Raw genomic sequence first — 54993 nt, 5'->3', positions numbered from 1 at the left:
TCGATTCCGCTCCGGGCTACCAAGAAGTACTAAAACCACCTTCGGGTGGTTTTTTCGTTTGGGGGGCGCACGACTCTGAATGCGCTATCAAAATTACTCTCTAGTGGGTTTCGGTGCTAGCTACAATTCATTCAATGGGTTGCGAAAGTTAACTGGACGGAATTAATTGGGTGCTTAAAAATGAAAGAAATTTCAATTAGTGACTTATCTTCTTTTGGCTTATTGATAGGCTTTATCCTGGTGTTTTTTGTGTTGATTGTTTATCACGGTTTATGTTTATGGGGCGCCCAATCCATATACCATCGACACGCCAATAAATTAATTGCTAAGAAGCAATATTTCCGAATGGAAATTTTTTTCTTTATGGGCTTATCCGCACTAGCATTAATTCACCTAAGCGAGATTGCCATACTATCTCTCTTGGGGCTAATGCATGGGGTAGCAATAAGCATTGATCACGCAATTGTTGTGATTGGCGGCATATACACAACAATTGGATCTGAGCAGGCCGTTTCAAATCTGCCAAGTAGATATCGCATTCTTGCTGTAGTTCTGTCAATGAGCAGCCTTTTTTGCTTTGCTTGGAGTACCGCTGTAATGATGGATATGATGCGCACTTATCGCAAAGTAAGGGCTTCAGACGGGACAATTGTGAGCAATGATTAGATCTAGTCTAGATCTAGATAGGATTTTCTGAACTCCCGGTTTGATTCCACCTGAGCCACCAAGAAATATCAAAACCATCTTCGGGTTTTTTCATTTAATCAAAGCAGATTATTGAGGTGGCCAGTTTTTACATAGATGAGTGCACCCTCTGATTTGGTGAAGGGCGCGTGCTTACTATATCGAGGACTTCTTATCCATGTACCGGCGGGATATGAGCCATGTTCATCATGAAATACACCCTTAAGAACAAATATTTCTTCTCCACCTGGATGAACATGGGGATTAAAAATTGTATTTGGCGCCCAGCGAACTAAAGCGGTTCCAACGCCATCAAATTCATGAAGTGGCATTACAGATAGTCCGGAAACTAATCCAGGATGCCATTTGGCAGTTGTCGTATCTATTTTGACTATTGAATCATCTTGAGCATGAAATTGCCTTAGCTTTACAAATAAGATACAACCTTCTTTTGAGTATGGCGTATGTTTACTGTTGGGTGGATTACGAATGTAGGTGCCGGCCGGATAGTCACCATGCTCATCAGAAAATCTGCCCTCAAGAACTAGAATTTCTTCTCCGCCGCCGTGAGTATGTTCAGTAAAAGACGATTCGGGGCTATATTTAACCAGTGAGCTGGCGCGCGCAATTTCATCGCCAATTCGATCAAGATATTTTCTTTCGATGCCTGATACAGGCGATAGGTTCCAGACTAGACCCGAGGTATTAATCACTGCCTTCTGGGAAAAGTCCGAATTGATATTCATTTATGCATCCACATAGAAAGCTATCAGCTTACTGGAAACAGAGTCAGGCATCCTTGCGACCGATCGATTCTGCCCCGGGCCAGCAAGAATCCTCCTTTAAAAGGGCAGATCAATTAGACCCCCCTGCGCTGGTAATGTCGCTTAATTGTGCTAAATTATTTCCCAGTAATGCAAGATAAATGCCCAATTCTCATTAACCAATTCTTAATCTAACAATCATATGACTGAGCTTATAAAACCTAATCGACGTGATTTTTTTAAAACAATTGGTTTAACCGCCGCAGCCTCAGCGCTGCCAATGGCATTGATGCCGACAGGATCGGCAATTGCACAATCAAACTCTGGCGTCATTACCCGCAAGATTCCACGCTCTGGTGAGCTTTTGCCTGCTATTGGTCTTGGTACGTACCTGACCTTTGATCTCTTGCCTGGCACTCCACGAAACAATATTCGCGAAGTGATTAAACGCTTCTGGGATGGTGGAGGGCGTGTGTTTGATACCTCACCGCTGTACGGTACTGGCGAAATCAGTGTTGGAGATTTTGCAACTGCCATGGGAATTAATGATCAAATGTTCATTGCAAATAAGATTTGGTCAACGGGCGATTTTTTGGCTGATGATAGTCATGCCAAAAAGAGCTTTGAACAAAGTCAAGAAAGACTATGGCGTGAAAAAATAGACCTCATGCAAGTACATAGTTTGGTCAACGTCGATCAAATTGTGCCCGTTCTAAAAAATTGGAAGCGGGAGGGAAAGATTCGTTATGTTGGGGTAACCCATCACGAAATCCCATACTTCAATGCCTTGGCTATGCAGGTTGAGCGCAACGATTTAGACTTTGTTCAAGTGCATTACTCAATTCAAATGCGTTTGGCAGAGGATCGTATTCTTCCCGCTGCCATGGATAAAGGAACGGCGGTTTTGGTCAACATGCCGTTTGAAAAAGCGCGCTTATTTAAGTTGGTAGAAGGTAGGCCTCTACCCGATTTTGCTAAAGAATTTGATTGCAGGAATTGGGCAGAATTTTTCTTAAAGTGGGTCATTTCACATCCTGCGATTACCTGTGCTATTCCAGCAACCAGCAACCCTGATCATCAAACCGAAAATAACAGGGCTATGCGTGGTAAGTTGCCTGATCAAGAAATGCGAATTCGAATGGTCAAGTTTATGGAAACTATCCCAGGCTTTGATAAGTTACAAGAAATGCCAGCATATCCAGGTAAAGCATACAACGGCTATATTCGTCGTGCTATGAACGCTAGAGCAGCGCTGGCTAAGTAGTTCCAGTAGGATGGACGTCCTAAGACCCTGGTCGATTCTGCCCCGGGCCACCAAGAAGCACTAAAACCACCTTCGGGTGGTTTTTTCATTTGGGCAGACGGACTTGCTTCTTCCGTTTAACATATGTACAATGTACATATGACTTCATTACGATTTGAGTGGGAGCCTAGAAAAGCTTCGGCCAATCTGAAAAAACATGGCGTTTCCTTTGAAGAGGCGAAATCTGTGTTTTATGATGAAGGTGCTAAGTTAATTTCCGATCCCGATCATTCGGAAGATGAAGACAGATTTATCTTGCTGGGAGTAAGCCATTCTCTTCGTGCGATTTTGGTTTGCCATTGTTATCGAAGCGGGGGTAATGTCGTTCGTATTATTTCGGCTCGTAAGGCAAGCCCTAAAGAGTCAACAGCTTATAAAAGGCGATAAAGATGCGTAAAGAATATGATTTTTCAAAAGCACGTAAAAACCCCTATGCTTCGATGCTCAAGAAGCCTATTACGATTCGGCTAGATGAAGACTCCGTAACTTACTTCAAATCTGTATCAGAAGAGGTAGGCATTCCTTATCAAAGTCTCATTAATCTCTATTTGAGAGATTGTGCCGCTTCGCATAAGAAATTGAATCTTAGCTGGAAGTAGTCCAGAGGTAGGATGAGAATCTTCTGAAGTCCTAGTCGATTCTGACCCAGGCCACCAAGAAACACCAAAACCTCCTTCGGGTAGTTTTTTATTTGACTGAGGTTATTTTCGAGTAAGCGCTTGGATCATTTGAATACTCTCGGCCGACGCACCAAATTCTTTTAATAAATATTCACGCTCCGCAATTTCAAAATCATCAAACTCAAAGCCGGGCGCTACTGCACAGCTCACAAGGCAGAAGGCAACCTCGTTTAGTAGCCTTGCCGCAAACCAGGTATGGGCAGGAATAGTGGCCTGTAAATTTTTTGATGTCATCCCTACTTGTATAGTTTTTAGAGATTTATTTTCATCAAAAAAATAAATCAGAACATCACAGCCAAGATGGAAGTACCAAGTTTCATCGGATTTAATTCGGTGCCAGGCTGAAAAATCTTTTCCTGATAGCAGATAGTAAATACTGGTGTAGGCACTTTTATTAGCGGAACCCTTTAAGTCTTTCACGGCTATTTCTGAGCGATACATTTCCCTGTAGAAGCCGCCTTCAGGATGTGGCTCAAGATGAAGGGCATCGATGATGGTCTGAATGTCTTGCATGTAAGCCCTTACTTTTTGTCTGTAGCTTGATTTGCGTTTACCCAAGCTTATTCTATAGACGTATTCAGAACTCGGCATCCCAGGCTATGGTTAATTAGAGCCAGAGTCAGTACGAAGATCCAAAACCACCTGTGATTGGTTTTCATTTAACACCCATGCAAGCAAGAATTGAATAATGGGTATATAAAAGAGTGACTCTTCACTAAAAGCTCCCAATGAAAAAATTTCTTCCAGTAGTTTTGTTGTTTCTCTCAATGCTTGGGATATCTCACGCTGCTGATACCGCCCCTGCTAAACAAGACCCCATTTGGTTAACCCAGACAAGAGCGAGTATTAAAGCAGAAAAATATGATCTGGCAATACAGCAATTACAGGCTGCTAATGAAGTGGGCTCGGCCGATTGGAATAATTTGCTTGGTTACAGTCTTCGAAAAAAACAGCCGCCCGATTTAGTGGGGGCAGAAAAGTACTATCAGGCTGCCTTGAAAATAGATCCAGAGCATCGAGGGGCTCTTGAGTACTATGGAAAACTCAAGTTAATCAACAATGACTTGCCAGGTGCTGAGGCCTTATTAGCTCGACTAGATAAGGCCTGTACTTTTGGCTGCGAGGAGTACTCGGATTTAAAAGAGGCGGTACAAAAATACAAGTCTAGAAAGTAAGGCTCGACACTCTTTTGTCGGCCAGGCCTTGTAAAACAAAAGACTTAAATTAGGCTTAAAGTAGGCATTCCATCAAGAGGAGAAAATTATGAATCGCATTAAAAATGTATTAATAGGATTAGTCGCTACAGTGACTTTGGCCGCTTGTGCATCAATGACTGGAGTGGCATTAGCACCATTTACAAAGGCTAATGATGGCGTATTGGCCGGCAATAACAATATGACCTTATATACCTATAGCAAAGATGTAGCTGGTTCAGGAAAGTCGGTTTGTAATGGGATGTGTGCAACGAATTGGCCGCCCCTATTGGTTGATGGGAGTCCTGCCGTCTCTAGTGGCTATTCAATCATTACACGCGACGATGGCAAAAAACAGTTAGCTTTCAAGGGCATGCCTTTATATTTTTATGTCAAAGACACAAAACCAGGGGATAAGATTGGTGATGGCCGCTCAGAAGGCGCATGGCAAATTATCAAGATGTAGTGGTCGTTCGGGAACGGACGTCCTGGGCTTTTACGAAACAGCAAAACCACCTTCGGGTGGTTTTTCTTTTTCTGATTAATATCTAGGAATTCTTCTTGGAACTTCAAATGCTAATAGTGACCGCAATTATTACCTCCCTACTGACCATAATCTTTATCAAACTCTCTTTTGCTGTCATAGGCTTGAGAAGAAAGAATCAAGTTGGCCTGGGAAGTGGTGGTCATGATGATCTTGAAAGGGCAATTCGTGCCCAAGGAAACTTTGTTGAGTACGTGCCTTTGGGAATCATTTTGATTGCCTGCTTGGAGTTGAACGGTGCCCCTGGGTGGTTGGTCTTCATTCCTGGCATCACGCTTATTATTGGACGCTTGATTCATGCTGTTGGTATCAATGAGCCCCCTCCACATTTCAGCAAGCGCGTAATAGGAATGAAGTTCACCTTCTACACACTGATCGCCTTGGTTATGCTGAATTTAGGTTGGTCGCTATACCAATTAATGGGCTAGAAAAATAAAGGGAGTCTTATGCCGTTCGTACGAATTGATTTAAGTAAAAAACATCCACAAGGTTTTGCCCAGCAAGTAGGTGAGATTGTTTATGAAGTGATGACAGGGCACATTAATGTGCCTATAGATGATAAGTTTCAAGTCATTACTAAGCACGAAAGCTCCGAGCTGGTAATGCCTAAGAGTTATCTAGGCATTGAGTATTCTGAAGACATCATTTTTATTCAGGTGACTTTAAATGAGGGCAGGAGCACGGAGATGAAAAAAAAAGTTCTACAAAGCCATATGTGAAGGTTTGGTTGAGAAGCTTAAAGTCAGGCCTCAGGACATTGTGATCAATTTAGTTGAGGTGAATAAGGAAAATTGGTCATTTGGCAATGGCGAGATGCAATACGCACCAAAAGATGAGGGATCTTAGAATCTAGTTGATTCCGACCTAGACAGAAATAGGCGAAATAATCCACTTATTGGGCCAATTTCAGCATGACTATTGACCGTTTTTAGGCTCAGATGTAATGTCTAATCTGTTGTGATCTCTCAAGCCTGATTACCGAAAGGATAGACGACATGTTTTTACCTACAACTCACGATATCAAAGATGCAGTCTCAAAATATGCTGGTTTTTTTGGGATGGTCATCAGCATTACGATTGTGCTTAACTTAATCCTGCCAACAGGTGAGACGCTTTCAAACACTCCAAAGTTAATAGTATCGTTATTGATCAGCATTTTTCTTGGTTGGTTATCTTTTGCCATTAAGTCCAATAAATAAAAAAGAGTTTTTTGGATCCTGGTTGAGTCTGCCCAGCCAACAAGAATGATTTAAACCACCTTCGGGTGGTTTTTTCCTTTTGGTTCAGCAGGAATATGGATTGTCCATTAGGATGCTCTTTATGGTCAGCAATATCTTCAATTTATGAAACTCATTCAGCGAATAATCGCCCCTCTTATTTTTTTGCTCAGCTGTGTTTGTGTTGTTGAGCAAGCAGCAGCTTCTTTAGTAAATGATTTGCAGGATGGTCAGCATGTCTTGCTGATGAGGCACGCAGACGCTCCCGGTTTTGGCGACCCAGCAGGCTATGTCATTAGTCAGTGCTCGACTCAGCGTAACTTAGGTGATTATGGAAGAAAGCAAGCCAAGACAATTGGAGTGTGGCTAAGCAACCAAGGCATTGTGAGAGCAGAAGTATTTAGCAGTCCTTGGTGTAGATGTATAGACACGGCGACTCTTCTTAATAAAGGCCCGGTCAAAATTGCACCATCACTCGGATCATTTTTTGATGATATGAGTTTGGAAAAGAGTCAAACCAAAGCATTGGAAGCGTTTATTAAAAATGAATTAGCTAAGCAATCTAAGGTGCCGCTCATTCTAGTAACGCATCATGTCAATATTCGGGCCTACACTGGTAAAGTAGTTGGAGTGGGCGACATGGTATTGGTGAGGGTGAATAAAAACGGAGAATATATTTCTCATACACTTTATCCAAGCCCTAAGGTCTAGTGGCTGCGCTTGAATCTCTAGCCCATATGGTTGTAGTGATCTATCCAAAACGTCGCTTTAAACGACAATAGAAATTCAAATTACACAGCGAAAACGGTATGTATAAGCTTATTGCCTTTGATGCCTACGGCACATTGTTTGATGTCTACTCTATGGGGCAGTTGGCAGAAGAGCTGTTTCCAGGCCGTGGTCAAGAGTTCTCTGTGATGTGGCGTGATCGACAAATCGACTATACCCGCCTAGTTACTATGAGTGATCCCAATCCCAGTGGTAGTAAATATTACCTGCCATTTTGGGAGCTTACTATTCGCTCATTGCGCTATGTTGGTAAGCGGATGAACCTCAGCCTCACCCCGGAAAATGAGCAGAGATTGATGGATCAATACGCTAAGCTGACTAGTTTTGAAGATAGCCTAGGGGTTGTCAAAACAATTCAAGAAAAAGGTATTTCGACAGCGATCTTGTCCAATGGAAGTAGAGAAATGCTTACTACCGTAGTGGAGAGCAATGGTTTAAAGCCCTACCTAGATAAAGTCCTCACAATCGAAGATGTGCGTTTATTTAAAACCGCCCCTCAGGCCTACGAGCTTTTGTTAAAAGCATTCCCCGTTCAGAAAGCAGAAGTTTTGTTTGTATCTAGTAACGCATGGGATGCTCTGGCAGCCAAGTGGTATGGTTTTGATGTGTTTTGGGTGAACCGTCTTGGTCATCCTTTCGAGGAGATTGGTGAAAAACCAAGCTACGAAGGCAATTCTTTGACTAAGGTTTTAGAAGTAGTAATTCAATAAAATGAGTTATGACAAATATTAATGAGCTCCCTGCTGACCTTCCCATTCCCCAAGATGATGGAGCCGCTGATCATCTAAGGGGCATGAAGCTTCCCAATGTTGCATTGCAGGCCACCAATGGCCAGATGATTGATCTTGGTAGCATCAAACAAAAGCTCGTCATTTATTGCTATCCAATGACGGGGCGGCCTAATGTGGCTTTGCCTGAGGGCTGGGACCAGATTCCCGGTGCTCGGGGCTGTACACCCCAAAGCTGTGCATACCGGGACCACTATCAAGAGCTTCAATCACTTGGTGCCCAGGTGATAGGTTTAAGCGTTCAAACTACTGAGTATCAAAAAGAGATGGCCGATAGACTGCATTTGCCGTTTGCAGTTGTCAGTGATGTTCACTATCAGTTTCAGCAGGCGCTGAAGATGCCAACTTTTATCAGCGCTGGCATGACTTTGTTAAAACGCGTTACTTTGATCGCTAATCATGGCGTTATTGAGGCTGTGCACTATCCCATTTTTCCGAGTGATAGCGACGCAGCTTGGGTGTTGGAGTATTTAAAGACCCACTAGAATAGCTTTATCTATACATAGGGGGAGCCTGAAATGAAACAAGTTTTATGCAAAGCTGCTGTTCTGTCTATTTTCTTTAGCTCAAGCTTTGGTATTGTCTGCGCGGAACCATCTATCCCTCCCTTCTATCAAGCTGTGAGCAAAATGAGCCCAGATGGTAAGTTAGGGCAGGTAATTCAAAAAGAACAAATATCAACCGCAGTGTCTGGTGCACAGGCATGGCGTATTGCTTATATTTCATCAGACGTCGGTGATAGAAAGACTATTTCTACTGCCTTAGTAGTGGCTCCAGTAGGCAAGGCCCCTGCTGAAGGGAGGCCCGTGATGGCATGGGCACATGGAACTACAGGAACTGCACAAAGCTGTGGCCCATCTCAGCTGACCAATCCCGCAGTTTCTTTAAATCAATATTTCTTATTAGATGGAAACTCGTGGTCAGACTACGGACTTCCAAACCTAGAGGCTTTTATTAAAGAGGGTTATGTAGTGGTTGGTACCGACTATCAGGGTCTGGGCGGCGGCGGCAAGCATCAGTACGCAGTAGCCATTACGCAAGCTAAAGATACGATTGACTCCATTAGAGCGGTCGGTTCAATGCAAGAAACCGGCGCCGGCAAAAAGGCCATCATTTATGGTTGGTCACAAGGTGGCGGCACTACGATTGCCGCAGCTAGCATGCCAGATTACATTTCTAAAAAAGGCACTGCGTTTGATGATATTCAGCCAGTAGGTTTTGTGGCCCTCGCCCCCTATGATGTTGCGGTAACAATGCCTGGAGCCAAACTTGATCAAGCAATATCAGAAAAAATGATAAGCGAGTTAAGCGCTAGTTTTTCTGACAATGTATTTAACTTTGCGCATTTTTCAATGACCCTATGGGGCACTCAGGCGGCGTTCCCTAATCTCAAGTTAACTGATTTGTTAACAGACGATGGCGCAAAAGTAATCGACAAAATTTATTCTAATAAATGTCTACATGCATCAGCCGATACTTTGAACTATGCCTATGGGACTGGATACAAAAACCTTTTAAAACCAAAGGCACAGAATACTTTGGCATGGGCGCAAGCATTTTTAAAGGGAAGCGTTAATCCAGTCAAACCTGTAGCTCCCGTGATTATTTATTGGGGCACGAAAGATACGGTTGTACCTCCTGTAATGGGCGAGTTATATCAAAAGCAAATGTGCAAGTTGGGCGGCAACATTAGCAGAGTTCAATTGCCAGGAGAGCAAACCCACTTTTCTACGCCTGGCACCGCTGGGCCTTTATATCTACCCTGGGTAAAAGATCGTATTGCCGGAAAAACTATGGCAAATGCTTGCCCACAAAACTAAAGGTAATGTGATGATTGATCATTTGGATCATCTTGTTTTGACTACCGCAAAAGAGACTGAGTGTATTGATTTTTATACGCGCGTATTGGGTATGCAGTTAGAGTCATTCATTGGTGGATCTCCGCCAGTAGAGCGCAAGGCTTTTAAGTTTGGCAATCAAAAGATTAATTTGCATATTAAGGGCAAGGAGTTTGAGCCCAAGGCCAACATTCCAACTCCAGGCGCTCTAGATCTTTGCTTTATTGCCGATAGACCACTTACAGAAGTCATTGCACACTTAGAAAAAGAGGCTTGGCCGATTATCGAGGGGCCGGTCGTTCGCACTGGAGCAACTGCAAAAATAAACTCTGTGTATGTTCGTGACCCTGATCAAAATTTGATTGAGATTAGCGAGTTACTTTCTTGATGTTTCAAGACCTACTCCTTCAGGCCCTTGTCCTGGGGGTTCTAGGTTTGGGTGCCGGAGTTTTAGGTGGGGTAATTGGATTTGGCACCACGATCATCTTAATGCCCGCCCTAGTGTATTTTTATGGGCCGATTCAAGCAATTCCAGTCATTGCGCTCGTTGCTACGGTCGCAAACCTTTCCCGTATTTTCCTTTGGTGGAGCGTCATTAATTGGAAAGTGTGTTTTGTCTACAGCGTTACCGCAATACCTGCGGTGATGTTAGGCGTCAATACCTTGGTGACGTTAAATGATCGACTCGTTGAGATTACTCTTGGCCTTTTCCTTATTCTGCTCATCCCAATTCGCAGGTGGATGCGTAAGCAGAATTTTTATCTTAAGCTATGGCAAATGAGTTTGGTGGGCGCTGTCATTGGCTACCTCACTGGCATAGTGGCAACAACGGGTGCGATTAATACGCCATTCTTCTTGGCGTTTGGCTTAAGCAAAGGGGCCTATTTAGGCACCGAGGCCGCAAGTACTCTATCCATTCTATTTACCAAGGGCATTACTTTCCACCAGCTTGGGTTCTTAAATGTGACAGCCATTATTCAGGGCCTGTTGATTGGTAGTTGCGTATTAGTCGGCTCAATTTTTTCTAAAAGAATTGTTTTGGCCTTGCCAGAAAAGAAGTTTTTATTGCTGATGGAGCTCGTGATGCTCATTTCAGGGCTCTCTATCCTAGCCATGTCTTTGTAGAGGCATTGGTATAAATCACTAGTTCTGAATTGAGGGCATCAGGATATAATTTCCGTAAGCAGGAGAGTGAGGGACAACCCTCCACCGAAGGCGCAAACTCCCATGAACGCTCAGGTATCCCACAGGAACGTACTGCTTATCCTAAATAGCCGTCTGGAGAGCCACCATTTATGGTGCACCGAAGGAGCAAGCACTAAGCCAGGCTTAGTGTGAATCTCTCAGGTATCAAGGACAGGGGGAGCGGCATCCATCTGCATGGCATCGCTATGTTGCTGGTGGGCCGTTTTGGGAGAGACTTTATGCAAAACCTTTGCAAATAATTCAGTAGCAAATTTACTCATGGTCTGCAGATGCAGATCTATTTCTATATTGCTTAATGGCGTTATCGCTTTGAGCGCTTATTGAACAAGGTTAATGTATGACAAACAAATTTGTTGAAGAGGCACCGTATCACCCTGGATATGAAGATGCTGGTTTTAAAGGCGTAGCTTCACCACTTGCTGCAGAAATTGATCAATTTAGAAAGAGCAATTCTCGCTATTTAAATTTTGCAGATGTGATTGTTGACTTTTGCGCATCAGATCAAAATAAATTACAAGCAGCAAAGTGATCTACTGTAAATAAGCCATCTTTTGGTGGCTTATTTATTAACTGCCTTGGTATGGATGCGGCTATAAATCTAAGTTGTCCAATGCTAAACCATCAAGATGACTGGTGTCTGCCCAGCTCTCCACTTTCCAGTTAGATCCATTCCAACTAATCCAATTGAGTGATGCATTTGGAACGGTCACCGCTTTCTCGGCATCTAATGCTTGATTGCTCGCCATTCGATACATCATATCCAGAGCTCCGCCATGGCTGACCAACAAGATTGTTTTGCCAGTATGCTTTTCTTGGATTTCTTCAAGTGCAGCTTTGATGCGGTTTGCAAATTGCAGGATGCTTTCGCCACCACGTAACTCTTCGTGAATATCTCTATTGATGTGGGCTTGCCAGAGCTCTGGCTCTGAATCCGGCGCTTCGCTAATAGTAAGCCCTTGGAGGGTGCCAAGATGACGCTCTCGCAGTGCGCTGTTGGTAATGGCAGAAACTGTATAGAGGCTTTCAATCGCTTTTGCAGTTTGCTTCGCTCTTTGTAAGTCGCTGGTGTAGAGAACATCAAATTCAAAATGGTTAGCTTTAAGCGCCCTGGCCATCTGGGCTGCTTGAGCTAAGCCAAGGGCATTCAAAGGAATATCAGTATGGCCCTGTAGGCGGCGATCAGCATTCCAATCAGTTTCTCCGTGGCGCACTAAGCAAAATCGAGTCGTAGTCATTTAGCAATCATAAGGGCTAATGATTCCATGGGTCTTAAGCCAGTCTACAGATTCCTCAATACAATGGTCTGATACACGCAAAGGGTGACAGTGAATAAAGAAACCAAAGGAATGCTCATCGGTTTTATTGGCATTTTGATTTTTAGTTTGACTTTGCCGGTGACCAAGATTGCAGTTCTGAGCTTCGATCCGTACTTCATTGCATTCGGCAGGGCTACGCTCGCAGCGGTGGTTGCCTTGGCTTACCTAATATATAAAAAAGAACCCATGCCTACCAGGGCGGATTTCACTAAATTCGTAGTGATTGCTTTGGGCGTCGTTTTTGGCTTTCCAATTTTTACTACTGTTGCCATGACCGAAGGATCTTCATCTCATGGTGCAGTCATTTTAGGCATGATGCCCTTAGCTACTACCGTCATTGGCGTGATTCGTTTTAAGGAGAGACCATCCCTAGGTTTTTGGCTAGTTTCTTTATTGGGCGCGTCCTTGGTGGTGATATACGCCTTACTAAAAAGCTCCGGAAGCTTTACTTATGTAGATGCCTTATTAGTTCTCGGCGGTATTTGTGCTTGCGCAGGTTATGTAGAGGGCGGTGAGCTTTCTCGCAAAATGAATCCACGGTCTGTAATTTCTTGGGCGCTTGTGATTTCGCTGCCTATCAATTTGGTGGTGAGTTATGTCACATTTGATCCGCAATACATCAATGCAGGCCCCATAGCCTGGACTAGCTTCATTTATCTAAGTTTGTTCTCGATGTATATTGGATTCTTCTTTTGGTATGAAGGGCTTGCTATTGGCGGTATTGCACGTGTTAGCCAAGTTCAGCTCACACAACCTTTTTGTACTCTTATTGCAGCCAGCGTTTTACTTGGAGATTCGCTCACAATAATGAATTTAGTATTTGCTTTCTTAGTCATCGCTACCGTTATCTTAGGAAAGAAAATGTTAGTGAAGAGGGTATAAATACTTCGTGTACCTTCATTAAAAAAGCCCCGTTATACGGGGCTTGGTATTTATGCAGCAGCAACAGTGTGCTTGCTAAGCGCTCGCAAAATTTTACTTTTCTCTTTTGGCTTATTGCTGGCCTCCAGTAATTTATTGAGCTGAGTAGCATTTAAAGGCCCAAGACGTGGCTTGCCTGTTTTAGTGAGCATGGGGTCGTTTTTTCTGTTTCTTTGATTTTGGCCTACAGCCATGAGTTTTCCTAGAGTTATGAAATGATGAATTCAAGAGGGATGCTCAAGAGATCCCCCTATCTAGGGCGCACAATAGTGATCACAGTTCAGAATAACAGTTTAAAAGTTCAGGCGCTATGATTAAGGGACAATTCATCTTCTAGATACCTTCTTTGCTTTAGTTATGTGCATTTTAAGATCTTTGAGTAGTTCATTAGCAACTACTTTGCCGCTTGAGAAGATTAGATTTATCTAATAAGTTAACAATAAGGAATGCCTTGCATGAAGAGTTATATTTCTGGAATATTTTGTTTCACTCTTTTGAATGCTTGCGCAGCGGTCTACACAGACGCATCTGATTCAAATCAGGTTACTTTTTTAAATAGTAGCGGTGAGTCCATTGAGCAGCTCACTCAAAAAGCCAGCAACTACTGTGCGCAATACGGAAAAGCTGCTACCTTTAGAAATAGTGACACTCAACTCATTGCAGTGTTTGACTGCAAGGCGCCTCAGATTAAAGGCAAATAATCAACCCGCTAAATCAGATTGATAAATCAGACCCGCATGCTCTCTCAGGGCATGGAATTGAATGGATTCCCAACGCTGTTGTGCGACATCAAGCTCTGACTTATGTGAAGCAAGAAATACCGATGCGCCTACAACATCCTCTGCCATGCGATGAATATTCTCTTGAGTAAATTTTTTCAAGGCAACAGGATCATCTGAGCTGACCCAACGTGCCAGACTATAGCGGGCAGGTAGTAGGCGCACTTCAGCGCCATATTCCGTTTGCAGGCGATGACTTACAACCTCAAATTGCAATTGACCAAAGGCACCTAGGAGCATCGTGCCACCAGTCATGGGGCGGAAGACTTGAATAGCGCCCTCTTCGCCGAGTTGCATGAGACCGGTTCTTAATTGCTTAGAGCGCAAGGGGTCGGCAGATTCAACCATGCGAAAAATTTCAGGAGCAAAAAATGGCAGGCCTGTAAATTGCAATTGTTCACCTTCGGTAAGCGTATCACCTAGGCGTAACAAGCCATGATTTGGTAGGCCGATAATATCGCCAGGATATGCCTCATCCAAAATATCGCGTCTTTGTGAAAGAAAGGACAGGGCATTATTAGTGCGCACTTCTTTGTTATTGCGACAGATCTTTAATTTCATACCGCGTTGAAAGTGCCCAGAACAGATGCGCAAGAATGCAACCCGATCTCGGTGTGCTGGATCCATATTGGCTTGAATCTTAAACACAACGGCAGAGAATTTATTTTCAGCAGGGCTTACTTCACGTTGTAGTGCTTTACGTGATCCTGGAGACGGTGCTAATTCAACTAAGGTATTTAAGATTTCGCGGACACCAAAATTATTAATTGCTGAGCCAAAAAATACCGGGGACTGACGGCCCGCTAAGAAGGCTTCTTGATCAAAGGCCGGCATTGCCTCCTTGATAAGCGCTACTTCTGCTAGTGCATTTTCTAAATCGGTTCCAAGGCGCGCTTTAAGTGCGGGATCATTTACATCCACCACAGCATGTGAGTCTTCAGTAACACGATCTTCTCCTGCTTTAAACATGCGCATGCGCATATTGGCGATATCAATCACGCCCGCAAAAGATTTGCCCATGCCAACCGGCCAAGTAAAGGGAACCACTTCAATGCCTAAAGCAGTTTCAATCTCGTCCATTAACTCCATGGGCGGCTTAACTTCGCGATCCATCTTATTAATGAAGGTAACAATTGGCGTATTGCGGGCACGACAGACTTCAAGTAGACGTAGGGTTTGAGATTCGACGCCGTTAGCCGCATCAATCACCATTAGGGCAGAATCCACTGCGGTTAAAACGCGGTAAGTATCTTCAGAAAAATCTTGGTGACCAGGTGTATCCAGTAGATTAATGATGCAGTCGCGATACTCCATTTGCATGACTGAGCTGGCGACAGAAATACCGCGTTGTTTCTCGATCTCCATCCAGTCGGAGGTTGCATGTCGACTGGCTTTACGGGCCTTAACGCTGCCAGCAATTTGAATGGCTCCAGCGTAAAGCAATAGCTTTTCGGTCAGCGTAGTCTTGCCAGCATCCGGGTGAGAAATGATGGCAAAGCTGCGACGTCGTAATACTTCTGCGGCTGGAGTACTGGAGGTGGTGGTTTCGATGGTAATTCTGCGCTTATTAATTTAGTTTGGACGCAATTATAAGCGGGCGCGCCTGCCTAGAATTGCTCTTCAGGCCTGACAAATCGCCATTGACCTGGCGGCAGTGGGCCAAGAGAAATCCGACCTATTCTGACGCGCTTGAGGCCAATGACCTTGAGACCAACCATTTCACACATTCTGCGGATTTGGCGCTTGCGGCCCTCGCGCAATACAAAGCGTAATTGATCTTCATTTTGCCAACTGACTTGTGCTGGCTTGAGGGCAACGCCATCCAAAGAGAGGCCATGTTTTAGGCGATCCAAATCTTCAAAAGAAAGAGCTCCCTCAACGCGAACTAAATACTCTTTTTCAATTGGACTGTTTTCACCAATTAATAACTTGGCAATACGACCATCTTGGGTCAATACCAACAATCCGGTAGAGTCAATATCAAGCCTTCCAGCAGGCGCTAAGCCTTTGGTATTAAAGCGGGGGTTGCGGCCTTTATCAAGCGGGCTACCAAAATAGTTCTCAGGCGTAATCAAAGAAGCGGCCGGTTGATACTCTTGCTCATCGTCATAGTGAGAGATATATCCAACGGGCTTATTCAGAATGACGGTAATACGAGACGCTTGTTGCGCCTTGGCGCCAGACTGCAATTCAATTTTTTGATGTCGATAAGCACGCACGCCAAGTTCGTTGACTACTTCGCCGTCAACTGTTACAAGGCCTTGCTCAATATAAGAGTCTGCTTCGCGACGTGAGCATAGCCCCAATTCAGATAACAGTTTCGAAACGCGTACTTTTTCTTCCATGCCTGCATTATCCGGCAATTACTAGGTTGAGCTGATAAAGCCCTTAATTAGGTTCTAACAATATGTACGCTGCATGGGGCTTCCTCAACAATCTTAGTCATGGAGGTTCTCCAAGGCGTTACTAAGTTGGGGGATTTGTGTGATGCCCCAATTAAGATGAGAGACGCATCATTATCTTTTGCAAACTCCACAATCCGTGATGCAGGATCCATTGCCTCAAGGACGTGATAAGAGATTCGCTCTGGAGGAAGCTTCAAGGGCTTTGCCCATTCCATTAATTGGACTAAGTGACCGCGCACAATGCCGCTTGCGGTTTCATTTTCTTGATTGCCCTCAAAAGTAGGAGTGCTACTAATTGTGCTTAAGCAAACTAAACGACTCTCGGGATAAGCGAGTAATAAGTTTTTAGCAGTGAGTTGCATGCGCTCTCGTAAATCTTCATCTGATTGTCTTGTATCAATCGCAGCAATCATTAATGGCGCATCATAATTGCCCATGCTCGGCCGTGGACTTGGCGAGGGCTCGTATCCAGCAGCCTTAAACATGCCTTTAAGGTTCTGCCAGAAACTCAGTGGCTCAACTCGATCGGCCCTTTCGGTGAGTGTGACGCCTTCCGGATCCCGCAATACTTGCCGCAACCGTGCGGCACTTTGATATCGATCTGCAGCTCGTGGCTCTAGACATCTTAGGACCACCTCTTGTAGCCAGCGAGGAATTTCTCGGCGGATTGCCCGCGGTGGGAATGGCTTTGCCCACATGCGTCTTCTCAAGCCGCTCAGGCTTTGTGGATTACCAAATGGCAATTCCCCAGTTAGGAGTTCATACATGATGACGCCGATAGAGTAAATATCACTGCGTGCATCAGAACGAATGCCAGCTACTTGCTCCGGTGAAATATAAGGTGCAGAGCCTACGCCCTTACGCATTTCTTCGGCAAGTAAATCGGGGTAACGGGCATGATGAGACAGGCCAAAATCGATAATCGTTAACTTGTCTTTATTGTCAATCAGAATATTTTCTGGCTTGATGTCTAAATGAATTGCATCTTGTGAGTGCAAAGATTGAACTGCTTGCGCTAGATCCGCCCCAATCTTTACTACTTCATCAACGGTAAAAACCTTGCCTTCCTTGATGTAGTCTTCCAGCGGGCGACCCTCAATCCTTTCCATTGCAATATATGGGCGGGTTGCCATGTTGCCTGCCCCCAAGAACTTGGGAACATGGGGACTCTTGAGGGAGCGAAGAATCGTGAGCTCAGTTTCAAAGCCAATTAAGCTCTCAACGGGCTGATCTCTCCCGACACGTGGAATCTTCAGTAGGATGGGAACATCAATGCCCTCCTTAGTGGCGGTAAATAGAGTAGCCATGCCGCCCCTGTGAACTTCTTTTCCCAGCACAAAGCCATCAACTACTTTGCCCTCTTGGAAAATATCATCTACTGCCTCAATTTCAGTATTGATAGACATCGATTATTTGCCGGTAATTAAGCGATTGGCTAAATCATCTGGCAAGCCTGCGCGTCTCACTTTATCTGCGGCAGAAAAATGATCATAAGGTTCTCGGTGAAAAGTCAGCGTCTCAGATCCAGGCTCAAAAACAGCAAAGCACGCTTCTGGGTTTCCATCCCTTGGTTGGCCTAGAGACCCAACAACCCCAACCCACTGGCGATGTTGTAGAACAGGAATTTCATCACCAGGATGTGGCGCAAATCGAATGAGTTTGCCAACAGCGCTTTGATAAAAAAGCGCTTGCTCGTGTGCATGGCCTACAAAGGTATAACTCTTTCCGGAGCTTTGCACGCAACGCCAGGCACTCATACTGTCGGTAATGTAGTTCCAATCGGCCGGATTGTGTGCGGAGGCATGGACAAAACATATTTTTTCCTCATTAACTACCAGAGGTAAATTTTTTAGAAACTCAAGATGGCTTTCTTTGAGCTGAGTCTTGGTCCACTCAATTGCCGCATTGGCACTCGCATTCATTTGGTTACGGCGATCTTTGAAAACCGCCTCATCATGATTACCTAAGATCGCGATTGCCCTTTTTGCATTGACTAAATCTGCAATGCGATCAATGACCGCAGCTGGGTCTGCGTTATAGCCAACGATGTCCCCTAAAAAAACCATGCGAGTTACGCCAAGCCCTTGAGCTTTGGCCATACAGGCCTCGTAAGCCTCTAGGTTGCTATGAAGGTCGGCAAATAGCCCAATGCGTTCAGTCATCCCTTAATGATAGGTCAAAAGGCCTTCAGATAGAAGGGTTGTAGGGGTTGGCTTTGTTGCTGGGTGGATTTTTAAAGCGCTTATGGACCCAGTAGTATTCGGCAGGGCGAAGACGAATTTCTTTTTCAAAATATTGGTTAAGGCGAGCGGTATCTGCTTTTGGATCTGATCCTGGAAAATTTTCTAAAGGCTCGCTGATTTGGCAAATATAGCCAGACTCATCAGCTTTCAAGGTGGTGGTCATTAGGCAAACATCAGCCCCAGTAATTTTGGCCATTCGCGAAACTGCTGTGATCGTATTAGTTTCAATGCCAAAAAAAGGAACAAATTCAGAATCTTTTGTGCCGAGATCGATATCTGGGGCAATGATGATGAAATCACCATTACGAATCTCCCGAATAATTTCTTTCGAGTTTCCTTGGCGGTCAATTGAGTTACCGCCAAAGCGATTTCGCCATTCAATAATTTTTTGATTAAAAAATGGACTTTTCATTCTCTGAAAAAATCCAGAAGTCCGCGGCCAGTGGTTTTGCTTTGCTAAAGCGCTCAAAATAATGCTGCCTTCAATCCCGGTGAAATGCATATTGACTAGAATGCGAGGCTTTTTATTCTCGAGATCCACGGCAGATTTAACCTCAATCATATTACTTAGCTGCTCCTGGCTTCCTAGCCAAATAATGCTTTTTTCAACCAAGCTGCGACCAAGTAATCGCCAGTGTTGCTTGCTCAGAAGATCAATTTCAGTTGCATTTAATTCAGGAAAACATAAATGCAGATTGGTTTTTACTACCCGATTTCGATCTCCCGGAATGCGTGCAGCAATATAGCCCAAGCCATAGCCAATCGACACTAGAAGCCCATAAGGCAATAGGGAGAGAAGCTTAAGAACAGTAACTACTGCGTGATTAGAAAAGGATTTGAGCAAATGCGATTTACTCAGAGTCGTAGCGGGTTAAGGTTTTTTTGTAACGAATGCCCATTTCCTCAATGGAACTACAAGACATTCCCAAATCTTTTACGAGACCTGTATCGAGGCGGTATGTCCAGCCATGTACCGTGAGATCTTGGCCACGGCTCCAGGCATCTTGAACAATAGTGGTTTCGCAGACGTTCACTACTTGCTCAATCACATTTAATTCACATAAGCGATCTTGACGCTTTGGCGTTGGCAAGACCTCTCCTAAATAGCGCTCATGCTTTTGGTGAACGTCTTTTACATGGCGCAACCAATTATCAGCAAGCCCTATGCGGCGATCACTCAATGCAGCATGCACACCCGCACAACCATAGTGACCGACGACCAAAATATGTTTAACTTTAAGCAAATCAATAGCGAACTGAATCACAGATAAGCAATTTAAGTCGGTATGTACAACAACGTTAGCCACATTGCGATGAACAAATAGTTCGCCTGGCAAAAGGTCAACAATTTCATTTGCTGGGACGCGACTATCGGCACAACCAATCCAGAGGTATTCTGGAGCTTGTTGATTCACTAAACGCTTAAAGAATTCAGGGTCTTTGGCGACCATGCCTTCGGCCCAGTCGCGATTGTTTGCAAATAGGTGGTCTAGCGTTTTAGAGCTCTTCATAATCATGGTTTAAGTTTAAAGTACTTTAATGACGCCTAATTGGTTAAAACAAACCCCAAACGGAATTACTCTCAGTTTGCATTGCCAGCCAGGTGCAAAAATTACCAAAGTAGTTGGCCTACATGACGGTTGTCTGAAAATCTCTTTGCAGGCCCCTGCCTCAGAAAATAAGGCGAATGAGCTTCTATTGGCCTGGCTTTCGAAACAATTAAAAGTTCCCCAAAAGCAGATTCAGTTCATTTCTGGACAAAATAGCCGAAAGAAGCGGGTAGAGGTCTGGGGCCCTATTAGTCCCGAGCAAATTGTTCAAGCGCTTAAGCCCTAAATTTTTGGAAGATCACCAACTTTTGCCACTGAAATATAGAAAATGACTGAGTCTCAAAAAATCTAAAAGATGGATTTCTAGTTTTTTAGTGGAACGATTAAATCTGGTGTAACTACTAATGTTTATTTATCGACAAGCTCTCGGTTGGCTATTTCTTGAGGGAGGATCCTCATATACTTGATAGGAATAGCTTTTGTTGCCCAGTTAGGGTTTATGTGGACATTGATCAAGGATGATCGTATGAATAGGTTTACAAAGTGGCTCTTAAGCCTTGTTTTAATTGGCCTAGCGGGTATTTCAGTATACACATGGGCAATGCTGACTTGGAGCTATGGAAATGGCGAACGAGCAGGATATGTTCAAAAATTCTCCAATCGTGGTTATATTTGCAAGACCTGGGAGGGAGAGCTGGCGATGGTTTCGATGCCTGGCACCATGTCAGAAAAATTCCTCTTTACAGTGCGTGAAGATGCTGTGGCGGAAAAAATAAATGCTAATTTGGGCAAAAAGGTAGCACTAAAATATCAACAGCATATTGGCCTACCTACAAACTGTTTTGGGGATACAGAGTATTTTGTCTCCGATATAGTGGTTTTGGATGAGTAATTTGTAGTGGTAGTAAAAAATTGCTGTATCGCAGCTTTATTTTTGTAATTTTTTGTGGTTAAAATCATGTAAGCGTAATGTGCGCTGACATCAATATCTATAAGGAGCTTCACTTGAACAAAGCCGAACTAATCGCAGCGATTGCTGACGACGCGGAGATCTCTAAAGCAAAAGCTGAATTCGCATTGAATTCAGCAATTGAGAACATCATCAAAGCTGTTACCAAGGGCGATTCAGTGCAACTGATCGGTTTCGGTACATTTGCATCTGGCAAACGTGCTGCACGTATGGGCCGTAACCCAAAAACTGGCGAGCCACTCAAAATTGCTGCTGCAAAAACTGTTAAGTTTTCTGCTGGTAAAGCATTTAAAGATTCAGTTAACAAGCGTAAGAAGTAATTTTTACTCTGTTGGTAAAAAGCCCGGCATGCCGGGCTTTTTTATTTTCTCAAGATTTAACTACTTCATTAACTTTGTACCAGTCGACGATGGCGATGAATGCTCATCAATATGCCCGCACCAAATCCAAGGGTAACCAAAGCGGTACCACCATAACTAATAAATGGCAGAGGAACTCCAACAACGGGAAGTAGGCCGCTGACCATGCCAATGTTCACAAATGCATAGGTAAAGAAAATGAGTGTTACCGCTGCGCCTAATAAGCGGGTAAACAAGTTTGGCCCACTCGCTGAGATTGCCAAGCCTCTTTTGATCAGGGCAAAGAAAAGCCCAATCAATATCAGATTGCCAAGCAAGCCAAACTCTTCTGAAAAGACTGCAAATATAAAGTCAGTATGTTTTTCTGGAATGAACTCCAAATGCGCTTGTGTTCCCTGAAACCAACCCTTGCCAAAAAATCCACCCGAGCCAATGGCAATCATGGATTGAATCGTGTGAAAGCCTTTACCTAATGGATCGCTAGTTGGATCAAGTAAGGTACAAACACGATGCTTTTGATAGTTGTGTACGAGTGGCCAAGTCACATCATGTGCACAAATTGTGCTGCCAAAAATAATGATCAGCAGAATCCCTACAACACCAATCCCCACAAAAGGCAAAATCCACTTCCATGGTAGCCCCGCCAAAATAATTACATATAAGCCAGCTGCAAATACTAGAAGGGCTGTACCTAAGTCGGGTTGACGTGCAATCAGAAAAACCGGAATCACTAGAATGATTCCCGCTACCGCATAGTCCCAACCTTTCTGAATCCCCTCACGCTTTTGAAAGTACCACGCCAACATGAGTGGCATTGCAATCTTCATAAGCTCGGAGGGTTGAATAACGATGCCAATATTTAACCAACGACGTGCACCTTTTTTGATTAGGCCAAATACAGCCACTGCAATCAGTAATGCAATACCAAATCCATAAACCCAAACAGCACCCGTTTCTAGCCACTTAGGTGGTATGCGCGAAACAACCCACATTACTAAGAACGACAGCGCAAGATTGCGTAACTCATCTGCGATTTGAACTGGTGTATTTTGACTTGCAGATAGGAAGGTAAAAAAGCCAATACCCGCTAAGCCAAGCAAAATAAGGCCTAGCTGGCGGTCAAGACCAGCAAATAGGCTGAAGAAAAAACTTTTAATTTTAATTAAGGGGCTCTTTTCCATTCGGGAATCTCCTTAGGCCACTTGCCCTCAATGTAGTAATCCAACGCTCTTCGTGCAATCGGCGCTGCATGTTGAGCACCAAAGCCTGCGTTTTCAACCACCATTGCAATCACGATAGTGGGTTTGTCTGCAGGAGCAAATGCAATATATAAAGCATGATCTCGTAAGAACTCTGCTGTAGAGCTGTGTTTATATTCTTTCGAATTCAAGCTAAAGACTTGGGCGGTACCGGTCTTACCCCCGGCAACGTATCCTGCGCCCTTAAAAGCTGCTGTAGATGTTCCAGAAATATTTACCTCAACCATCGATTTTTTGATGAACTCAATATTTTCTGGTTTCAGGTCAATGCGATAGCTTTCTTTCGGCGTAGTTAATACTCTGTTGCGAGTAAAAGGATCTTCAATTGCTTTTACCAAGTGGGGCTTCATCACAATACCGTTATTCGCTAGGTTTGCCATTCCGTGCGCTAATTGCAAAATGGTGAAAGCGTTATAACCTTGGCCAATGCCCAATGAAATCGTTTCGCCTTCGTACCATTTTTGCTGCTCTGGTTTCTTGAAGGTATTTTTCTTCCATTCCGTTGACGGTAGTACGCCTCTAGATTCACCTTGTAAATCAATGCCAGTGATTTGTCCAAAGCCAAAAGGCTTCATAAAGTCATGCATCATGTTGACGCCCATATCGCGAGCAAGCAGGTAGTAATACGTGTCACAAGAGTCAACGATTGACTTTTGCATATCAACAATACCGTGACCACCTTTTTTGTCATCCCGGAAGGTGTGATTACCAAACTCAAAATAACCTGGATCAGAAATGGTTTGAGAAGGTGTACGCTTCTGAAGCTCTAAAGCAGCAAGGGCCATAAAAGGTTTATAGGTTGATCCCGGTGGATAAATGCCTTTAAGCGGTCTGTTATAGAGTGGCTTTTGTGGCGATTCATTCAATTCTTTCCACGTCACTGAATCAATGCCCTCAACAAAGTCATTTGGGTTGAAGTTGGGTTTCGATACGAAGGCCAAGATGTCACCAGTCTCTGGCTCGATCGCAACAAATGCCCCGCGAAAATTACCATACAGTTGCTCAACTAAATATTGCAATTTGATATCAACAGAGAGCACTACATTTTTGCCGGGGACGGAAGGTGAACTAGAGAGAGTGCGTACAGGTTTTCCGCCTGCAGTAATTTCTACTTGATCGTAGCCTGGTACACCGCGCAATACACTTTCATAGCTTTGCTCTAAACCAATCTTGCCAACGTATTGAATACCTGGCAAAAAAGAGGCCTGCAAAGCATCGGGATCGTTGCCTTTGGCGCCCTCGATTTCTGCCTGCATGCGCTCCTTATCCTTTTGGGAAACACGACCAATGTAGCCAATCAGGTGGGAGGCTAGCTCGTTATAGGGATACTCCCGAAAGCTTCTAGCGCGGATTTCTACCCCAGGAAACCGGTAGCGATTAGCCATAAAACGGGCAGTTTCAGCTTCATTGAGCATGGAGCGCAAGGGGAAAGTGCCCATATTTCTTGAATCTTCCAAGGAGCGCTTAAAATTGCGGCGATCTCTAGGAGAAATATCAATAATCTCAGAAAGTTCATTGATGAGCTGATCAACATTGCCTTTAACTTCTTCGGCATTGACGTCTAGCGTGAGTGCAGAGTAGTTTCGGCCAATCACGATGCCATTGCGATCAATCAGAAGGCCGCGATTTGCTGGTGCCGGGACTAGCGCGATGCGATTGCTTTCTGCGAGCAAGGCATATTTGCCATGGCTTACAAGTTGAAGCCAGACTAAACGAGTCACTAAAAGCAAGAAACAAAAAGTGACGAACAAGGTCGCAATATGGATGCGCTCTTGAAATGAGTCGAGGTCAGGCTTTTTAAAAGAAACCATGCAGCTTCTTAGAGTGGGCGATTGTGATCGACGTCAATTGGGCGACGTTGAGGCGCCAATAATACGCGAGTTGCCAGTGGCCAAAGCATTGCTTCAATGACAGCTTGAATGGCGCCGGTGAGGGCCCACCAATAGAGCTCTCCGCTGAGTAGCCAATGAACTAACAGTGGAAATAAAGACACAAGCAAAAAGATCGGCAAGAGGTGCAGGGCCTGAGATAGAACGGTAAGCGCCACAATGCGTCGGTGCCAAGAGATTGCCAGGTATGCCACTAGTGAATAGCTAAATGCGTGTAGACCCAAAATATCAGAGTTATGGACGTCCATCATGAGCCCGAGTATGAAAGCCCAGATGACACTAACGTAGCGATGCTGATGAATATTCCAAAACACAATACAAAGAATTAACCAGTCCGGTACCCAGCCATAGTTTCCGATTGGCAAAAGATTTAGTAACAGTGCACAAAACAGACTGAAATAAATGAAGACCGGATTTACCGGACGCAATATGTAGCCGCTTTGGAAATCAATCATTGCATTCCTCGCGCGCGAGTTTGGCGTCTACCAGGCGTATTTGTCAAAGGCTGACCATTAACTGATTTGTTGTTAATCGTTGGCGCTTTAGCATCAAACTGTGGGTCGTATAAAAAAGCTAAGGCTTGGCGATATCGATTAACTGCTGCCACCGGTACACAAAATACATTGGAAGAATTCTTATCGGCGTTGCGCTCAATTTTGCTAATAACCGCAACTGCAAAGCCTGGTGGGTATACGCCATCAATGCCGGAGGTAATCAAAATATCGCCAACCTCTAAATCGCTGGCTACTGGTAAGTAGCGCAGCTCCAGGGGGTTGCCTCGTCCAGCTCCAAAAACGGCAGCACGCAAGCCATTACGGGCAACCTGGACTGGAACCGCAAAGTCACGATCCTCCAGCAGGGAAACCTCAGCAGAGCGTTCATACAGGCGCACAACCTGGCCCAATATCCCAGAATCATTAGCGATTGGATTGCCCAGCTTGAGGCCGTCATTAGTACCGCGATTAATCACAATGCGTTGTGAAATCGGATTGGGAGGATTAAAGAGAATCTCGACAGGTAATGTTTTGAAGGGCACCTGTTTTTGCAGCGCCATCAAATCACGCAAATTTTGATTTTCTACCATCAAAAATTCAGACTGATTTGCTAACAGAGAGAGCTCTGCTTGCCGCACCTTCATCGTTTGGTTTTCTTGATCAAGCGTGGACCGAGTCGTGAAATATTCTGATCCTGCTTCAAAAATATTCCGTGGCGCCATCATGACATATTCAAGAGGACGCAAAACCCAATTGATATTGTTGCGAATTGGATCGAGTGCTTTAAAACGAAAATCGATCAGCATCAGAGCGATGCTGATCGACAGACAGACAATCAGTTTGAGTAAGGCCGGAATGCCCTGTCTGAAAAGTGGTGGAGCGCTATGTTGCAATTCCCTGATCGACGTGTATGTCGCTTACTCGTGCGAGAACACTCCGCCTAACTTATCCATGCGCTCCAGTGCGATACCGCAACCGCGAGCCACGCAAGTTAATGGATCTTCTGCTACATGAATTGGCAAACCAGTTTCTTCTAGCAAGAGGCGGTCAAGGTCACGCAATAAGGCGCCGCCGCCCGTTAGCATCATGCCGCGCTCAGCAATATCAGAGGCCAACTCAGGTGGAATCTGCTCGAGAGCTGCTTTAACAGCGGTCACGATTTGATTCAAAGGGTCTGTTAAAGCTTCCAAAATTTCATTGCTGGTTACTGTGAAGCTGCGTGGAATACCTTCTGAAAGATTGCGTCCTTTGACTTCCATCTCGCGCACTTCAGCGCCGGGAAAAGCAGAACCAATGGTTTTCTTGATCAACTCAGCAGTTTGCTCACCAATCAACATGCCGTAGTTACGACGAATGTAGTTGGTAATCGCTTCATCAAACTTATCGCCACCAACGCGAACAGACCCTTTGTAAACCATGCCGCCCAATGACATCACACCAACTTCAGTTGTACCGCCACCGATGTCAACCACCATTGAACCTGCAGCTTCAGAAACTGGTAGGCCAGACCCGATTGCAGCCGCCATTGGCTCTTCAATCAAAAATACTTGTGATGCACCAGCACCCAATGCAGATTCACGAATTGCGCGACGCTCAACTTGAGTGGATCCACAAGGAACACAAATGATGATGCGTGGACTTGGCTTTAATAATTTACTTTCATGCACGAGCTTGATAAATTGCTTGAGCATTTGTTCGGTGATGGTGAAGTCGGCAATAACGCCATCTTTCATCGGGCGAATTGCCTCAATATTTCCTGGAACGCGACCCAACATCGCTTTTGCCTCTTTTCCGACGGCCAAAATGGTCTTTTTGCCATTTGGACCACCTTCTTGGCGAATTGCCACAACCGAGGGTTCATCGAGGACAATACCCCGCTCACGCATATAAATTAAGGTGTTGGCGGTTCCTAGGTCGATGGCTAGGTCATTGGAAAAGTAGCTGCGGAAAAAACCAAACATGATGTAGTGGGAAAATAGAAGTTGTTAATAAAAATATATAGGAATGATACTCTAGCGCCCCATGAATCTTGATGATGTCCAGCGCATTGCGCACCTTTCTAGGCTTGAGTTAAATCAGGCAGAAGCCGAGGCTGTTTTGCCTCAATTACAGGCTATTTTTTCTCTCGTCGAGGAAATGCAGGCTGTTGATACCACTGGGTTAGAGCCACTTGCTCACCCTATTCTATTTCTGCGTGATTTGGCTCAGCCCATGCGCGTTGACCAAGTGAGTGAGTCCGATCACCGCGCTGAGAACATGCAGTCTGCTCCAGCTCAACAGGATGGTTACTTCCTAGTGCCGAGGGTGATTGAATGAGTTGGCATAACGCTCCCATTACGCTTATGGCAAAAGCCTTAGCTGCTAAGGAGGTCTCTAGCACTGAATTAACCCAGTACTTTTTAGACCGTATTGAGGCTGGAAAGCAGTGGAATGCATATCTTGATGTGAATGCTCACTTAAGCTTAGAGCAAGCATTTAAAGCAGATAAATTAATTTCTGCTGGTAAAGCTGGCAAATTGACCGGCATTCCAGTTGCCCATAAGGACGTCTTCGTTACCCGCGGTTGGAAGTCGACTGCTGCCTCCAAAATCTTGGCTGGATATCAGAGTCCTTTCGATGCAACGGTTGTCTCCAATTTGGGAATCCCAGATGAAAACAACCCCCATGGTGCTGGTATGGTCTGCCTTGGTAAGACCAATATGGATGAATTTGCCATGGGCTCTTCCAATGAAAACTCTGCCTATGGCCCAGTTTTAAATCCTTGGAATGCCGCTTATGTGGCTGGTGGTTCTTCTGGCGGTTCTGCTGCTGCGGTTGCTGCCGGCTTAGCTCCGATTGCCACCGGCACCGATACTGGCGGCTCAATTCGCCAACCAGCGGCATTTTGTGGCCTAACCGGAATTAAGCCTAGTTATGGACGGGTATCGCGTTACGGCATGATTGCTTACGCCTCTTCGCTTGATCAAGCTGGCCCCATGGGTAAATCAGCAGAGGACTGCGCTTTAGTTCTCTCCGCAATGTCATCACATGATCAGCGTGACTCAACTTCTCTTGCGGACTCCGGTGAGGACTATGGTCGCTATCTCAATCAGAGTTGGCAAGAAGCCAGCACAAATCCTACTAAACCATTAGAGGGATTGCGTATTGGTTTGCCTAAAGAATTTTTTGCTGACGGTTTAGCGAGTGATGTTGCTAAGTCAGTCAATGAAGCAGCAAAGACTTTAGAAGGATTGGGCGCGAAGTTGGTTGAGGTGAGCTTACCTAAAACTAAGTTATCTATTCCGGTGTATTACGTATTGGCACCAGCGGAAGCCTCAAGTAACTTGAGTCGCTTTGATGGTGTGCGTTATGGCCATCGTGCTAGTGAGTACAAAGATTTGGGCGACATGTATCAGAAGTCACGTACTGAAGGTTTTGGTGCTGAAGTAAGGCGTCGCATTTTGATTGGCACTTATGTCTTGTGTCACGGTTATTACGATGCTTACTATTTGCAGGCACAAAAAATTCGTCGCATTATTGCAGCGGATTTTCAAGCGGCTTTTAAAGAGTGTGATGTCATTCTAGGGCCTGTTGCGCCAGATGTGGCATGGCGTCTAGGGGAGAAGTCAAAAGACCCAGTTCAAATGTATTTGGAAGATATTTATACACTTTCAACTAATTTAGCAGGCTTGCCAGCAATGAGCGCACCCTGTGGATTTAATGCAAATAATTTACCAATCGGTATGCAGCTAATCGGTAATTACTTTTCTGAGGCGCGCTTATTGCAAGTAGCACATCAATATCAGCAAGCCACCGATTGGCATTTGCGCCAAGCTAGTGGGGTGGCATGATGCAATGGGAAGTCGTCATTGGTCTTGAGACCCACGCGCAGTTACAAACTCAATCTAAAATATTTAGCGGTGCCAGCACGCGCTTTGGTGCAGAACCTAACACTCAAGCATGTGCAGTGGATTTAGCTTTGCCCGGTGTATTACCAGTACTTAATCGCCAGGCAGTTGAACATGCGATTCGTTTTGGATTAGCAGTGGGAGCGAAGATTTCGCCTGCAAGTATTTTTGCGCGCAAGAATTATTTCTATCCAGACCTCCCTAAGGGCTATCAAATTAGCCAAATGGAGATTCCAGTGGTTGTTGGCGGATCTTTAGAAATTCTGGTGGGCGAGGAAGTAAAAGTGGTTGAATTAACTCGCGCCCATATGGAAGAGGATGCCGGTAAATCTGTTCATGAGGAGGGCTTTATTGGCCCTCATGGCGAATCCTCCAGTGGCATCGACTTAAATCGTGCTGGTACTCCACTTTTAGAGATTGTTACAGAGCCGGTTATGCGTAGCGCTGCAGAAGCGGTGGCTTATGCAAAAGCCTTGCATACCCTTGTGGTGTGGTTGGGGGTATGCGACGGCAATATGCAAGAAGGCTCTTTCCGTTGCGATGCCAACGTATCTGTTCGCCCTGTGGGGCAAAAAGAATTTGGTACGCGTTGCGAGATTAAGAACTTAAATTCTTTCCGCTTCTTGGAAGAGGCCATTCAATATGAAGTGCGTCGTCAAATTGAATTGATTGAAGATGGCGGCACCGTTGTTCAAGAGACTCGTCTCTATGATCCGGATCGCGGTGAAACACGCAGTATGCGTAGCAAAGAAGATGCAAACGACTATCGCTATTTTCCGGATCCTGATTTATTACCAGTCGTGATTGATGATGCGTGGATTGCCGAAGTGCGTACTAAGATGCCGGCTCTCCCCACACAATTGCGCGGGCAATGGCAGGCGGATTATGGCTTGAGTGCTTATGACGCGCAATTACTCACACAAGACCGCGATACAGCAAAAGTATTCGAAGAGCTGCTAACCATAGTTGGCAAACCTCTGGCTAAAGCAGCTGCAAACTTCATTGCTGGTGAATTTGCTTCCTCTTTAAATCGTGCCGGAATTGCAACTGCTGATGCACCACTAAAGGCCGAACATTTAGCCCCATTGCTCACTCGCGTGGCAGACGGCACTATCTCCAATAAGATCGCTAAAGATATCTTTGCAATTTTGTGGGATGAGGCTGTTGCCGGTAAGGTAATGAGTACTGTTGATCAAGTCATTGAGGCTAAAGGGCTTAAGCAAATTAGCGATAGCGGTGCTATTGAGGCAATCATTGATCAAGTCCTGGCAGCCAATCAGAAATCGGTTGAAGAGTTCCGCTCTGGTAAAGAAAAAGCATTCAATGCCCTTGTTGGTCAGATTATGAAAGCTTCTCAGGGCAAGGCGAATCCTGGTCAAGTAAACGAACTCCTGCGAAAAAAACTAAGTTAAGAAAGAAATTCATGAGTGCAATAGATCCAAAGCAGGCAGAACAAGAAGAGTTGGTTGCTGAGTGGTTGAGAGCAACCCCTGGCTTCTTCGATCGCTATGCTGATCTCTTTAATGAGATCCGCATCAAGCATCCACATGAAGATCGTGCGATCTCATTGCAAGAGCGTCAGATGACAGTATTGCGAACTCAAAATCAAGAACTCAATCGTCGCCTAAGCGAGATGCTGCACTTTGGTAGCCGTAACGATAAAACTCAACAAAGCTTGGTTGCTTGGTTGCTGCGCTTAATGAAGGCCAACAATAAAGCCGATGCTGAGGGAGCAATTACCTCTGGATTAGCTGAGGTATTTGAGGTTGAGGCTGCTCAATTGTTGTCACCAAATTCTGCGTTTGGCCCATGGGTAGATACACCGCTCTGCGGGTCAGCTAAAGAATTGGCTGCTGCTAGTGTTGCTTTATTGGCGAGCCAAACTACTATTGATCCAAGCTGGCAAAGCATGGTTGCTATTGGTCTACCGCTAGGTAAGAGCATTGGTGCCGTCCAATCACCAGCAGTGCTGCTCTTAGCGAGTAAGGATGAAACGCGTTTCACTGCAGATATGGGAGCTTTCTATTTGCGCCAGATTGCCGAACTAACTGCTGCAGCTCTGGATCGTATCCAGGCTTATGAAATTACAAGCGACTGATCTTCATCCGCTCATGCAAGAGTATTTGCATGAGTTGCACGTATTGCGCCAACTCTCGCCGCATACCCTAAAAGCGTATGGCATGGATCTGAGTGATCTCCAAAATTTTGCTCTTGAAGATTCGATTGATTTACTAAAAGTTAGCAACGGTCATGTGCGTCGTTGGGCTGGTCGTTTACATTCCAAAGGTAAGTCATCTAGAAGTATTGCCAGAGCACTTTCAGCATGGCGTGGTTGGTATGACTGGCTAACAGAAAAGGATGCCAGGCGAGATGCGCGTGCTGGCAAGGTAACCAGTAATCTAGTGGCCAATCCAGTAGATGATGTGAAGGCCCCTAAGCGCTTAAAGTCGCTGCCTAAGGCCTTGTCAGTCGAGCAAGCGCTTTCCTTGGTCAATCAAGCGGTTAAAGAGGCGGAAGAGAAAAAGGATTTGGAATCGATTCGGGATGCAGCCATCATTGATTTACTGTATTCCTCGGGATTACGTCTTTCAGAGTTACTGGGTATTGATGTAATGCAAAGTAAGGATCGTCAAAATGAATCGGCTGGGTGGTTAGATTGGGATGCTGCAGAAGTTACGGTATTGGGTAAGGGTGGTAAGCGCCGCTCTGTGCCTGTCGGCAAACCCGCAATGCGGTCGTTGAATATCTGGCGTCAAATTCGGGGTGCCAGTAGTTTTGCTGAGCAATCGAATGCCCTTTTTCTGTCTGCAACTGGAAAACGCTTATCACCCCGTACTGTCCAAGCCCGCCTTCGTACTTTAGCAATGCGCGCTGGTTTGCCAACTCATGTGCACCCTCATATGATGCGTCACAGCTTTGCTAGCCATGTTTTGCAATCCTCGCAGGACCTGAGGGCAGTGCAAGAGATGTTAGGGCACGCCAGTATTGCCAGCACTCAGATTTATACCTCTTTAGATTTTCAGCACCTCGCTCAGGCATACGATAAAGCGCATCCGCGCGCAAAGGCTGGTAAAGGCTGAGGAACTCGGTAAGATAGTAGGTTTCCCACATTGGGAACGCATTTGTTCTAGATTTTGATTGGATCATTCATGGCATTAATTCCGGTAACTATTTTGACTGGCTTTTTAGGAAGCGGTAAAACGACTTTGCTCAAACATATTCTGACTGAAAATCATGGCAAAAAAATTGCTGTGATTGAAAACGAGTTTGGCGAAGAGAATATTGATAACGACATCTTGGTTCAAGATCACGAAGAAAATATTGTGCAGATGAGTAATGGTTGTATTTGTTGTACCATTCGTGGCGATCTGGTTGAGGCTTTGAATGAGCTGTGGGAGCAACGCAAAGATAAGAAGATCAGTTTTGATCGTGTGGTGATTGAAACAACCGGGGTAGCCAATCCTGGCCCAGTAGCTCAGACCTTCTTTATGGATGACGACGTTGCTGACCATTACGTTTTAGATGCAGTTGTAACCCTGGTGGATGCCAAGCACGGCCCGCATCAGCTAGATGAGCATGAGGAAGCGCAGCGTCAAGTCGGCTTTGCTGACCAGATCTTTATTACCAAGACCGATTTAGTAACGCCAGCTGAAGTTGAGTCCTTACGTAAGCGCCTGATGCATATGAACCCAAGAGCTCCGATTACAGGAATCTCTAAGGGCGTGGTTCCTCTCGATGCAGTTTTTGATCTCAAGGGCTTTAATCTCAATGCAAAGTTAGATATTGACCCTCATTTCTTAGAGCAGGAAGATCATGATCATGAACATTGTGGTCATGATCACAGCCACGACCATGATCACAGTACTTGCGGTCACGACCATAGCCATGATCATCATGGTCATGCGGGGCACACAGATCGTATCCAATCCTTCGTATTTCGTAGTGATAAACCCTTTGATCACAAAAAATTGGAAGACTTCCTAGGAGGCATTCTGGAGGTCTTTGGCGAAAAGATGCTGCGCTATAAAGGCGTGCTCTATGTGAAGGGAAGTAACCGAAAAGTGGTATTCCAGGGGGTTCATCAGATGATGGGTAGCGATATGGCTGGCCCATGGGGTACTGAACCCAAGCAAACCCGGATGGTCTTCATAGGCATTGATTTGCCTAAGGACACCCTACTGGCTGGGCTTGAGGGATGTTTGGTCTAGGAAGATTCGGGTACAATCCGCGGCCACGGTCAATATTGATAAATATTGATAAAAGAGCTGTAAAAGTTTGGCAGAATGAGGCAATAATGCTTCAAATCTAGGAAAGAATGAGATGACGGTGAAAACAGCAACAAAACCAGCGGCTACTACAAAAGCGAGTAGCAAAGCTGCAAGCCCTAAGACTGTAAAGGGTGCACCTTTAACTGAGGCAGAATTGCTCAAAATGTCCGATAAGGACTACATGAGTGCTGCGCAGTTAGACTTTTTCCGTCAAAAATTACTCACGCTTAAAGAAGATATCTTGAAGAATGCTTCGGAGACAACCGAGCATCTTCGCGAAAATATTTTGGTGCCAGATCCGGCTGATCGTGCAACGATTGAAGAAGAGCATGCATTGGAATTGCGCACACGTGACCGTGAGCGTAAATTGCTTAAAAAGGTTGAGCAAGCTTTGGCTCGTATTGAGTCTGGCGACTATGGTTGGTGCGAAGAGACTGGTGAGCCAATCGGCTTGAACCGTTTAATTGCAAGGCCTACAGCCAATTTATCTCTTGAGGCTCAAGAGCGTCGTGAACTCCGCCAAAAATTATTTGGCGAATAAACTCCATTTGCGATGACCAAGCAATTACCTGCCCTTAGTGACATCTCACCTTTGTTAAAGGCAGAGATTCTTGCTGAAGCTTTGCCTTACATCCGCGCGTATCACGGTAAGACTATCGTGATTAAGTACGGCGGGAACGCCATGGTTGAAGAGCGTCTCAAAGAAAGTTTTGCGCGCGACGTCATCTTGCTGAAGTTGGTTGGCATGAATCCTGTTGTAGTCCACGGTGGTGGCCCACAAATTGATGAGGCCCTGAAAAAAATTGGCAAGACCGGAACTTTTATTCAAGGTATGCGCGTGACCGATGAAGAAACCATGGAAGTGGTGGAGTGGGTTCTAGGCGGTGAAGTGCAGCAAGATATCGTCATGCTGATTAACCACTTTGGCGGTCAGGCTGTCGGCCTGACTGGTAAAGACGGCGGCTTAATCCATGCCAAGAAAATGATGATTTCTAGCGATACAGAGCCAGGTAAGAAAATAGATATTGGTTTTGTGGGTGAAATTGAGGCGATTAATCCAGCTGTTGTGAAAGCTTTACAAGATGACGCGTTCATTCCGGTGATTTCGCCAATCGGCTTTAGTGCCGAGGGTCAGGCCTATAACATCAATGCCGACTTAGTGGCTGGCAAGATGGCTGAAATCTTACATGCAGAGAAATTGGTCATGATGACTAATATTCCTGGTGTCATGGATAAGAATGGCAAGTTATTAACGGACTTAACCGCAAGAGAAATTGATGCTTTGTTTGCTGACGGCACGATCTCTGGCGGCATGTTGCCGAAGATTTCTTCTGCATTAGATGCTGCAAAAAGTGGCGTGAATTCGGTGCATATTATTGATGGTCGTATTGAGCATTCCTTATTGCTAGAAATTCTGACCGAGCAAGCGTTCGGTACGATGATTCGTTCGAGGTAAGCAAAGACATGCGCGAATCTTTGCAGCCAGCAGATACCAATGACAGCGATGCTGAAGCTGGTAAGGCTCGCAAACGCCCACGTCCTGGCGAACGCCGCTTGCAGATTTTGCAAGTACTTGCAGAAATGTTGCAAAACCCGAAGGGTGAGCGCGTAACAACAGCGGCCTTAGCTGCCAAAATTCAAGTATCTGAAGCAGCCCTTTATCGTCATTTCGCTAGTAAAGCGCAGATGTTTGAGGGGCTTATTTCTTTTATTGAGCAAACTGTCTTTGGCTTAATCAATCAGATCAATCAAAAAGAAGAATCTGGACTTGCTCAAGCCCGAGGAATTTTACAAATGCTTTTGTTCTTTGCCGAGAAGAATCCTGGCATGACTCGAGTGCTATTAGGCGATGCCTTATTACAAGAAGATGATCGTTTGCAAGAACGGATTACGCAGGTTCTAGATCGCGTTGAAGCTTCATTGAAGCAATCACTCCGAATTGCTCAGACCCAAGGTGGGGCTTGGGCTCAGGTTGGTCAAGAAGAAGTCAGCATGCGTGCTGCTATGTTGATGAGTTTTGTCTTGGGTCGTTGGCATCGATTTGCCCGCAGCGGCTTTAAGAAATTGCCAACCGAAGCTTCTGATATTAGTTTGCGCATCCTCCTCTCAGAATGAGCGAGCTAAATCTCTCTAGAAACACTATCCACTTTGCCGAGCCCCTGCCTTTGCAGAGTGGCGCCATATTATCTGGCTATGATTTAGTGATTGAAACTTACGGCAAACTCAACGCCGATAAAAGTAATGCGGTATTAATTTGTCATGCGCTCAATGCTTCTCATCACGTAGCAGGCCCTAGCCCCGATAATCCAGAGGATATCGGCTGGTGGGACAACATGATTGGTCCCGGAAAGCCTGTAGATACAAACCATTTTTTTGTGATCGGCGTAAATAATTTAGGTTCTTGCTTTGGCTCTACTGGACCAATGAGCATCAACTCCGAAACCGGCAAGCCTTATGGCGCTGACTTTCCTGTAGTTACAGTGGAGGATTGGGTGAATACCCAGGCACGTCTTGCTGATAAGTTGGGCATTCGGAAATTTGCTGCAGTCATGGGCGGTAGTCTGGGCGGCATGCAGGCAATGGCTTGGGCAATCCAGTTTCCTAAGCGCATAGAGCACTGTGTGGTGGTGGCTTCTACTCCAAAATTAAGCGCACAAAATATTGCGTTTAATGAAGTGGCGCGCAATGCAATTTTGTCGGACCCTGATTTTCATGGCGGCAATTACTACGAGCATGGCGTAGTGCCAAAGCGTGGCTTGCGTTTAGCTCGCATGGTGGGCCACATTACCTATTTGTCTGATGATGATATGGCTGAAAAATTTGGGCGCGAATTACAACGCCCCAACGGCGAATCAAGTGACTACCGCTTTAGCTTCGATGTGGAATTCGAAGTTGAAAGCTATTTGCGTCATCAGGGCGATAAGTTCTCAACCTACTTTGATGCCAATACTTATTTGCTGATTACTCGTGCCTTGGACTACTTTGATCCGTCACGTCGCTATGACGGTAGTCTGAACCGTGCTTTAGCAGAGGTGCAGGCTAAGTTCTTAGTAGTGAGCTTCTCAACGGATTGGCGATTCCCGCCGAATCGTAGCCGTGAGATCGTCCAGTCTTTATTGAGCAATAAGAGTGAAGTGACTTATGCGGAGATCGATGCTCCTCATGGGCATGATGCATTCCTATTGGATGATGAGCGTTATCACAATCTAGTAAGAGCTTATTTTGCGCAAATGTTGGAGGCTCGTCATGAGTAATATCAATAAGCGCGCAGACTTTGCGGCGATTGCCAAATGGATTGCCCCAAATAGTCAGGTACTCGACCTGGGCTGTGGTGATGGTAGTTTCTTGGAGTTCTTGCAGAAACAAAAACCTGTTCATTGCTATGGCGTAGAGATCGATGATGTACGTGTTCTCTCTTGCGTACAAAAAAGTCTGAATGTAATTCAGCAAGACTTAGAGGGCGGCTTAGCGCTTTTTGAAGATAATAGTTTTGATACCGTAGTGCTCTCACAAACCTTGCAAACTATTCATCAGACTGAAAAGATCTTGCGTGAAGTGGTTCGTGTTGGTAAAGAATCTATCGTATCCTTCCCGAACTTTGGCCACTGGTCACATCGTTTGGCAGTAGGGCTTGGTCGTATGCCGGTATCCAAGAGCTTGCCTTATCAGTGGTACAACACACCCAATGTGCGCGTACTCACTGTGGACGATTTTGAGAAGTTAGCTTCCAGCCTTGGCCTCAAGGTGATTGATCAATGCATCTTGCATGATGGTCAACAAGTGACCTTGATGCCTAATTTCTTTGGTAGCTTGGCGCTGTTCCGCGTCCGTAGCGCCTAGAACTGTGCTGAAAGCAGCGCAGTCTTGGCTTGCTGATTTTCGGGTTTATCTCGAATGGCCTTGCCTTCGAATGTTATTTCTTGGGTTTTCTGCTGGCCTACCTCTCCTACTAATACTTGGAACACTCAGCTTTTGGTTACGTGAGGCAGGGATTGATCGCAGCACTATTGGCTACTTAACTTGGGTTGGGCTCATCTATGCATTCAAGTGGATGTGGGCTCCGCTTGTTGATCGCTTAAAAATTCCTCTGCTAACGAAATTATTTGGTCGGCGTCGTAGTTGGTTGCTGTTTGCGCAAGCACTCATCATTATTGGCCTCGTAGGAATGTCTACGCTCGATCCTAAGCTGGCCCTGAACTCAGTTGTCTGGTGCGCCTTATTAGTGGCATTCGGTTCAGCTACGCAAGATATTGCATTAGATGCATTCCGGATTGAATCAGCAAATAGCGATCATCAAGCAGCCTTAGCGGCTACGTATCAAACGGGTTACCGATTGGCCCTGATCTGGTCAGGCGCAGGCGTCTTGTGGCTGGCTGCCAGGGCTGAGACAGGCAGTGGCTATGATGCTGGCGCGTGGCAGTTTGCTTATTTGTGTATGGCTGCATCTATTGGGGTTGGAGTGATTACGACTCTATTAAGTAAAGAGCCAGTACAAATTCAATTGGCAAAAGCGCGTAATGTCAAAGCATGGCTCCATCAAACCTTGATTGAGCCATTTGCTGAGTTTCTCACTCGCTATCGCTGGCATGCAGTATTGATTTTGTCTTTAATTGCTATCTATCGTATTAGTGATGTAGTCATGGGTATTATGGCCAATCCCTTTTATGTCGACATGGGTTACACCAAGGATGAAGTGGCAGCAGTGAGTAAAGTATTTGGCGTTGTCATGACTTTAGTGGGCGCTTTTGTGGGTGGCGTCCTCACCTTACGATTTGGTGTCTTGCGTATTTTGTTTGTGGGCGCAGTGTTATCTGCGGTTAGCAACCTATTATTTGCTTGGTTGGCAACACAAGGCCATGATTTACATGGTTTGATTTGGGTAATTTCTGCTGACAATTTAAGCTCAGGCATTGCCAGTGCAGCATTCATCGCCTTCTTATCTGCACTAACAAATATCCGATATTCAGCAACGCAATACGCCTTGTTTAGTTCGATGATGTTGCTCTTACCCAAATGGTTAGCGGGCTTCTCAGGAGTCTTTGTAGATACCTTCGGTTATCAAACATTTTTCTTCGGAACAGCGATTATTGGCGCCCCAGTTCTGTTGTTGATTTGGGCAACTATTCACTTCAAAATTGTTCAGATCAAAAAAGAAGACGAGTAATTTCGCTGTCTTCATTGTTTAAAGCTTCCAGTCATAGTCCACAGTAAGCGGTGCATGATCTGAAAAGCGTTCATCTTTATACACGGCAGTTTTCTTTGCTGTAGCGGCTATGCCAGGTGTACTGATGTGATAGTCAATTCGCCATCCAACATTCTTGGCATAGGCTTGACCACGATTACTCCACCAGGTATAGCAAGACTCTCCTGCTTCGGGCTCCAATTTGCGATACACATCTACGTAGCCAACCTGATCGAATAAGTTGGTAAGCCATGCTCGTTCTTCTGGCAAGAAGCCGGAGTTTTTGAGATTACCCTTCCAGTTCTTAAGATCGATTTCATGATGGGCAATATTGACATCGCCACAGAGCATAATTTCTTGACCAGATTTTTTAAGCTTGATGAGATGAGGCAAGAAGCTATCAAGATAGCGATATTTAGCCTCTTGGCGCTCGGGTGAGCTTGAACCTGATGGCATATAAAACGAAATCACCGAAAGCCCCTTAAAGCGAGCCTCCACATAGCGCCCCTCAGCATCAAACTCTGGATTACCATAGCCGTATAAGACTTCGTCTGGTTTGTGGGGTGTATAGATGCCACAGCCGCTATAGCCTTTTTTCTCGGCATGGTGAAAATAGCCATGCATGCCGTCTGGATTCAGAATGGCGTCTTCTAGGTCATCGCGTTGGGCCTTCAGCTCTTGCATGCAGATGAAGTCTGCTTTTTGCTTAATGGCCCAGGGTAGAAAGCCTTTTTTGACTGCTGAACGGATACCGTTGAGGTTCGCTGAAATGATGCGTAACATGTAGGCCTATGAGCTCAAATAATTCAAATCAAGATAACTTTATTCATTTTGCCTTAGAGGCAAAGGTTTTGTCCTTTGGGGAGTTTAAAACTAAAGCAGGGCGACTCTCTCCTTATTTCTTTAATGCGGGTGGATTTAATGATGGCGCACGTTTAAGTGCGCTAGGTCGTTATTACGCTAAGGCCTTGCAGGAATCGAATATTCAGTTCGACATGCTCTATGGCCCAGCCTACAAAGGAATCACGCTAGCAGCAGCTACAGCTATCGCATTAGCTGACAACGGTATTAATGTTCCTTATGCCTACAACCGCAAGGAAGCTAAGGACCATGGTGAGGGAGGTTTATTGGTGGGTGCCCCTGTTAAAGGCAAAGTAGTGATTATTGATGATGTGATTTCTGCTGGCACTTCAGTACGAGAATCGGTTGACCTGATTCGTGGTGCAGGCGCTGAGCCAGCTGCAGTATTGATTGCATTAGATCGGATGGAGCGCTCGGGCAATGCAATTGAAATTGGCGATAAGTCCGCAGTTCAGGCTGTTGAGCAAGAGTTTGGTTTGCCAGTCATTGCGATTGCAAACTTAGCCGACTTAATGTCTTTCTTAACTTCTTCTAGCGATGCGCAGTTAACAAACTATCTGCCTGCGGTAAAAGCTTACCGCGAGAAATACGGCATTTAAATGGTTGTTTCGCCTTCAAAGACAGTAACTGCCGGCCCGGTCATGATGACGGGTTGAATAATGCCGTCGACAGTGCCGCCCCAGGCAATATGGAGATCTCCACCACGGGTATGTACTTTGACAGGCGAATCCAGCAAACCTCTGCGAATCCCTGAGACCACCGCCGCACAAGCGCCGGTGCCACAAGCTAGCGTTTCTCCAGCACCACGTTCATAGACACGCAACTTGATTTCATTGCGATTCATGATTTGCATATAGCCAGCATTTACTCTTTTAGGGAAAGCGGAATATTGTTCAATTTCAGATCCCTCTTCAAGAACAGGAGCGCTCTCAACGTCCACAACAACTTGGACTGCGTGCGGGTTGCCCATTGAAAGTACGCCAACAAAACTATCATGCGTCGCGGGACGACTTAAAGGAAGCGCATAAAGAGTTTCTTGAAACTCTTGCATGCTGGCTAATCCATTTGCATTAAAGGGAATATGGCTATGGTCAAAAATGGGCGCCCCCATATCCACTTCTACTTGGCCATTAGGGTGTGACTTGAGGGTAAGCACAGTATGCGCAACTTCAACACGCAACGGGTTTTTAGTCGATAAACCTTGGTCCAATACGAAGCGGACAAAGCAGCGTGAGCCGTTACCACATTGCTCAACTTCGCCACCGTCGGCATTAAAAATTCGGTAACGAAAATCAGCGTCTGGACGCGTCGTTTTTTCAACAATCAGAATTTGATCTGCGCCAATACCAAATTGACGATGGGCTAATGCCTGCCATTGCTCGCGTGTAATAGAGCTGAGGTCTTGATCAATGCCATTGAGCACAATGAAATCATTGCCAGCACCATGCATTTTGGTGAAGCGTAGTTTGCGTGCTGGTGAATGTGTGCTCAAAATGTTTCCGCTTAATCGTAAAGACTGGCTTCGCCAGGAGGTCTATGTTTAAAACGCTTATGTACCCAATAGTACTCCGCCGGTCTTTCTTGAACAAGCTCTTCAATATAGCGATTGAGGAGTGCTGTATCTTTTTCGACATCATCACTTGGAAAGTTTGGCAATGGCTTTCTGATATGGCAGGTGTAACCTTTGCGATCTTGATTTAATGTCGTGGTCATCAAGCAGACCTCTGCGCCGCTGAGTTTGGCTAAGCGTGAAACCGATGTAATGGTATTGGTTTGAATACCAAAGAAGGGAACAAAAACCGAGTCGCGTGGGCCCAAATCAATATCAGGAGCAATAAAGATAAAGTTTCCTGTTTGAATTTCACGAATGAGATCACGCAAGCGACTTTGCCTTTCGATGGATTTGCCACCAAAGCGATTTCTCCACTCAATCATCTTTTGATTAAAAAATGGATTCTTCATATTTTGATAAAGGCCTGCACCCCTTGGCCAGTCATGTTGGCTGGCCAAAACCGATAGAGCCATAAACCCGCCCTCGAGCCCTACGAAGTGTGGATTAATCAGTAAGCGTGGCTTGTGATCGCCCAGAGTGATCTCAGAATTGATAGAGACGATATCAGTAATTTGTTTGCCACTGCCAAGCCAAATACGGCTTCTCTCCAAAACACTACGACCAAATAATTTCCAATGTTCCAGTGCTAGTGCATCAATTTCTTTTTCACTCAGATTCGGAAAGCACAAACGAAGATTGGTTTTCACTACATGACTGCGACTATTGGGTATATGAGCTGCAAGCCAGCCAAGGCCGTAGCCTACATGGACTGTGATCGTATATGGCAAAAAGGCAAAGAGGCGCAATACATTCAGCGCTAGAAAATTGAAAAGGTTGGACAACCAGGCCATTACAAAATTTTATAACTAATTGCTTGGAGGCAATTCTGCACCAGCAGGATGCTTATAGCGGTTGTAAGACCAAATAAATTGTTCTGGGGCAACGAGCACCGCATTCTCAATGGCAACATTGATCTGAGTAGCTGCAATATTGGCATCTTCAGATAAGGTAGCTAGTCTAGTGGCCTGCATTAACCAACCCTTGCCAATGCCTTTGCGTTTCGCGGTAAACATGACTACTGGCGTGTTGTTACGATTTGCTAGGCGCGCAGGTAATGGAGTGGTGTAGGCGGGCCGCCCAAAGAATGGCACCCAAACACCTTCGCCACCACTGGGAACCTGATCAGGAAGAATGCCAATGGCCTCGCCGCGAGTGAGCGCCCTGGTCATCTGACGCACACCATTGAGATTGGTGGGAACAAAATGCATATTCGGATAGGTGCGACCTTCTTCGACTACTTCATTGAGCCATTCTTGACGTGAGGGTCTATACAAAATAGTTGCGGTGAAATGTTGGGCCAACACGCGAGGGATGATTTCAAAGCCACCAAGATGGGGTGTCAGCATCACCAGGCCATGACCCTCATTGATGGCTGATTCGACTACATCCCAGTTCTGCACTTCAACTAATTTGAGTGCTTTCTGGGGATTGCGCCAAATCCATAAGCTATCTGAAAACAGCATTCCAGAGGCCCTAATGGCCTCCCAAAGCTTCATGGGGAGGTTGTGGGCGCTAACTACAGCTTCATATTGGGGGCGAAAGAATGAGCGGTATTGCTTAGAGCCTGTATAGGCCAGCATGCCCATACACGCTCCAATCACTTGCATGAGTGCAAGCGGAAGGGCGGTAAGGCTATTGAGGCTAAGCTGAAGAAGGAGTTTTCGCACCCCCCAATGATATTCAATGCTGCCTTCAGGGCCAAATTTAAGTTCGTCTTGATGGATTAAGTCCTTTTCGGATAAAATTGCACCATCGCTGAGTTAAGACAACTTGCAGGGCGATTCAAAAATTCTGCTAAAGCGTCGCCGTTGTGGTTCCTGGCACGTCGAGTTGTCCCATAGATCGTGTTAATTATTAAAGGAATAGGCAATGGCAAACGATTACTTCTTTACCTCAGAATCAGTTTCTGAAGGTCACCCCGATAAAGTAGCAGACCAAATCTCTGATTCCATCTTGGATGCCATCTTGGCCCAAGATCCCACTGCACGCGTTGCAGCAGAAACTTTGTGTAACACCGGCTTGGTAGTTCTTGCTGGTGAAATTACTACCAATGCAAACGTTGACTATATTCAAGTTGCCCGCAATACCTTGCGTGAAATCGGCTACGACAATACTGACTACGGAATTGATTACAAAGGTTGCGCAGTTTTAGTTGCGTATGACAAGCAAAGTCCAGACATTGCTCAGGGCGTTGATAAGGCGCATGACGATGGCCTAGACCAGGGTGCTGGTGACCAAGGCTTGATGTTTGGTTATGCTTGCGATGAAACTTCAGAGCTCATGCCTTTGCCGATTCATTTGTCACATCGCTTGGTAGAGCGTCAATCACAATTGCGTCGCGATGGCCGTCTCAATTGGTTGCGTCCAGATGCAAAGTCACAAGTGACCTTGCGTTATGTAGATGGCAAGCCAGATTCTATCGATACCGTTGTGTTGTCTACTCAGCATGATGAAGATATTTCTCTTGAAAAATTACGTGAAGCAGTGATCGAAGAGATCATCAAACCGGTATTGCCTAAGCATTTGATCAAGGGTGCGATTAACTTCTTGGTTAATCCAACAGGTCGTTTCGTGATTGGTGGTCCACAGGGTGATTGCGGTTTAACTGGCCGTAAAATTATTGTTGATACCTACGGTGGTGCAGCCCCTCATGGTGGTGGTGCGTTCTCCGGTAAGGATCCATCTAAAGTTGACCGTTCTGCTGCATATGCCGGCCGTTATGTTGCGAAGAACGTGGTTGCTGCTGGTTTGGCAAGCAAGTGCTTGATTCAGATTTCTTATGCAATTGGTGTTGCCAAACCAACTTCAGTGATGGTGAGCACATTTGGAACTGGGAAGATCTCCGATGAAAAGATTGCGCAATTGGTTTCTGAACACTTTGATTTGCGTCCAAAAGGAATTGTGAGGATGCTTAACCTCTTGCGCCCTATTTATCGCAAGACCGCTGCTTATGGTCATTTTGGCCGCGAGGAGCCAGAATTCACTTGGGAGCAAACAGATAAAGCGGCAGCATTACGTGCTGCAGCGGGCTTATAAGTAGTAAAAAAGCAGTTTGTAGATGTATTGAGGCGAAATATGACGTAATTGTTTACAATTACGTCATACCTTCAAGGAGCGTTGCAAGGAATGCTGAGACCCAGTATTTCCCCAGGCTTGAAGGGAGTGGGCTCTTAATCAGAGTTTGCTAATTGCAACCGCGCTCGCTAACCCATGATTCAACGGCTAGCGAGTTTTCACTCCAGCATTGGATCGTATTTAGCTGGAGCATTAATGAATACCGTTTCTGATTTAAACAACTTTGTTGCAACTCGTTGCGCTATTGCTGATATTTCTTTAGCCGATTTTGGCCGTAAAGAAATTGCGATTGCTGAAACTGAGATGCCTGGCTTGATCGCCATTCGTGATGAATTTGCTGCACAACAACCATTGCGTGGTGCACGTATCACTGGTTCATTGCACATGACCATTCAAACTGCTGTATTGATTGAGACTCTTGAGGCACTTGGTGCCGAAGTTCAGTGGGCTTCTTGCAATATTTTCTCAACCCAAGACCATGCTGCAGCAGCAATCGCCGCTAACGGTACACCTGTATTTGCTATCAAGGGCGAGACTCTTGAGCAATATTGGGATTTTACCCATCGTATTTTTGAGTGGGCTGATGGCGGCTTCACCAATATGATTTTGGATGATGGTGGCGATGCAACTTTGTTATTGCACCTCGGCGCCCGCGCTGAAAAAGATCAGGCTTGCTTGAATCACCCAACTAGCGAAGAAGAAACGATTTTATTTGCTGCTATTAAGAAAAAATTAGCGCAAGATCCAACGTGGTATTCAACACGTTTGGAAAAAGTAAAAGGCGTTACAGAAGAAACCACTACTGGTGTGCACCGTTTGTATCAAATGTTTGCTAAAGGTGAGCTGAAGTTCCCAGCAATTAACGTGAACGACTCTGTAACCAAGAGCAAGTTCGATAATCTCTATGGTTGCCGTGAGTCTTTGGTTGATGCAATTAAGCGCGCTACTGACGTGATGGTGGCAGGTAAGGTGGCGGTAGTTTGTGGATACGGTGACGTGGGTAAAGGCTCAGCCCAAGCCTTGCGCGCTCTTTCTGCCCAAGTTTGGGTGACTGAAGTTGATCCAATTTGCGCACTCCAAGCTGCGATGGAAGGTTATCGCGTTGTAACGATGGATTACGCTGCTGATAAAGCAGATATTTTTGTTTCCGCTACTGGCAACTACCATGTGATTACGCATGACCATATGGCTAAGATGAAAAATCAAGCCATCGTTTGTAACATTGGCCACTTTGATAACGAGATTGATGTTGCTGGTATTGAAAAATACAAGTGGGAAGAGATTAAGCCTCAGGTTGATCATGTGATTTTCCCGGCAAGCAATGGTAAACCTGAAAAGCGCATCATTATTTTGGCCAAGGGGCGTTTAGTAAATCTTGGTTGTGGCACAGGCCATCCTTCTTATGTGATGAGCTCTTCATTTGCAAACCAAGTGATTGCTCAGATCGAATTATGGAATGCAGTTGGTACCAATAAATATCCAGTTGGCGTATACACATTGCCTAAGCATTTGGATGAGAAAGTTGCACGTTTACAGCTCAAGACCTTAAACGCTGAGCTCACAGTGTTATCTGATCAGCAGGCTGCCTACATTAACGTAACGAAGGAAGGCCCATACAAGGCTGACCACTATCGTTACTAATCCATTTGTTTAATAGATACCTAGGCCCAAAATCATGGAATTAAGCGTCGAATTCTTTCCTCCAAAAACACCTGAAGGTGAGAAGAAGCTTCATCTTGTGCGCGAGCGTTTTAGTGAAACGCTTAAGCCTGCGTTTTATTCCGTGACCTTTGGTGCCGGTGGATCTACTCAGTCTGGCACATTAAAGGTGGTTAGCGATATACATGCTGCTGGTGCAGTAGTTGCTCCCCATTTATCTTGTGTTGGTAGCTCACGTGAAAGCGTGCGCGAAATGTTGAAACAATATCAAGCATTAGGCGTGAAGCGCATTGTGGCTTTGCGAGGCGACTTGCCGTCTGGCATGGGTCAGTATGGCGAGTTTCATCATGCCAATGAGTTGGTAGAATTTATTCGGACAGAAACTGGCGATTGGTTTCATATTGATGTAGCTGCCTATCCAGAGACACATCCACAGGCAAAGTCTCCTGCGAGCGATGTAGATTTCTTTGTGCAAAAAATGAAGGCTGGCGCTAATTCAGCTGTGACTCAGTATTTCTATAACAGTGATGCTTACTTCCGTTTTGTCGATGAGGCTTACGACCTAGGCCTTACCCAACCCGTCATTGCAGGCATCATGCCGATAACCAATAGCACCCAGTTATTACGTTTTTCAGATGCTTGTGGCGCTGAGATTCCTCGCTGGATTCGTTTGCGCCTTCAATCCTACGGTGACGATATTGCCTCTATCCGTGCATTTGGTGAAGAAGTGGTGACTGATTTGTGTGATCAGTTGCTAACTGCAGGTGCCCCAGGATTGCATTTCTATTCTTTGAATCAAGCAGATGCTGTTTTAGCAATCGCTGACAACTTAGACTTAACGAAATAAGCCAGACTCTGTCAGCAGCATATCTAAAGGCTCATCATGAGTTTGAGCCGCCCACTGAGCATCATTGAGTTTTTGCCAATCAAAACCAATCCCAATGCAAACAAGCTTGGGATTGTGCTTTCTGAGTTCGGCGAGAGTTCGATCAAAGTAACCGCCTCCGTATCCTAGCCGCCAATATTGAGTTTTGCCATTGTTAATAGAGCTTGACCATCCTACGCAGGGAATCAGGATGTAATTGGGATTGACTGCTGGTCTTGAGGGGTTGTTTGGGTTTGGTTCGGGAACGCCATATTGGCTGGGAATTAACTTATCACCTTCTTGCCATTCATAAAAGTCGAGGTGTTTATCAGCACGAGCAAATGGGAGTGCAAGGCGGCGCCCGGCCTTTTGATGCGCCCAAGTAATTAATACAGGGCGTAAATCAATTTCATCTTGAATTGGCCAATAAAGCGCTATAACCTGCTGTGAATTGCCATCCTCAGCTAAAAACTGATTGAGACAGGCAATGAGGAGATCTTTAGTCTGGCCATAATTTTGCCCAGCAGCAAATTCTTTGCGTTGCTTTAACAAATCTTGACGAAGAGTTTTTGGTGAATTACCGTGCATATCGTCCATTATCAGGCGAAAATTAGAAGATATAGTAAACAACTTCATGCCAAGCGAATACTGGCGAATCTGTATAAGGTTAGATGGTGAAAAAGAAGTCTCAAATAATCAAAGTGAATCAACTCCACTGGACCAAGATATTGATCCTAGGATTTGCCTTGGCTATGCCCAGCGCTTTTGCAGAAAAGACTAAAAAACCAAGCTTGCCAAAGTCGTATGAGAGCAAGGCCGCCCCAGCTGAGATTACTGATACCGATCGAATGTTTATTGATCTTCGAGAAGCTGCCAGGAAAAATGATGTCTTTCGCACACAACAGCTTTCATCCAGCTTGGCAGCGTATCCATTTGACGACTATGTAGCGTATTTCCGAATTAAGCCCCAATTATTTGATAGTGGTGGTGGGCCCCGAGGTGATTACAGTGCTGATGCCGAGGTGGTTGCATTTTTAAATCAGTATCAAGGCACTGCTTTGGCTGATCGCATGCGTAATGATTGGTTATTAGTCTTGGGTAAGCGAAAAGACTGGGCTCGTTTTGATTTGGAGTATGCCAAGTTTGTTTTGGATGATGACGCTCAGGTGAAGTGCTATTCCTTGTTATCAAAATTATCGCAAGGCGAGAATCCAACTAAATTAGCAATCGACTCCCGCTCAATCTTGTTGGATCCAAGCTATTTTGGACAAGCTTGCCAAGAGCTGATTCCTTCCTTAGTTGCCGCCGGTGGTATGACGCCTAGCGAGGCAAAGGCAATTGGCCGCGCAGCAAGCGAAAGAGGTTTTGACACCATGGCACGTCGTTTGGGCGGTGAAGATCCTATTGCGGAAATCGTCAAGGCTGCCAAGGCCGATCCAGCTAGGACCTACCGTGATTTTTTGCAAACTTCCACACGCTACAGCAAAGAGAATCAGGCTGTTGCTTGGGCTGTCATTGGTCAATTTCTGGCGAAGAAATTAGATCCCAATGCTGATGATGCTTATCGCTTGCAACAAGACCTTGGCTATAACGAATTACTCTCAGTAGAGTCACAAGAGTGGAAGGTTCGCGCAGGCTTGCGCGCCAAAGATTGGCCTTTAGTAAAAAATGCTATCGAGGGCATGAACCCTGTAGTTCGGAGTAAAGACCCTGCTTGGACTTATTGGTACGGCCGTGCTTTAAAAGCTGAGGGTCAAGATGCAAGGGCCAAAGAGAGTTTTGAGTTGATTGCAGAGCAATACAACTTTTATGGTCAGCTAGCACGTGAAGAGTTGGGTAGGTCGAATCATGCGCCAGCTCGAACTAAAGTGACTGACCAAGAGATTGGTGCGATGGCTAGTCGCAAGGGCTTTATCAGGGGCGAGCGTTTGTATGCCATGAATCTGCGCTTTGAAGGTAATCGCGAGTGGAATTGGGAGCTGCGCAATATGACAGATAAGCAGTTGCTCGCCGCCGCTGAATACGCCAAACGTATTCATTTGTATGACCGCGTTGTCAATACTGCAGATCGCACAAAACAAGAACATGACTTTAGTTTGCGCTATCCAACTCCTTTCAGGGATGAGCTTTCACCTATTGCCAGACAGATTGATTTGAATCTGGCCTGGGCCTATGGGCTCATTCGTCAGGAGTCACGCTTCATCATGAATGCATCTTCATCAGTTGGTGCTTCAGGTTTGATGCAAGTCATGCCAAACACAGCAAAGTATGTTGCTAAAAAGATTGGCATGATTAACTACACCAATGACAAGCTAAGCGACACCAATACCAATTTAACTTTAGGAAGTAATTATCTGAATATGGTTTTAGTTGATCTAGATGGATCTTGGGTGCTGGCATCTGCTGCCTATAACGCAGGCCCCTCACGCTCAAAAGCATGGCGTGAGAAGTTAACTAGCCCAACAGAGGGCGCGATCTTTGCTGAGACTATTCCTTTTAATGAAACGCGGACTTACGTGAAGAATGTCCTCTCAAATGCCAATTACTATTCCTCTGTGATGAATGGGCAAACACCATCTTTGAAGCAACGCTTAGGGGTAATTTCCCCTAAAGCAGTAACTCAATCTGAATTACCTTAATTAGCATTCATTAATAAGAGAGCTCATGAAATACGACATACTTTTAATTGGCGGTAATGGATTTGTTGGGCGAGTAATAGCTGCACAATTACAAATGCAGGGTTATTCCGTTCTTTTGCCTACAAGCCATCTTGCTGCTGGCCGTGAATTATGCATGCTACCTAAGGTGCATTTGGAAGATGCTGATGTACATGATTTTGATGAGCTGCAATCTCTATGTGCGCGTATTGAAACCAATGGGGCCGTGATTAATTTGGTTGGCGTCTTGCACGATAAGCCAGCGCAGCCTTATGGAAAGGTGTTTAAGGCAGCCCACGTAGACTTGCCAAAAAATATTATCACTGCGATGCAAATGCATGGTCTTAAGCGTTATCTACATATGAGTGCTTTGGGTGCGGATACGAATGGACCATCTATGTATCAGCGTAGTAAAGGTGATGGTGAAGTCGCAGTCAAGGCGAGCAATTTAGATTGGACTATTTTTAGGCCATCAGTCATCTTTGGCGCTCAAGATCAATTTATTAATTTATTTGCAAAGCTTACTAAATTGTTTCCAGCAATGCCTTTGGCAAATCATCAGGCTAAATTTCAGCCAGTAAGTGTAGATGACGTTGCAACAGCTTTTGTTATGGCGCTAACAATGCCCCAGACTATTCATCAATCATATGATTTAGTTGGGCCTACGGTCTACACCATGAGAGAAATTGTGGAGTTTGCAGCACGCAAAGCCAAAACCTCTTGCGCCATTATTCCAGTGCCTGCTTTTGTAGGGCATCTCCAAGCCCTTGCATTTGAATTGTTGCCAGGGCCTACCTTGATGTCGCGTGACAATATTGCCTCGATGCAATTGCCTAATATATTGCCTGTAAATGGCCAGAATGCATTAAGCGAAGTGTTTGGTGTTAGTCGACGCACTCTAGAGGGTATGCGGTAATGAAAATCTACGCGGTTGGTGGTGCAATACGGGACACCCTAATGGGTTTGCCTGTGCATGACATCGACTATGTAGTTGTTGGCTCTAGCGTTGATCAAATGATTGCTAAAGGCTTTCGCCCTGTGGGTAAGGATTTTCCAGTCTTTCTGCATCCAGAAACTCAAGCTGAATATGCCTTAGCTCGTACTGAACGAAAAATAGGCCAAGGTTATAAAGGCTTTCATTTTTATGCAGACCCTTCAGTGAGCCTGGAGCAAGACCTAGAGCGCCGTGATTTAACCATCAATGCAATGGCACAAGAAATTGATGCTAATGGAAGGCAATTTGGCCCCATCATTGACCCATATAACGGTCAAGAAGATTTGGCTAGCAAAGTATTCCGTCACGTATCTGATGCATTTGCCGAAGATCCACTGCGTTTACTGCGCATTGCACGTTTTGCTGCACGCCTCCCTGAATTTAGTATTGCCAATGAGACGATGGCAGCGTTAAAAGCGATTGTTCAATCTGGTGAGTTAAGCACACTTTCAGCAGAGCGTATTTGGCAGGAGCTGGCTAGAGGCTTGATTTCTTCCAAGCCCATGCATATGTTTCAGGTCCTATTAAATACAGGCGCTAGCAAAAGCCTATTGCCCGCATTGCTCAACTCAAAGCTTGCAGAAGAACCCTTTCGTGAGGCCTTGATTACGCATTACGAGGTAAGTAGCAATGGCTTAGAAGAGCGTTGCGCTATTACTTTGATGGATCTTCCTGCGACTGAAATTCGCTCATGGGCTGAATGTGTACGTATGCCCATTGAGTTGCGTGATTTCAGTGAAATTTTTAGTGAGCTGAGGGTATTGGTTCAGAAGTATGCTTACACCCCTTTTCAATCTGTTGATGTCTTAGCTTGGTTTAATCGCGCTGATGTTTGGCGCAAACCAGATCGCGCCCAGTTATTGCTGAGCCTTGCCGACAAAATTGGATTTAATGTTTCTGTGTTGACAAATGCGATGCGTAAGGCCCTAGCATTAAATACAGCAGAGATTATTGCTGGTGTTGAGGCGCAAGATCGATCGAATGGTGAGCGCATTGGTGGTGCATTTGAATCTGCAAGACTCGCTGCAATTACTACTGCACTTCAGTCTTAGACTTTAGAGTCTATTTCTACCCCGAAGTCCAGGTAGATCTTCTAGAGAATGTTCGGGCAACAAGGCGCCTAAATTTTTTGAGAAGGCGAACGCCTTGAAGAGCTCACCCATTTCCGCTTCGGACATTAGTTTTTGTAGTGAGTTTGAGATTGGTAAAAAGATTTCAGGGTCACTTGGATTAGCAATCTCTAATGCAATGTCACCAATGCCAGCATCTAATAAATAGGCGGCTTGATTAGTGAGGTATACATCATCTGCATTTTCTGCAAGTGCACTACGCGCAATTTGTGACCACTCTACATGGGTCGTCAAATCACAAAGTCCTGGAAGATAAAAGGGATCCTGAATTGCATGATGGCGATGATGTGCCATTAGTGTGCCTTCTAGTCTTTGTGAGTGGTAGTACTCGCTTTCTGGAAAGCCATAGTCGAAAGTTAAAAATAGACCAGTGTCTAGTTCCTTGGCTACTTGCCGCATCCATGCATTAGCAGGTGTATGTAACTCAGTGACGTAGCCTTCGGAAAAATGCTCACTTAAGAGGCTGTCAGGCAATAGATCTTGCGCTACAGGTGAACCAACTTTCCAAAGTAGTTTGTGATTTTCAAAGCCAACACCATACCAATACCAACATTCATTCTGATAAATGATCGCATCACATGGAATAGCATCGATGACTTCGTTGGCAAGAATGACGCCCTTAAATTCTTTAGGTAATTCGCTAAGCCAACAACATTGAGTGGATAAATTTAATTTATGAACAAGGCCATCAATGCGTTCTTGCTGACGCTGTGCCAGATCGGGAGAAATCTCGATGATGTCGTAGCGATCCAAGCTAATGCCAAGATCATGAAGTCGACTCAGAATCGAGGTGGCAAGCTTGCCTGTTCCAGCGCCAAATTCGAGGATTTGAGTCGGCAAACCTTTTTCTTGGAGACCTTCAAGAACCGGCAATAAGGTGGAGCAAATTGCCGCTCCAAAGAGGGGGCTTAGCTCAGGGGCTGTGGTGAAGTCCCCGCCAGCGCCTAATTTATGAGCCCCAGCGCTGTAATAGCCCATTTCAGGCTCATATAGGGCCATCTCCATATACCGAGAAAATGGCAGCCAGCCGCCCTGAGAAGCGATCTGAGACGCAATTTTGGCCTTGAGGAGCTCGCTATGCTCCGTTTCAAGGCTGGTCAAGGTAATATCCATAGCTCGCTAGTCTAAGAGAATTTAATTGAACTCACCCTCATCCCGCCAACAGAAAGCAGTTTTAGTGACGGGCGCTGCCAAGCGCCTGGGTCGGGAAATTGCTTTGGAGTTTGCACGCCAGGGATGGGATGTGGCAGTTCATTATGGGCGATCCGAGCAAGATGCTCAGGAAACCGTCAAACAAATTCAGGCTATTGGGGTTCAGGCCTATGCTTTTCAGGCCGATTTGGCTGACGAGGATGCCATCAAAATACTCTTTACCGCAGTTACTAAACAATTTGCTAATTTGCATTGCCTAGTCAATAGCGCATCTATTTTTGAGTACGATCGCGCTAATTCAGATGCACCGTTGAGTGCGGCTAGCTTGCAAAATCACATGCAGGTCAATTTGACTGCGCCCATTTTGCTGTCTCAATTGATGTTTGAGTATCAGAAAAATAATTCGCATCAAGCAGACGGATATTACTTACCATCGGTCATTCAATTACTTGATCAAAAGTTAATTAATCTTAATCCAGACTATTTGTCATACACCTTATCTAAAGCAGCTTTAGCAACCTCCGTTGAAGTATTGGCGCTAGATTTTGCTCCTCACCTTAGGGTGGTTGGCTTAGCGCCTGGAATTTCCTTGCCCTCTGGCGATCAAACTAATGACGGATTTGCAAAGGCGCATCAAATGACGCCATTAGGAAAGTCATCAACACCAAGCGATGTTGCTACAGCAGCTGTATTTTTGGCGAAAGCGAATGCCATTACTGGCACCACTTTATATGTTGATGGTGGCCAACATTTATTACCCTCATCACGTGATGTGATGTTCAAGACAAATTAAGTAGGTTATTCATGCACGCAATTCTCTCTCATCCAGCTCTCGCAGATTGTCGGCGTTTATTTTTACGCGACTATGAGATCTATATCAATATCGGCGTTCATGATTTTGAGAAAAAGGCAGAGCAACGCGTGACTCTGAACGTAGATCTCTACATTCCATTGGCCATGAATACTCCAACGCATGATCAGTTAGATGAAGTAGTTGATTACGACTTTATGCGAGAAACCATTAAGGCGCGGGCCTCTAAGGGCCATATTCATCTTCAGGAAACTTTTTGTGATGACATCGTAGCAGCAATGCTGGCTCATCCTAAGGTATTGGCAGCGCGAGTTAGTACAGCCAAGCCAGACGTATATCCAGATTGTCATTCTGTTGGTGTCGAAGTATTTCGGATTAAGCGAGCGTAAGTGATTAGTCATGGGTGATATTCGTAAAGTTGTTTTCGAAGAGAACAAGCTAGAGAAAAAACTCTGTCGCTTAGTAGGTCAAGCCATCGGTGACTTTGGCATGATTGAAGATGGCGACAAAGTGATGGTGTGCGTTTCTGGTGGCAAAGATAGTTATGCCATGCTGGATATTCTGATGAAGTTACGTGAGCGCGCTCCAATTCATTTCGAGATCATTGCTGTTAATCTGGATCAGAAGCAGCCTAACTTTCCCGCGGAGATATTGCCCAATTATTTAAAGAGCTTGGGTGTTCAGTTTCATATTGAAGAACAAGACACCTACAGTATTGTCAAGCGCGTTATTCCAGAAGGTAAAACAACGTGCGGTTTATGTTCCCGTTTACGCCGAGGAATTTTGTATCGCGTGGCAGATGAATTGGGTGCAACAAAGATTGCTTTAGGCCATCATCGCGATGACATTTTAGAAACCTTGATGTTGAATATGTTTTATGCGGGTAAATTAAAAGGCATGCCCCCTAAGTTACGCTCTGATGATGGTAAGCATATTGTTATCCGTCCTTTAGCTTATGTTCCCGAGAAATTACTTGAGCGCTATGCGGGCGATATGAATTTCCCGATCATTCCTTGTGATCTTTGTGGTAGTCAGCCCAATCTTCAGCGTCAGGTAATGAAGGAAATGTTGCGCGATTGGGAAAAGAAGCACCCTGGCCGAGTAGAAAATCTCTTTCGCTCAATGCACCACATCGTCCCATCCCATTTAATGGATGGCGAGGCCTTTGATTTCCAAAACTTAGAGATTTCTACCGAGCTATCTGGTATTGCCGCTAGATCCTCTGGCGATAAGGCGATTGATGAGGCGGAATTAGACGAATTGGCTTGTGGAACTCTCATTCAGGGGACTTATAATCCCCCCTTATGAATATCGTCATCTTGGCTGCTGGGCAAGGAAAGCGGATGAAATCCGCCCTGCCCAAGGTTCTGCAAACTTTAGCAGGGAAGCCTCTCCTCCAGCACGTCCTTGTTACTGCTTTATCTCTACAAAATAAGCAGACCAAAAACGGTCCAATCGTGGTGGTTGGTCATGGTGCTGCCGATGTAAAAGAATTCCTAGACAATGCAAGCAAGGTAAGTACGAGCTTTAGCAAAGTCTCTACTGCACTCCAGGCCGAGCAAAAAGGAACAGGCCATGCTCTGCTGCAAGCACTGCCAAAATTGGATGTGCAAGAGCCTACTTTGGTTCTTTATGGCGATGTCCCGCTG

The 54993-nt window shown here is 45.2% G+C and carries 67 protein-coding genes and 2 riboswitches (1 of these 69 only partly in view); of the genes, 45 read left to right on the top strand and 22 right to left on the bottom strand.

What is annotated here, in order from left to right; translation table 11 throughout:
• The first annotated feature begins 180 nt into the window (after positions 1-180).
• Entirely contained in the window at positions 181-666 is a 486-nt protein-coding gene (locus tag B6A14_RS01745; RefSeq protein WP_087908747.1) for a hypothetical protein, read from the top strand.
• A 98-nt stretch (positions 667-764) separates the two neighbouring features.
• Here the strand turns inward: B6A14_RS01745 and B6A14_RS01740 are convergent, their stop codons facing one another.
• Positions 765-1430 carry a cupin domain-containing protein gene (locus B6A14_RS01740; protein WP_087908746.1) on the bottom strand — a complete coding sequence of 222 codons (666 nt, stop codon included), beginning with the start codon at positions 1428-1430 and terminating at the stop codon, positions 765-767.
• Between the two features lie 220 nt (positions 1431-1650).
• Here B6A14_RS01740 and B6A14_RS01735 point away from each other — a divergent pair, with 220 nt between their 5' ends.
• The 3 genes from B6A14_RS01735 (at position 1651) to B6A14_RS01725 (ending at position 3350) form a co-directional block, all read left to right on the top strand.
• Complete coding sequence (locus tag B6A14_RS01735) at positions 1651-2712, top strand: aldo/keto reductase (RefSeq protein WP_087908745.1); 1062 nt, start codon at positions 1651-1653, stop codon at positions 2710-2712.
• Between the two features lie 138 nt (positions 2713-2850).
• On the top strand, positions 2851-3138 hold the full coding sequence (locus B6A14_RS01730; protein ID WP_087908901.1) for a BrnT family toxin: 288 nt from the start codon (positions 2851-2853) through the stop codon (positions 3136-3138).
• Between the two features lie 2 nt (positions 3139-3140).
• Positions 3141-3350 carry a BrnA antitoxin family protein gene (locus B6A14_RS01725; protein WP_087908744.1) on the top strand — a complete coding sequence of 70 codons (210 nt, stop codon included), beginning with the start codon at positions 3141-3143 and terminating at the stop codon, positions 3348-3350.
• Positions 3351-3452: 102 nt separating this feature from the next.
• Here B6A14_RS01725 and B6A14_RS01720 read toward each other — a convergent pair whose 3' ends face one another.
• Positions 3453-3944 (bottom strand): cupin domain-containing protein, encoded by a 492-nt coding sequence (locus B6A14_RS01720; RefSeq protein WP_087908743.1) that lies wholly within the window; start codon positions 3942-3944, stop codon positions 3453-3455.
• Positions 3945-4159: 215 nt separating this feature from the next.
• Between B6A14_RS01720 and B6A14_RS01715 the strand changes: the two genes are divergently transcribed.
• The 12 genes from B6A14_RS01715 to B6A14_RS01665 all read left to right on the top strand — a co-directional run bounded on the left by B6A14_RS01715 (position 4160) and on the right by B6A14_RS01665 (position 10925).
• Entirely contained in the window at positions 4160-4606 is a 447-nt protein-coding gene (locus B6A14_RS01715) for a tetratricopeptide repeat protein (protein ID WP_087908742.1), read from the top strand.
• 88 nt (positions 4607-4694) lie between these two features.
• Entirely contained in the window at positions 4695-5090 is a 396-nt protein-coding gene (locus tag B6A14_RS01710) for a COG4315 family predicted lipoprotein (RefSeq protein ID WP_087908741.1), read from the top strand.
• 95 nt (positions 5091-5185) lie between these two features.
• The gene (locus B6A14_RS01705; protein WP_236635607.1) at positions 5186-5596 is read left to right on the top strand and encodes an MAPEG family protein; all 411 of its coding nucleotides are present in this window, start codon (positions 5186-5188) and stop codon (positions 5594-5596) included.
• A gap of 18 nt (positions 5597-5614) precedes the next feature.
• Complete coding sequence (locus B6A14_RS01700) at positions 5615-5887, top strand: tautomerase family protein (RefSeq protein ID WP_330831783.1); 273 nt, start codon at positions 5615-5617, stop codon at positions 5885-5887.
• Between the two features lie 4 nt (positions 5888-5891).
• Positions 5892-6014: a tautomerase family protein gene (locus B6A14_RS10495; RefSeq protein WP_330831782.1), complete on the top strand. Its 123-nt coding sequence runs from the start codon at positions 5892-5894 to the stop codon at positions 6012-6014.
• 149 nt (positions 6015-6163) lie between these two features.
• Positions 6164-6367, top strand: a complete 204-nt coding sequence (locus tag B6A14_RS01695; RefSeq protein WP_087908739.1) for a hypothetical protein — start codon at positions 6164-6166, stop codon at positions 6365-6367.
• Between the two features lie 144 nt (positions 6368-6511).
• Positions 6512-7096 (top strand): histidine phosphatase family protein, encoded by a 585-nt coding sequence (locus B6A14_RS01690; RefSeq protein ID WP_087908738.1) that lies wholly within the window; start codon positions 6512-6514, stop codon positions 7094-7096.
• Between the two features lie 98 nt (positions 7097-7194).
• A complete protein-coding gene (locus tag B6A14_RS01685) occupies positions 7195-7884 on the top strand; it encodes a haloacid dehalogenase type II (RefSeq protein ID WP_087908737.1) in 690 nt (229 codons plus the stop codon).
• An 8-nt stretch (positions 7885-7892) separates the two neighbouring features.
• Positions 7893-8447: a peroxiredoxin gene (locus B6A14_RS01680; protein WP_087908736.1), complete on the top strand. Its 555-nt coding sequence runs from the start codon at positions 7893-7895 to the stop codon at positions 8445-8447.
• 33 nt (positions 8448-8480) lie between these two features.
• The gene (locus B6A14_RS01675; protein ID WP_087908735.1) at positions 8481-9782 is read left to right on the top strand and encodes a lipase family protein; all 1302 of its coding nucleotides are present in this window, start codon (positions 8481-8483) and stop codon (positions 9780-9782) included.
• Positions 9783-9792: 10 nt separating this feature from the next.
• Positions 9793-10188, top strand: a complete 396-nt coding sequence (locus tag B6A14_RS01670) for a VOC family protein (protein ID WP_087908900.1) — start codon at positions 9793-9795, stop codon at positions 10186-10188.
• Positions 10188-10925, top strand: a complete 738-nt coding sequence (locus B6A14_RS01665; protein WP_087908734.1) for a sulfite exporter TauE/SafE family protein — start codon at positions 10188-10190, stop codon at positions 10923-10925. The genes B6A14_RS01670 and B6A14_RS01665 overlap by 1 nt, the downstream gene beginning before the upstream one ends.
• 143 nt (positions 10926-11068) lie before the next feature.
• Positions 11069-11170, top strand: a riboswitch (glycine riboswitch).
• On the opposite strand, the gene B6A14_RS10460 is transcribed toward B6A14_RS01665, so the two are convergent.
• The gene (locus tag B6A14_RS10460) at positions 11144-11266 is read right to left on the bottom strand and encodes a hypothetical protein (protein ID WP_269088035.1); all 123 of its coding nucleotides are present in this window, start codon (positions 11264-11266) and stop codon (positions 11144-11146) included. It overlaps the preceding riboswitch by 27 nt.
• 77 nt (positions 11267-11343) lie before the next feature.
• Between B6A14_RS10460 and B6A14_RS01660 the strand changes: the two genes are divergently transcribed.
• Positions 11344-11535: a hypothetical protein gene (locus B6A14_RS01660; protein WP_087908733.1), complete on the top strand. Its 192-nt coding sequence runs from the start codon at positions 11344-11346 to the stop codon at positions 11533-11535.
• A gap of 61 nt (positions 11536-11596) precedes the next feature.
• On the opposite strand, the gene B6A14_RS01655 is transcribed toward B6A14_RS01660, so the two are convergent.
• Positions 11597-12241 (bottom strand): histidine phosphatase family protein, encoded by a 645-nt coding sequence (locus B6A14_RS01655; protein ID WP_087908732.1) that lies wholly within the window; start codon positions 12239-12241, stop codon positions 11597-11599.
• Positions 12242-12331: 90 nt separating this feature from the next.
• Between B6A14_RS01655 and B6A14_RS01650 the strand changes: the two genes are divergently transcribed.
• The gene (locus B6A14_RS01650) at positions 12332-13204 is read left to right on the top strand and encodes a DMT family transporter (protein ID WP_236635605.1); all 873 of its coding nucleotides are present in this window, start codon (positions 12332-12334) and stop codon (positions 13202-13204) included.
• Between the two features lie 50 nt (positions 13205-13254).
• Here B6A14_RS01650 and B6A14_RS01645 read toward each other — a convergent pair whose 3' ends face one another.
• Positions 13255-13437 (bottom strand): hypothetical protein, encoded by a 183-nt coding sequence (locus tag B6A14_RS01645; RefSeq protein WP_087908731.1) that lies wholly within the window; start codon positions 13435-13437, stop codon positions 13255-13257.
• Positions 13438-13698: 261 nt separating this feature from the next.
• On the opposite strand from B6A14_RS01645, the gene B6A14_RS01640 reads away from it, so the two are divergent.
• The gene (locus tag B6A14_RS01640) at positions 13699-13944 is read left to right on the top strand and encodes a hypothetical protein (protein WP_087908730.1); all 246 of its coding nucleotides are present in this window, start codon (positions 13699-13701) and stop codon (positions 13942-13944) included.
• Here B6A14_RS01640 and B6A14_RS01635 read toward each other — a convergent pair whose 3' ends face one another.
• The 6 genes from B6A14_RS01635 to can form a co-directional block, all read right to left on the bottom strand.
• Positions 13945-15513, bottom strand: coding sequence for a peptide chain release factor 3 (locus B6A14_RS01635; protein ID WP_236635631.1), 1569 nt, complete (start codon positions 15511-15513; stop codon positions 13945-13947). It abuts the gene before it with no gap.
• Positions 15514-15629: 116 nt separating this feature from the next.
• A complete protein-coding gene (locus B6A14_RS01630; protein WP_087908898.1) occupies positions 15630-16367 on the bottom strand; it encodes a pseudouridine synthase in 738 nt (245 codons plus the stop codon).
• A gap of 47 nt (positions 16368-16414) precedes the next feature.
• A complete protein-coding gene (locus tag B6A14_RS01625) occupies positions 16415-17833 on the bottom strand; it encodes a protein kinase domain-containing protein (protein ID WP_087908728.1) in 1419 nt (472 codons plus the stop codon).
• Positions 17834-17836: 3 nt separating this feature from the next.
• Positions 17837-18589, bottom strand: a complete 753-nt coding sequence (locus tag B6A14_RS01620; RefSeq protein WP_087908727.1) for a metallophosphoesterase family protein — start codon at positions 18587-18589, stop codon at positions 17837-17839.
• 25 nt (positions 18590-18614) lie between these two features.
• Positions 18615-19514, bottom strand: a complete 900-nt coding sequence (locus B6A14_RS01615) for an LpxL/LpxP family acyltransferase (RefSeq protein WP_087908726.1) — start codon at positions 19512-19514, stop codon at positions 18615-18617.
• Positions 19515-19521: 7 nt separating this feature from the next.
• Positions 19522-20187, bottom strand: coding sequence for a carbonate dehydratase (gene can, locus B6A14_RS01610; protein WP_087908725.1), 666 nt, complete (start codon positions 20185-20187; stop codon positions 19522-19524).
• A 22-nt stretch (positions 20188-20209) separates the two neighbouring features.
• Between can and B6A14_RS01605 the strand changes: the two genes are divergently transcribed.
• From B6A14_RS01605 to B6A14_RS01595, 3 genes are all read left to right on the top strand, one after another.
• Complete coding sequence (locus tag B6A14_RS01605) at positions 20210-20506, top strand: DUF167 domain-containing protein (RefSeq protein WP_087908724.1); 297 nt, start codon at positions 20210-20212, stop codon at positions 20504-20506.
• A gap of 240 nt (positions 20507-20746) precedes the next feature.
• On the top strand, positions 20747-21112 hold the full coding sequence (locus B6A14_RS01600; RefSeq protein ID WP_087908897.1) for a hypothetical protein: 366 nt from the start codon (positions 20747-20749) through the stop codon (positions 21110-21112).
• Positions 21113-21225: 113 nt separating this feature from the next.
• Positions 21226-21510 carry an HU family DNA-binding protein gene (locus B6A14_RS01595; RefSeq protein ID WP_087908896.1) on the top strand — a complete coding sequence of 95 codons (285 nt, stop codon included), beginning with the start codon at positions 21226-21228 and terminating at the stop codon, positions 21508-21510.
• Positions 21511-21578: 68 nt separating this feature from the next.
• Here B6A14_RS01595 and rodA read toward each other — a convergent pair whose 3' ends face one another.
• The 5 genes from rodA to B6A14_RS01570 are packed head-to-tail and all read right to left on the bottom strand — an operon-like array spanning position 21579 to position 27152.
• Positions 21579-22730 (bottom strand): rod shape-determining protein RodA, encoded by a 1152-nt coding sequence (rodA, locus tag B6A14_RS01590; protein ID WP_087908723.1) that lies wholly within the window; start codon positions 22728-22730, stop codon positions 21579-21581.
• Positions 22712-24619 (bottom strand): penicillin-binding protein 2, encoded by a 1908-nt coding sequence (mrdA, locus tag B6A14_RS01585; RefSeq protein WP_087908722.1) that lies wholly within the window; start codon positions 24617-24619, stop codon positions 22712-22714. The genes rodA and mrdA overlap by 19 nt, the downstream gene beginning before the upstream one ends.
• A gap of 8 nt (positions 24620-24627) precedes the next feature.
• The gene (gene mreD, locus B6A14_RS01580) at positions 24628-25152 is read right to left on the bottom strand and encodes a rod shape-determining protein MreD (protein WP_087908721.1); all 525 of its coding nucleotides are present in this window, start codon (positions 25150-25152) and stop codon (positions 24628-24630) included.
• Positions 25149-26084, bottom strand: a complete 936-nt coding sequence (gene mreC, locus B6A14_RS01575; RefSeq protein WP_087908720.1) for a rod shape-determining protein MreC — start codon at positions 26082-26084, stop codon at positions 25149-25151. The genes mreD and mreC overlap by 4 nt, the downstream gene beginning before the upstream one ends.
• Before the next feature lie 24 nt (positions 26085-26108).
• The gene (locus B6A14_RS01570; protein ID WP_068319852.1) at positions 26109-27152 is read right to left on the bottom strand and encodes a rod shape-determining protein; all 1044 of its coding nucleotides are present in this window, start codon (positions 27150-27152) and stop codon (positions 26109-26111) included.
• A gap of 61 nt (positions 27153-27213) precedes the next feature.
• On the opposite strand from B6A14_RS01570, the gene gatC reads away from it, so the two are divergent.
• The 12 genes from gatC to B6A14_RS01510 all read left to right on the top strand — a co-directional run bounded on the left by gatC (position 27214) and on the right by B6A14_RS01510 (position 38510).
• The gene (gatC, locus tag B6A14_RS01565; protein WP_087908719.1) at positions 27214-27507 is read left to right on the top strand and encodes an Asp-tRNA(Asn)/Glu-tRNA(Gln) amidotransferase subunit GatC; all 294 of its coding nucleotides are present in this window, start codon (positions 27214-27216) and stop codon (positions 27505-27507) included.
• Positions 27504-29021 (top strand): Asp-tRNA(Asn)/Glu-tRNA(Gln) amidotransferase subunit GatA, encoded by a 1518-nt coding sequence (gene gatA, locus B6A14_RS01560; protein ID WP_087908718.1) that lies wholly within the window; start codon positions 27504-27506, stop codon positions 29019-29021. The genes gatC and gatA overlap by 4 nt, the downstream gene beginning before the upstream one ends.
• A complete protein-coding gene (gatB, locus tag B6A14_RS01555) occupies positions 29021-30490 on the top strand; it encodes an Asp-tRNA(Asn)/Glu-tRNA(Gln) amidotransferase subunit GatB (RefSeq protein ID WP_087908895.1) in 1470 nt (489 codons plus the stop codon). The genes gatA and gatB overlap by 1 nt, the downstream gene beginning before the upstream one ends.
• 11 nt (positions 30491-30501) lie before the next feature.
• Positions 30502-31176, top strand: a complete 675-nt coding sequence (locus tag B6A14_RS01550; protein ID WP_087908717.1) for a DUF484 family protein — start codon at positions 30502-30504, stop codon at positions 31174-31176.
• Complete coding sequence (locus B6A14_RS01545) at positions 31157-32158, top strand: tyrosine recombinase XerC (RefSeq protein ID WP_087908716.1); 1002 nt, start codon at positions 31157-31159, stop codon at positions 32156-32158. The genes B6A14_RS01550 and B6A14_RS01545 overlap by 20 nt, the downstream gene beginning before the upstream one ends.
• A gap of 69 nt (positions 32159-32227) precedes the next feature.
• Complete coding sequence (locus B6A14_RS01540) at positions 32228-33286, top strand: CobW family GTP-binding protein (protein WP_087908715.1); 1059 nt, start codon at positions 32228-32230, stop codon at positions 33284-33286.
• Positions 33287-33509: 223 nt separating this feature from the next.
• Positions 33510-33887 (top strand): RNA polymerase-binding protein DksA, encoded by a 378-nt coding sequence (gene dksA / locus B6A14_RS01535; RefSeq protein WP_087908894.1) that lies wholly within the window; start codon positions 33510-33512, stop codon positions 33885-33887.
• 12 nt (positions 33888-33899) lie between these two features.
• On the top strand, positions 33900-34802 hold the full coding sequence (argB, locus tag B6A14_RS01530) for an acetylglutamate kinase (RefSeq protein WP_087908714.1): 903 nt from the start codon (positions 33900-33902) through the stop codon (positions 34800-34802).
• Positions 34803-34810: 8 nt separating this feature from the next.
• Positions 34811-35461 carry a nucleoid occlusion factor SlmA gene (slmA, locus tag B6A14_RS01525; protein WP_087908713.1) on the top strand — a complete coding sequence of 217 codons (651 nt, stop codon included), beginning with the start codon at positions 34811-34813 and terminating at the stop codon, positions 35459-35461.
• Complete coding sequence (metX, locus tag B6A14_RS01520) at positions 35458-36600, top strand: homoserine O-succinyltransferase MetX (protein ID WP_087908712.1); 1143 nt, start codon at positions 35458-35460, stop codon at positions 36598-36600. Before slmA ends, metX begins: the two co-directional genes overlap by 4 nt.
• On the top strand, positions 36593-37186 hold the full coding sequence (metW, locus tag B6A14_RS01515; protein WP_087908711.1) for a methionine biosynthesis protein MetW: 594 nt from the start codon (positions 36593-36595) through the stop codon (positions 37184-37186). Before metX ends, metW begins: the two co-directional genes overlap by 8 nt.
• Positions 37187-37190: 4 nt before the next feature.
• Positions 37191-38510 carry an AmpG family muropeptide MFS transporter gene (locus B6A14_RS01510; RefSeq protein WP_236635604.1) on the top strand — a complete coding sequence of 440 codons (1320 nt, stop codon included), beginning with the start codon at positions 37191-37193 and terminating at the stop codon, positions 38508-38510.
• Positions 38511-38528: 18 nt separating this feature from the next.
• Here the strand turns inward: B6A14_RS01510 and B6A14_RS01505 are convergent, their stop codons facing one another.
• Positions 38529-39311, bottom strand: a complete 783-nt coding sequence (locus B6A14_RS01505; protein ID WP_087908709.1) for an exodeoxyribonuclease III — start codon at positions 39309-39311, stop codon at positions 38529-38531.
• A gap of 8 nt (positions 39312-39319) precedes the next feature.
• On the opposite strand from B6A14_RS01505, the gene pyrE reads away from it, so the two are divergent.
• Entirely contained in the window at positions 39320-39988 is a 669-nt protein-coding gene (pyrE, locus tag B6A14_RS01500) for an orotate phosphoribosyltransferase (protein WP_087908708.1), read from the top strand.
• Here pyrE and dapF read toward each other — a convergent pair.
• From dapF to B6A14_RS01485, 3 genes are read right to left on the bottom strand one after another with little or no spacing between them, the layout of a single operon-like run.
• Complete coding sequence (gene dapF, locus B6A14_RS01495; protein ID WP_087908893.1) at positions 39985-40839, bottom strand: diaminopimelate epimerase; 855 nt, start codon at positions 40837-40839, stop codon at positions 39985-39987. The two genes, pyrE and dapF, sit on opposite strands and share 4 nt — an antisense overlap.
• Before the next feature lie 53 nt (positions 40840-40892).
• Positions 40893-41792, bottom strand: a complete 900-nt coding sequence (locus B6A14_RS01490; protein ID WP_087908707.1) for an LpxL/LpxP family acyltransferase — start codon at positions 41790-41792, stop codon at positions 40893-40895.
• A 15-nt stretch (positions 41793-41807) separates the two neighbouring features.
• Positions 41808-42668, bottom strand: a complete 861-nt coding sequence (locus tag B6A14_RS01485) for a lysophospholipid acyltransferase family protein (protein WP_236635603.1) — start codon at positions 42666-42668, stop codon at positions 41808-41810.
• A 202-nt stretch (positions 42669-42870) separates the two neighbouring features.
• Between B6A14_RS01485 and metK the strand changes: the two genes are divergently transcribed.
• The 3 genes from metK (at position 42871) to metF (ending at position 46582) form a co-directional block, all read left to right on the top strand.
• Positions 42871-44037, top strand: a complete 1167-nt coding sequence (gene metK / locus B6A14_RS01480) for a methionine adenosyltransferase (RefSeq protein ID WP_087908705.1) — start codon at positions 42871-42873, stop codon at positions 44035-44037.
• A 67-nt stretch (positions 44038-44104) separates the two neighbouring features.
• Positions 44105-44210, top strand: a riboswitch (S-adenosyl-L-homocysteine riboswitch).
• A gap of 61 nt (positions 44211-44271) precedes the next feature.
• Positions 44272-45717: an adenosylhomocysteinase gene (ahcY, locus tag B6A14_RS01475; RefSeq protein ID WP_087908704.1), complete on the top strand. Its 1446-nt coding sequence runs from the start codon at positions 44272-44274 to the stop codon at positions 45715-45717.
• A gap of 34 nt (positions 45718-45751) precedes the next feature.
• Positions 45752-46582: a methylenetetrahydrofolate reductase [NAD(P)H] gene (metF, locus tag B6A14_RS01470; protein WP_087908703.1), complete on the top strand. Its 831-nt coding sequence runs from the start codon at positions 45752-45754 to the stop codon at positions 46580-46582.
• Here the strand turns inward: metF and B6A14_RS01465 are convergent.
• Positions 46571-47197, bottom strand: coding sequence for a 5-formyltetrahydrofolate cyclo-ligase (locus B6A14_RS01465; protein ID WP_087908702.1), 627 nt, complete (start codon positions 47195-47197; stop codon positions 46571-46573). The two genes, metF and B6A14_RS01465, sit on opposite strands and share 12 nt — an antisense overlap.
• Positions 47198-47271: 74 nt before the next feature.
• Here B6A14_RS01465 and B6A14_RS01460 point away from each other — a divergent pair, with 74 nt between their 5' ends.
• Genes B6A14_RS01460 through B6A14_RS01450 form a run of 3 tightly spaced genes read left to right on the top strand, consistent with a single transcriptional unit; the run spans position 47272 to position 51303 of the window.
• A complete protein-coding gene (locus B6A14_RS01460) occupies positions 47272-49239 on the top strand; it encodes a lytic transglycosylase domain-containing protein (RefSeq protein ID WP_087908701.1) in 1968 nt (655 codons plus the stop codon).
• Positions 49240-49264: 25 nt separating this feature from the next.
• Positions 49265-50173 carry a complex I NDUFA9 subunit family protein gene (locus B6A14_RS01455; RefSeq protein ID WP_087908700.1) on the top strand — a complete coding sequence of 303 codons (909 nt, stop codon included), beginning with the start codon at positions 49265-49267 and terminating at the stop codon, positions 50171-50173.
• Complete coding sequence (locus B6A14_RS01450) at positions 50173-51303, top strand: polynucleotide adenylyltransferase (protein ID WP_087908699.1); 1131 nt, start codon at positions 50173-50175, stop codon at positions 51301-51303. The genes B6A14_RS01455 and B6A14_RS01450 overlap by 1 nt, the downstream gene beginning before the upstream one ends.
• Positions 51304-51306: 3 nt before the next feature.
• Here B6A14_RS01450 and B6A14_RS01445 read toward each other — a convergent pair whose 3' ends face one another.
• Positions 51307-52494 (bottom strand): class I SAM-dependent methyltransferase, encoded by a 1188-nt coding sequence (locus B6A14_RS01445; RefSeq protein ID WP_087908698.1) that lies wholly within the window; start codon positions 52492-52494, stop codon positions 51307-51309.
• Between the two features lie 25 nt (positions 52495-52519).
• On the opposite strand from B6A14_RS01445, the gene B6A14_RS01440 reads away from it, so the two are divergent.
• The 4 genes in view from B6A14_RS01440 to glmU are tightly spaced (at most 11 nt apart) and all read left to right on the top strand, a layout consistent with a single transcriptional unit that may run on beyond the window.
• Positions 52520-53326, top strand: coding sequence for an SDR family oxidoreductase (locus B6A14_RS01440; RefSeq protein WP_087908697.1), 807 nt, complete (start codon positions 52520-52522; stop codon positions 53324-53326).
• A gap of 11 nt (positions 53327-53337) precedes the next feature.
• Complete coding sequence (locus tag B6A14_RS01435) at positions 53338-53733, top strand: dihydroneopterin aldolase (protein WP_087908696.1); 396 nt, start codon at positions 53338-53340, stop codon at positions 53731-53733.
• Positions 53734-53743: 10 nt separating this feature from the next.
• Positions 53744-54652 (top strand): tRNA 2-thiocytidine(32) synthetase TtcA, encoded by a 909-nt coding sequence (gene ttcA, locus B6A14_RS01430; protein WP_087908695.1) that lies wholly within the window; start codon positions 53744-53746, stop codon positions 54650-54652.
• Positions 54649-54993: the start of a bifunctional UDP-N-acetylglucosamine diphosphorylase/glucosamine-1-phosphate N-acetyltransferase GlmU gene (gene glmU, locus B6A14_RS01425; protein ID WP_087908694.1), read on the top strand. The gene runs 1131 nt beyond the window's last position; the window shows 345 of its 1476 coding nt (coding positions 1-345); its start codon is at positions 54649-54651; its stop codon lies off the right edge, out of view. Before ttcA ends, glmU begins: the two co-directional genes overlap by 4 nt.

This window comes from Polynucleobacter hirudinilacicola (assembly GCF_002192535.1).
In the GTDB taxonomy this organism is placed as follows: Bacteria; Pseudomonadota; Gammaproteobacteria; order Burkholderiales; family Burkholderiaceae; genus Polynucleobacter; species Polynucleobacter hirudinilacicola.
Note: the sequence above shows the minus strand (reverse complement) of the source record. Positions and strands in the feature narration are given on the sequence as shown.

Coding starts and splice junctions, on each gene's coding strand:
- B6A14_RS01745 (WP_087908747.1), top strand. CDS start 181: ATGAAAGAAATTTCAATTAGTGACTTATCTTCTTTTGGCTTATTGATA.
- B6A14_RS01740 (WP_087908746.1), bottom strand. CDS start 1,430: ATGAATATCAATTCGGACTTTTCCCAGAAGGCAGTGATTAATACCTCG.
- B6A14_RS01735 (WP_087908745.1), top strand. CDS start 1,651: ATGACTGAGCTTATAAAACCTAATCGACGTGATTTTTTTAAAACAATT.
- B6A14_RS01730 (WP_087908901.1), top strand. CDS start 2,851: ATGACTTCATTACGATTTGAGTGGGAGCCTAGAAAAGCTTCGGCCAAT.
- B6A14_RS01725 (WP_087908744.1), top strand. CDS start 3,141: ATGCGTAAAGAATATGATTTTTCAAAAGCACGTAAAAACCCCTATGCT.
- B6A14_RS01720 (WP_087908743.1), bottom strand. CDS start 3,944: ATGCAAGACATTCAGACCATCATCGATGCCCTTCATCTTGAGCCACAT.
- B6A14_RS01715 (WP_087908742.1), top strand. CDS start 4,160: ATGAAAAAATTTCTTCCAGTAGTTTTGTTGTTTCTCTCAATGCTTGGG.
- B6A14_RS01710 (WP_087908741.1), top strand. CDS start 4,695: ATGAATCGCATTAAAAATGTATTAATAGGATTAGTCGCTACAGTGACT.
- B6A14_RS01700 (WP_330831783.1), top strand. CDS start 5,615: ATGCCGTTCGTACGAATTGATTTAAGTAAAAAACATCCACAAGGTTTT.
- B6A14_RS01695 (WP_087908739.1), top strand. CDS start 6,164: ATGTTTTTACCTACAACTCACGATATCAAAGATGCAGTCTCAAAATAT.
- B6A14_RS01690 (WP_087908738.1), top strand. CDS start 6,512: ATGAAACTCATTCAGCGAATAATCGCCCCTCTTATTTTTTTGCTCAGC.
- B6A14_RS01685 (WP_087908737.1), top strand. CDS start 7,195: ATGTATAAGCTTATTGCCTTTGATGCCTACGGCACATTGTTTGATGTC.
- B6A14_RS01680 (WP_087908736.1), top strand. CDS start 7,893: ATGACAAATATTAATGAGCTCCCTGCTGACCTTCCCATTCCCCAAGAT.
- B6A14_RS01675 (WP_087908735.1), top strand. CDS start 8,481: ATGAAACAAGTTTTATGCAAAGCTGCTGTTCTGTCTATTTTCTTTAGC.
- B6A14_RS01670 (WP_087908900.1), top strand. CDS start 9,793: ATGATTGATCATTTGGATCATCTTGTTTTGACTACCGCAAAAGAGACT.
- B6A14_RS01665 (WP_087908734.1), top strand. CDS start 10,188: ATGTTTCAAGACCTACTCCTTCAGGCCCTTGTCCTGGGGGTTCTAGGT.
- B6A14_RS10460 (WP_269088035.1), bottom strand. CDS start 11,266: ATGAGTAAATTTGCTACTGAATTATTTGCAAAGGTTTTGCATAAAGTC.
- B6A14_RS01660 (WP_087908733.1), top strand. CDS start 11,344: ATGACAAACAAATTTGTTGAAGAGGCACCGTATCACCCTGGATATGAA.
- B6A14_RS01655 (WP_087908732.1), bottom strand. CDS start 12,241: ATGACTACGACTCGATTTTGCTTAGTGCGCCACGGAGAAACTGATTGG.
- B6A14_RS01645 (WP_087908731.1), bottom strand. CDS start 13,437: ATGGCTGTAGGCCAAAATCAAAGAAACAGAAAAAACGACCCCATGCTC.
- B6A14_RS01640 (WP_087908730.1), top strand. CDS start 13,699: ATGAAGAGTTATATTTCTGGAATATTTTGTTTCACTCTTTTGAATGCT.
- B6A14_RS01630 (WP_087908898.1), bottom strand. CDS start 16,367: ATGGAAGAAAAAGTACGCGTTTCGAAACTGTTATCTGAATTGGGGCTA.
- B6A14_RS01625 (WP_087908728.1), bottom strand. CDS start 17,833: ATGTCTATCAATACTGAAATTGAGGCAGTAGATGATATTTTCCAAGAG.
- B6A14_RS01620 (WP_087908727.1), bottom strand. CDS start 18,589: ATGACTGAACGCATTGGGCTATTTGCCGACCTTCATAGCAACCTAGAG.
- can (WP_087908725.1), bottom strand. CDS start 20,187: ATGATTATGAAGAGCTCTAAAACGCTAGACCACCTATTTGCAAACAAT.
- B6A14_RS01605 (WP_087908724.1), top strand. CDS start 20,210: ATGACGCCTAATTGGTTAAAACAAACCCCAAACGGAATTACTCTCAGT.
- B6A14_RS01600 (WP_087908897.1), top strand. CDS start 20,747: ATGAATAGGTTTACAAAGTGGCTCTTAAGCCTTGTTTTAATTGGCCTA.
- rodA (WP_087908723.1), bottom strand. CDS start 22,730: ATGGAAAAGAGCCCCTTAATTAAAATTAAAAGTTTTTTCTTCAGCCTA.
- mrdA (WP_087908722.1), bottom strand. CDS start 24,619: ATGGTTTCTTTTAAAAAGCCTGACCTCGACTCATTTCAAGAGCGCATC.
- mreD (WP_087908721.1), bottom strand. CDS start 25,152: ATGATTGATTTCCAAAGCGGCTACATATTGCGTCCGGTAAATCCGGTC.
- B6A14_RS01570 (WP_068319852.1), bottom strand. CDS start 27,152: ATGTTTGGTTTTTTCCGCAGCTACTTTTCCAATGACCTAGCCATCGAC.
- gatC (WP_087908719.1), top strand. CDS start 27,214: ATGAATCTTGATGATGTCCAGCGCATTGCGCACCTTTCTAGGCTTGAG.
- gatA (WP_087908718.1), top strand. CDS start 27,504: ATGAGTTGGCATAACGCTCCCATTACGCTTATGGCAAAAGCCTTAGCT.
- gatB (WP_087908895.1), top strand. CDS start 29,021: ATGCAATGGGAAGTCGTCATTGGTCTTGAGACCCACGCGCAGTTACAA.
- B6A14_RS01550 (WP_087908717.1), top strand. CDS start 30,502: ATGAGTGCAATAGATCCAAAGCAGGCAGAACAAGAAGAGTTGGTTGCT.
- B6A14_RS01545 (WP_087908716.1), top strand. CDS start 31,157: ATGAAATTACAAGCGACTGATCTTCATCCGCTCATGCAAGAGTATTTG.
- B6A14_RS01540 (WP_087908715.1), top strand. CDS start 32,228: ATGGCATTAATTCCGGTAACTATTTTGACTGGCTTTTTAGGAAGCGGT.
- dksA (WP_087908894.1), top strand. CDS start 33,510: ATGTCCGATAAGGACTACATGAGTGCTGCGCAGTTAGACTTTTTCCGT.
- argB (WP_087908714.1), top strand. CDS start 33,900: ATGACCAAGCAATTACCTGCCCTTAGTGACATCTCACCTTTGTTAAAG.
- slmA (WP_087908713.1), top strand. CDS start 34,811: ATGCGCGAATCTTTGCAGCCAGCAGATACCAATGACAGCGATGCTGAA.
- metX (WP_087908712.1), top strand. CDS start 35,458: ATGAGCGAGCTAAATCTCTCTAGAAACACTATCCACTTTGCCGAGCCC.
- metW (WP_087908711.1), top strand. CDS start 36,593: ATGAGTAATATCAATAAGCGCGCAGACTTTGCGGCGATTGCCAAATGG.
- B6A14_RS01505 (WP_087908709.1), bottom strand. CDS start 39,311: ATGTTACGCATCATTTCAGCGAACCTCAACGGTATCCGTTCAGCAGTC.
- pyrE (WP_087908708.1), top strand. CDS start 39,320: ATGAGCTCAAATAATTCAAATCAAGATAACTTTATTCATTTTGCCTTA.
- dapF (WP_087908893.1), bottom strand. CDS start 40,839: ATGCATGGTGCTGGCAATGATTTCATTGTGCTCAATGGCATTGATCAA.
- B6A14_RS01490 (WP_087908707.1), bottom strand. CDS start 41,792: ATGGCCTGGTTGTCCAACCTTTTCAATTTTCTAGCGCTGAATGTATTG.
- metK (WP_087908705.1), top strand. CDS start 42,871: ATGGCAAACGATTACTTCTTTACCTCAGAATCAGTTTCTGAAGGTCAC.
- ahcY (WP_087908704.1), top strand. CDS start 44,272: ATGAATACCGTTTCTGATTTAAACAACTTTGTTGCAACTCGTTGCGCT.
- metF (WP_087908703.1), top strand. CDS start 45,752: ATGGAATTAAGCGTCGAATTCTTTCCTCCAAAAACACCTGAAGGTGAG.
- B6A14_RS01465 (WP_087908702.1), bottom strand. CDS start 47,197: ATGGACGATATGCACGGTAATTCACCAAAAACTCTTCGTCAAGATTTG.
- B6A14_RS01460 (WP_087908701.1), top strand. CDS start 47,272: ATGGTGAAAAAGAAGTCTCAAATAATCAAAGTGAATCAACTCCACTGG.
- B6A14_RS01455 (WP_087908700.1), top strand. CDS start 49,265: ATGAAATACGACATACTTTTAATTGGCGGTAATGGATTTGTTGGGCGA.
- B6A14_RS01450 (WP_087908699.1), top strand. CDS start 50,173: ATGAAAATCTACGCGGTTGGTGGTGCAATACGGGACACCCTAATGGGT.
- B6A14_RS01445 (WP_087908698.1), bottom strand. CDS start 52,494: ATGGATATTACCTTGACCAGCCTTGAAACGGAGCATAGCGAGCTCCTC.
- B6A14_RS01435 (WP_087908696.1), top strand. CDS start 53,338: ATGCACGCAATTCTCTCTCATCCAGCTCTCGCAGATTGTCGGCGTTTA.
- ttcA (WP_087908695.1), top strand. CDS start 53,744: ATGGGTGATATTCGTAAAGTTGTTTTCGAAGAGAACAAGCTAGAGAAA.